At 32.3% G+C, this 51700-nt stretch carries 49 protein-coding genes, 6 tRNA genes, 3 pseudogenes and 1 riboswitch (1 of these 59 running past the window's edge); of the genes and pseudogenes, 14 read left to right on the forward strand and 44 right to left on the reverse strand.

Annotated elements, in window-relative coordinates:
* The 25 genes and pseudogenes from ELQ06_RS02810 to nssR form a co-directional block, all read right to left on the reverse strand.
* Positions 1–176, reverse strand: the start of a protein-coding gene (locus ELQ06_RS02810) for a tRNA1(Val) (adenine(37)-N6)-methyltransferase (RefSeq protein ID WP_052781929.1). Its footprint begins 526 nt before the window's first position; the window shows 176 of its 702 coding nt (coding positions 1–176); the start codon lies at positions 174–176; the stop codon falls past the left edge of the window.
* Positions 177–181: 5 nt separating this feature from the next.
* The gene (locus ELQ06_RS02815; protein WP_044261308.1) at positions 182–328 is read right to left on the reverse strand and encodes a hypothetical protein; all 147 of its coding nucleotides are present in this window, start codon (positions 326–328) and stop codon (positions 182–184) included.
* Positions 329–345: 17 nt separating this feature from the next.
* Positions 346–422: transfer RNA gene (locus ELQ06_RS02820), tRNA-Arg, on the reverse strand.
* Between the two features lie 29 nt (positions 423–451).
* A complete protein-coding gene (gene fusA, locus ELQ06_RS02825) occupies positions 452–2527 on the reverse strand; it encodes an elongation factor G (protein WP_002779472.1) in 2076 nt (691 codons plus the stop codon).
* 12 nt (positions 2528–2539) lie between these two features.
* Positions 2540–3010 (reverse strand): 30S ribosomal protein S7, encoded by a 471-nt coding sequence (gene rpsG, locus ELQ06_RS02830; protein ID WP_002779471.1) that lies wholly within the window; start codon positions 3008–3010, stop codon positions 2540–2542.
* 69 nt (positions 3011–3079) lie between these two features.
* Positions 3080–3466: a 30S ribosomal protein S12 gene (rpsL, locus tag ELQ06_RS02835; protein WP_002782934.1), complete on the reverse strand. Its 387-nt coding sequence runs from the start codon at positions 3464–3466 to the stop codon at positions 3080–3082.
* A gap of 119 nt (positions 3467–3585) precedes the next feature.
* Positions 3586–8139, reverse strand: a complete 4554-nt coding sequence (rpoC, locus tag ELQ06_RS02840) for a DNA-directed RNA polymerase subunit beta' (RefSeq protein ID WP_052794107.1) — start codon at positions 8137–8139, stop codon at positions 3586–3588.
* Positions 8132–12268: a DNA-directed RNA polymerase subunit beta gene (gene rpoB, locus ELQ06_RS02845; protein WP_002859904.1), complete on the reverse strand. Its 4137-nt coding sequence runs from the start codon at positions 12266–12268 to the stop codon at positions 8132–8134. The genes rpoC and rpoB overlap by 8 nt, the downstream gene beginning before the upstream one ends.
* Positions 12269–12377: 109 nt before the next feature.
* Entirely contained in the window at positions 12378–12755 is a 378-nt protein-coding gene (rplL, locus tag ELQ06_RS02850) for a 50S ribosomal protein L7/L12 (RefSeq protein WP_052794108.1), read from the reverse strand.
* A 20-nt stretch (positions 12756–12775) separates the two neighbouring features.
* Entirely contained in the window at positions 12776–13255 is a 480-nt protein-coding gene (gene rplJ, locus ELQ06_RS02855) for a 50S ribosomal protein L10 (protein WP_052794109.1), read from the reverse strand.
* A gap of 151 nt (positions 13256–13406) precedes the next feature.
* Positions 13407–14108 carry a 50S ribosomal protein L1 gene (gene rplA / locus ELQ06_RS02860; protein WP_002854928.1) on the reverse strand — a complete coding sequence of 234 codons (702 nt, stop codon included), beginning with the start codon at positions 14106–14108 and terminating at the stop codon, positions 13407–13409.
* Between the two features lie 54 nt (positions 14109–14162).
* Positions 14163–14588: a 50S ribosomal protein L11 gene (gene rplK / locus ELQ06_RS02865; protein WP_052794110.1), complete on the reverse strand. Its 426-nt coding sequence runs from the start codon at positions 14586–14588 to the stop codon at positions 14163–14165.
* Between the two features lie 25 nt (positions 14589–14613).
* On the reverse strand, positions 14614–15147 hold the full coding sequence (nusG, locus tag ELQ06_RS02870; RefSeq protein ID WP_002851098.1) for a transcription termination/antitermination protein NusG: 534 nt from the start codon (positions 15145–15147) through the stop codon (positions 14614–14616).
* Positions 15148–15156: 9 nt separating this feature from the next.
* Positions 15157–15336, reverse strand: coding sequence for a preprotein translocase subunit SecE (gene secE / locus ELQ06_RS02875; RefSeq protein WP_002859033.1), 180 nt, complete (start codon positions 15334–15336; stop codon positions 15157–15159).
* An 18-nt stretch (positions 15337–15354) separates the two neighbouring features.
* Positions 15355–15430 (reverse strand) — tRNA-Trp (locus tag ELQ06_RS02880).
* 12 nt (positions 15431–15442) lie between these two features.
* Positions 15443–15601 (reverse strand): 50S ribosomal protein L33, encoded by a 159-nt coding sequence (rpmG, locus tag ELQ06_RS02885; RefSeq protein ID WP_002793551.1) that lies wholly within the window; start codon positions 15599–15601, stop codon positions 15443–15445.
* Between the two features lie 52 nt (positions 15602–15653).
* Positions 15654–16853 (reverse strand): elongation factor Tu, encoded by a 1200-nt coding sequence (tuf, locus tag ELQ06_RS02890; RefSeq protein WP_002855271.1) that lies wholly within the window; start codon positions 16851–16853, stop codon positions 15654–15656.
* Positions 16854–16921: 68 nt separating this feature from the next.
* Positions 16922–16996, reverse strand: a tRNA-Thr gene (locus tag ELQ06_RS02895).
* Between the two features lie 104 nt (positions 16997–17100).
* Positions 17101–17177: transfer RNA gene (locus ELQ06_RS02900), tRNA-Gly, on the reverse strand.
* A 6-nt stretch (positions 17178–17183) separates the two neighbouring features.
* Positions 17184–17269, reverse strand: a tRNA-Tyr gene (locus ELQ06_RS02905).
* Positions 17270–17318: 49 nt separating this feature from the next.
* A tRNA-Thr gene (locus tag ELQ06_RS02910) sits at positions 17319–17394 on the reverse strand.
* Positions 17395–17485: 91 nt separating this feature from the next.
* Positions 17486–18246, reverse strand: a pseudogene (locus ELQ06_RS02915) (amino acid ABC transporter ATP-binding protein).
* Position 18247: 1 nt separating this feature from the next.
* Positions 18248–18904: an amino acid ABC transporter permease gene (locus ELQ06_RS02920; RefSeq protein ID WP_002861208.1), complete on the reverse strand. Its 657-nt coding sequence runs from the start codon at positions 18902–18904 to the stop codon at positions 18248–18250.
* Complete coding sequence (locus ELQ06_RS02925) at positions 18897–19598, reverse strand: amino acid ABC transporter permease (RefSeq protein WP_052797814.1); 702 nt, start codon at positions 19596–19598, stop codon at positions 18897–18899. Before ELQ06_RS02925 ends, ELQ06_RS02920 begins: the two co-directional genes overlap by 8 nt.
* Before the next feature lie 15 nt (positions 19599–19613).
* A complete protein-coding gene (nssR, locus tag ELQ06_RS02930; protein ID WP_052797815.1) occupies positions 19614–20210 on the reverse strand; it encodes a nitrosative stress-sensitive transcriptional regulator NssR in 597 nt (198 codons plus the stop codon).
* 94 nt (positions 20211–20304) lie between these two features.
* On the opposite strand from nssR, the gene ctb reads away from it, so the two are divergent.
* Positions 20305–20688, forward strand: a complete 384-nt coding sequence (gene ctb, locus ELQ06_RS02935) for a truncated hemoglobin Ctb (RefSeq protein ID WP_002867609.1) — start codon at positions 20305–20307, stop codon at positions 20686–20688.
* On the opposite strand, the gene recG is transcribed toward ctb, so the two are convergent.
* The 3 genes from recG to ELQ06_RS02950 are packed head-to-tail and all read right to left on the reverse strand — an operon-like array spanning position 20685 to position 24764.
* A complete protein-coding gene (gene recG, locus ELQ06_RS02940) occupies positions 20685–22508 on the reverse strand; it encodes an ATP-dependent DNA helicase RecG (protein ID WP_052797816.1) in 1824 nt (607 codons plus the stop codon). The genes ctb and recG overlap by 4 nt on opposite strands.
* The gene (locus tag ELQ06_RS02945; protein WP_052781921.1) at positions 22498–23718 is read right to left on the reverse strand and encodes a pitrilysin family protein; all 1221 of its coding nucleotides are present in this window, start codon (positions 23716–23718) and stop codon (positions 22498–22500) included. The genes recG and ELQ06_RS02945 overlap by 11 nt, the downstream gene beginning before the upstream one ends.
* Positions 23718–24764, reverse strand: coding sequence for a dehypoxanthine futalosine cyclase (locus ELQ06_RS02950; RefSeq protein ID WP_002857333.1), 1047 nt, complete (start codon positions 24762–24764; stop codon positions 23718–23720). Before ELQ06_RS02950 ends, ELQ06_RS02945 begins: the two co-directional genes overlap by 1 nt.
* A 74-nt stretch (positions 24765–24838) precedes the next feature.
* Here ELQ06_RS02950 and ELQ06_RS02955 point away from each other — a divergent pair, with 74 nt between their 5' ends.
* Positions 24839–26026, forward strand: coding sequence for an MFS transporter (locus ELQ06_RS02955; RefSeq protein WP_052797817.1), 1188 nt, complete (start codon positions 24839–24841; stop codon positions 26024–26026).
* 15 nt (positions 26027–26041) lie between these two features.
* Here the strand turns inward: ELQ06_RS02955 and nusA are convergent, their stop codons facing one another.
* On the reverse strand, positions 26042–27130 hold the full coding sequence (gene nusA / locus ELQ06_RS02960; protein WP_052805800.1) for a transcription termination factor NusA: 1089 nt from the start codon (positions 27128–27130) through the stop codon (positions 26042–26044).
* Positions 27131–27256: 126 nt separating this feature from the next.
* Here nusA and ELQ06_RS02965 point away from each other — a divergent pair, with 126 nt between their 5' ends.
* From ELQ06_RS02965 to ELQ06_RS02990, 6 genes are all read left to right on the forward strand, one after another.
* The gene (locus ELQ06_RS02965) at positions 27257–27499 is read left to right on the forward strand and encodes an HP0268 family nuclease (RefSeq protein WP_002851103.1); all 243 of its coding nucleotides are present in this window, start codon (positions 27257–27259) and stop codon (positions 27497–27499) included.
* A complete protein-coding gene (gene miaB, locus ELQ06_RS02970) occupies positions 27496–28797 on the forward strand; it encodes a tRNA (N6-isopentenyl adenosine(37)-C2)-methylthiotransferase MiaB (RefSeq protein ID WP_052797819.1) in 1302 nt (433 codons plus the stop codon). Before ELQ06_RS02965 ends, miaB begins: the two co-directional genes overlap by 4 nt.
* The gene (locus tag ELQ06_RS02975; RefSeq protein ID WP_052797820.1) at positions 28781–29410 is read left to right on the forward strand and encodes a lysophospholipid acyltransferase family protein; all 630 of its coding nucleotides are present in this window, start codon (positions 28781–28783) and stop codon (positions 29408–29410) included. The genes miaB and ELQ06_RS02975 overlap by 17 nt, the downstream gene beginning before the upstream one ends.
* Positions 29411–29554: 144 nt before the next feature.
* Positions 29555–30514 carry a hypothetical protein gene (locus ELQ06_RS02980; protein WP_052797821.1) on the forward strand — a complete coding sequence of 320 codons (960 nt, stop codon included), beginning with the start codon at positions 29555–29557 and terminating at the stop codon, positions 30512–30514.
* Positions 30511–31038 (forward strand): hypothetical protein, encoded by a 528-nt coding sequence (locus ELQ06_RS02985; protein WP_052820978.1) that lies wholly within the window; start codon positions 30511–30513, stop codon positions 31036–31038. Before ELQ06_RS02980 ends, ELQ06_RS02985 begins: the two co-directional genes overlap by 4 nt.
* Positions 31028–31546 carry a hypothetical protein gene (locus ELQ06_RS02990; protein ID WP_002867617.1) on the forward strand — a complete coding sequence of 173 codons (519 nt, stop codon included), beginning with the start codon at positions 31028–31030 and terminating at the stop codon, positions 31544–31546. The genes ELQ06_RS02985 and ELQ06_RS02990 overlap by 11 nt, the downstream gene beginning before the upstream one ends.
* Here ELQ06_RS02990 and thiC read toward each other — a convergent pair.
* The 3 genes from thiC to rpe all read right to left on the reverse strand — a co-directional run bounded on the left by thiC (position 31538) and on the right by rpe (position 34418).
* A complete protein-coding gene (gene thiC, locus ELQ06_RS02995; protein ID WP_002868797.1) occupies positions 31538–32830 on the reverse strand; it encodes a phosphomethylpyrimidine synthase ThiC in 1293 nt (430 codons plus the stop codon). The two genes, ELQ06_RS02990 and thiC, sit on opposite strands and share 9 nt — an antisense overlap.
* Positions 32831–32886: 56 nt before the next feature.
* Positions 32887–32991, reverse strand: a riboswitch (TPP riboswitch).
* A gap of 21 nt (positions 32992–33012) precedes the next feature.
* Positions 33013–33774, reverse strand: coding sequence for a 3'-5' exonuclease (locus tag ELQ06_RS03000; protein WP_002866993.1), 762 nt, complete (start codon positions 33772–33774; stop codon positions 33013–33015).
* Positions 33771–34418, reverse strand: coding sequence for a ribulose-phosphate 3-epimerase (rpe, locus tag ELQ06_RS03005; RefSeq protein ID WP_002859889.1), 648 nt, complete (start codon positions 34416–34418; stop codon positions 33771–33773). Before rpe ends, ELQ06_RS03000 begins: the two co-directional genes overlap by 4 nt.
* Before the next feature lie 139 nt (positions 34419–34557).
* On the opposite strand from rpe, the gene rpmB reads away from it, so the two are divergent.
* From rpmB to ELQ06_RS03020, 3 genes are all read left to right on the forward strand, one after another.
* On the forward strand, positions 34558–34752 hold the full coding sequence (gene rpmB, locus ELQ06_RS03010) for a 50S ribosomal protein L28 (protein WP_002854974.1): 195 nt from the start codon (positions 34558–34560) through the stop codon (positions 34750–34752).
* Between the two features lie 184 nt (positions 34753–34936).
* Positions 34937–35152, forward strand: a complete 216-nt coding sequence (locus tag ELQ06_RS03015) for a YdcH family protein (RefSeq protein ID WP_002855201.1) — start codon at positions 34937–34939, stop codon at positions 35150–35152.
* A 9-nt stretch (positions 35153–35161) separates the two neighbouring features.
* A complete protein-coding gene (locus ELQ06_RS03020; protein WP_052820977.1) occupies positions 35162–36259 on the forward strand; it encodes a methyl-accepting chemotaxis protein in 1098 nt (365 codons plus the stop codon).
* Positions 36260–36290: 31 nt separating this feature from the next.
* Here the strand turns inward: ELQ06_RS03020 and ELQ06_RS03025 are convergent, their stop codons facing one another.
* From ELQ06_RS03025 to acpP, 5 genes are all read right to left on the reverse strand, one after another.
* Entirely contained in the window at positions 36291–36887 is a 597-nt protein-coding gene (locus ELQ06_RS03025; protein WP_052797826.1) for an NUDIX domain-containing protein, read from the reverse strand.
* Positions 36888–36969: 82 nt separating this feature from the next.
* Positions 36970–39033, reverse strand: a complete 2064-nt coding sequence (locus ELQ06_RS03030) for a TonB-dependent receptor (protein WP_126220305.1) — start codon at positions 39031–39033, stop codon at positions 36970–36972.
* A gap of 143 nt (positions 39034–39176) precedes the next feature.
* Positions 39177–40115, reverse strand: a complete 939-nt coding sequence (locus ELQ06_RS03035; RefSeq protein WP_044261650.1) for an acetyl-CoA carboxylase carboxyltransferase subunit alpha — start codon at positions 40113–40115, stop codon at positions 39177–39179.
* 1 nt (position 40116) lies between these two features.
* The gene (locus tag ELQ06_RS03040; protein WP_052797828.1) at positions 40117–41331 is read right to left on the reverse strand and encodes a beta-ketoacyl-ACP synthase II; all 1215 of its coding nucleotides are present in this window, start codon (positions 41329–41331) and stop codon (positions 40117–40119) included.
* A gap of 26 nt (positions 41332–41357) precedes the next feature.
* Positions 41358–41591 (reverse strand): acyl carrier protein, encoded by a 234-nt coding sequence (gene acpP, locus ELQ06_RS03045; protein WP_002854831.1) that lies wholly within the window; start codon positions 41589–41591, stop codon positions 41358–41360.
* 112 nt (positions 41592–41703) lie between these two features.
* Between acpP and tenA the strand changes: the two genes are divergently transcribed.
* The gene (gene tenA, locus ELQ06_RS03050; RefSeq protein ID WP_052797829.1) at positions 41704–42369 is read left to right on the forward strand and encodes a thiaminase II; all 666 of its coding nucleotides are present in this window, start codon (positions 41704–41706) and stop codon (positions 42367–42369) included.
* Between the two features lie 23 nt (positions 42370–42392).
* Here the strand turns inward: tenA and sdhE are convergent.
* The 7 genes and pseudogenes from sdhE to gpmI form a co-directional block, all read right to left on the reverse strand.
* A pseudogene (gene sdhE / locus ELQ06_RS03055) lies at positions 42393–43250 on the reverse strand (8-methylmenaquinol:fumarate reductase membrane anchor subunit).
* A gap of 3 nt (positions 43251–43253) precedes the next feature.
* Entirely contained in the window at positions 43254–44219 is a 966-nt protein-coding gene (gene sdhB, locus ELQ06_RS03060; RefSeq protein ID WP_002899399.1) for an 8-methylmenaquinol:fumarate reductase iron-sulfur subunit, read from the reverse strand.
* Positions 44216–46050, reverse strand: a pseudogene (sdhA, locus tag ELQ06_RS03065) (8-methylmenaquinol:fumarate reductase flavoprotein subunit). The gene sdhB and the pseudogene sdhA overlap by 4 nt, the downstream one beginning before the upstream one ends.
* Positions 46051–46388: 338 nt before the next feature.
* Entirely contained in the window at positions 46389–46799 is a 411-nt protein-coding gene (locus ELQ06_RS03070) for a pyridoxamine 5'-phosphate oxidase family protein (RefSeq protein WP_072223319.1), read from the reverse strand.
* A gap of 6 nt (positions 46800–46805) precedes the next feature.
* Positions 46806–47549: a 3-oxoacyl-ACP reductase FabG gene (gene fabG / locus ELQ06_RS03075; protein ID WP_002858551.1), complete on the reverse strand. Its 744-nt coding sequence runs from the start codon at positions 47547–47549 to the stop codon at positions 46806–46808.
* Positions 47539–47637, reverse strand: a complete 99-nt coding sequence (locus ELQ06_RS09075) for a hypothetical protein (RefSeq protein WP_002869268.1) — start codon at positions 47635–47637, stop codon at positions 47539–47541. Before ELQ06_RS09075 ends, fabG begins: the two co-directional genes overlap by 11 nt.
* A complete protein-coding gene (gene gpmI, locus ELQ06_RS03085; RefSeq protein WP_052797830.1) occupies positions 47621–49099 on the reverse strand; it encodes a 2,3-bisphosphoglycerate-independent phosphoglycerate mutase in 1479 nt (492 codons plus the stop codon). The genes ELQ06_RS09075 and gpmI overlap by 17 nt, the downstream gene beginning before the upstream one ends.
* A 79-nt stretch (positions 49100–49178) precedes the next feature.
* Between gpmI and mraY the strand changes: the two genes are divergently transcribed.
* Together mraY and murD are read left to right on the forward strand one after the other, a co-directional pair.
* Positions 49179–50240, forward strand: coding sequence for a phospho-N-acetylmuramoyl-pentapeptide-transferase (gene mraY / locus ELQ06_RS03090; RefSeq protein WP_002893823.1), 1062 nt, complete (start codon positions 49179–49181; stop codon positions 50238–50240).
* Positions 50240–51448 carry a UDP-N-acetylmuramoyl-L-alanine--D-glutamate ligase gene (murD, locus tag ELQ06_RS03095; RefSeq protein ID WP_002899393.1) on the forward strand — a complete coding sequence of 403 codons (1209 nt, stop codon included), beginning with the start codon at positions 50240–50242 and terminating at the stop codon, positions 51446–51448. The genes mraY and murD overlap by 1 nt, the downstream gene beginning before the upstream one ends.
* Positions 51449–51700: the final 252 nt, after the last annotated feature.

Consider the following 51700-nt stretch of genomic DNA (forward strand, 5'->3'; position numbering starts at 1 on the left):
AAACTTAAATTTGCAATATTTTTTTTAAGTAAAATACCTATGATACCACAGCCCGCACCTACATCAAAAACAACACCTTTAATTCCTTGTTTTAAAATAAAATCAGCTAAAATTAAAGAATCACTATTGTAACGATACCCTTGTGATAATTGTGCTAGCGTAATCAAATCTGACATATATTTTAATGCGTTGGAATTTTAATGCGTTTTGGAGGTTGTTCTTTAAATATATTTTGTTCTTTTGTTGTATTATCTTCTTTAAAATTTACTGGGCTTTGTGCTGCCAAAAAAGAAATTACAAAAGTTATAAAAAAAGCAATTTTTATCATAATAACACCTCATAAAATGGTGTCCACGGCGAGATTCGAACTCACGGCCTCAAAATTAGGAATTTTGCGCTCTATCCTGCTGAGCTACGAGGACAGAAAGCGGGAAAAAATCCCGCTAAAAATTTAACCGTTTCTTTTTTTGATGATTTCATCCGCAACATTTTTAGGAACTTCATCATAGTGATCAAATTCCATAGAATAAGTCGCACGACCTTGAGTCTGACTTCTAAGATCAGTTGAATAACCAAACATTTCAGCCAAAGGACAAAATGCTGTGATGATTTTATTTCCACCACGCTCATCCATGCTATTTACTTGACCACGGCGTTTGTTAAGATCGCCAATAACATCACCCATATAATCTTCGGGAGTTTCTACTTCAACTTTCATCATAGGCTCTAAGATCACAGCACCTGCTTTTCTAGCACCTTCTTTAAAGCCCATAGAAGCAGCAAGCTTAAACGCCATCTCAGATGAATCCACTTCGTGATAACTTCCATCATAAACAGTTACTTTAACATCTTCTACAGGATAACCTGCTAAAACACCATTTTGTAATGCTTCTTGAACACCTTTATCAACTGCAGGAATGTATTCTTTTGGAATCACCCCGCCTTTGATATCATTAACAAATTCATATCCACTACCTGGCTCAAGCGGTTCAAGGCGTAAGAATACATGTCCATACTGGCCACGACCACCTGATTGTTTAGCGTATTTGTATTCTTGTTCAACAGTTTTTCTAATAGTTTCGCGATAAGCAACTTGTGGTTGACCTACTTCAGCTTCAACTTTAAATTCACGAAGCATTCTATCAACGATAATTTCAAGGTGTAACTCACCCATACCTGAAATGATAGTTTGGCCACTTTCTTCATCAGTTGAAACTCTAAAACTTGGATCTTCTTGTGCTAATTTATTTAAAGCAATAGACATTTTTTCTTGATCAGCTTTGGTTTTTGGCTCAACTGCAACAGAAATAACGGGATCTGGAAAATCCATTCTTTCAAGGATTACCTTATCTTTTTCACTTGCAAGAGTATCCCCTGTTAAAGTATCTTTAAGTCCTACAACAGCACCAATTTCGCCTGCGTAAAGCACTTTAATCTCTTCTCTTTTATTAGAGTGCATTTTTAACAAACGACCAATTCTTTCTTTTTTATCTTTAGTTGAGTTATAAGCATAAGAGCCACTTTCCAAACAACCACGATAAACACGCACGAAAGTAAGTTGTCCTACAAATGGATCTGTCATGATTTTAAATGCAAGCCCTGCAAACTCGCCATCATCAGTTGATTTTACAGAAACTTCTGTACCATCTTCATATTCACCCTTGATATTTGCCACTTCATCAGGAGCTGGCAAATAAGCCACAACAGCATCAAGTAAAGGTTGAACCCCTTTATTTTTAAACGCTGTACCGCAAAGCATAGGAACGATAGAAAGACTTAAACATCCTGCTTTAATCCCTGTTTTAATCTCTTCAAGACTTAATTCTTCTCCACCTAAATATTTTTCCATCAACTCATCTGAAGTTTCAGAAACTGCTTCTATCATTTTTGTGCGATATTCTTCTGCCTTTTCTTTAAGTTCAGCTGGAATTTCTTTTTCTACATAATCCGTTGGCTTAGTATCATCTTCCCAAACTAAAGCTTTCATAGTTACAAGATCGATTACGCCTTTAAAATTATCCTCAGCACCGATTGGAATTTGAAGTGGAACTGGATTAGCTTTTAAACGGTTGCGAATTTGATCTTCTACATTATAAAAATTTGCACCGATTCTATCCATTTTGTTTACAAATACTATTCTTGGAACACCGTATTTATTTGCTTGTCTCCAAACTGTTTCACTTTGAGGCTGCACCCCACCCACTGAACAAAATACCGCAACAGCACCATCAAGAACACGCATAGATCTTTCAACTTCAATTGTAAAATCCACGTGGCCTGGAGTGTCAATAAGATTGATTTGATGATCTTTCCAAAAACAAGTTGTAGCCGCAGAAGTGATAGTAATCCCGCGCTCTTTCTCTTGTTCCATCCAGTCCATAGTTGCAGCACCATCATGAACTTCACCGATTTTATGACTCATACCTGTAAAGAAAAGAATTCTTTCAGATGTAGTCGTTTTACCCGCATCAATGTGAGCAGCAATACCGATATTTCTAACTTTTTTTAAAGGAGTACTTCTTGACATACACACTCCTTCTTACCAACGATAGTGAGCAAATGCTTTATTTGCTTCAGCCATTTTATAAGTATCTTCTTTCTTCTTAAATGAAGCACCTTTGCTATTTGCTGCATCTAAAAGCTCAGCTGCAAGTTTATCAATCATAGTTCTTTCACTTCTTTTTCTTGCAAAAGAAATAATCCAACGAATCGCCAAAGCTTGTTGTCTAGCAGGACGAACTTCAACTGGAACTTGATAAGTTGCACCACCTACACGACGAGATTTCACTTCTAATAAAGGCTTAATATTTTCAATCGCATCATTAAAAATATCAATACCTTTTTTCTCGCCACCTTTTTTATCGATAGCTTCTAAAGCACCATACATAATTGTTGTAGCTGTGCTTTTTTTGCCATCATACATTAAAGAATTAATAAATTTTGTGATTACTTTATTACCATAAATCGGATCAGGTAAAACTTCTCTTACCGGAGCTTTTCTTCTTCTCATTATTTTTCCTTCAAATTTTAAATTTTACTCAAACAAAATCAAATCTAACGGATTTGTCTGTATGAATGATTATTTTGCAGCGCCTGCTTTAGGGCGTTTAGCACCATATTTAGAACGAGAAACTGTTCTTTTTGCAACACCTGCTGTATCAAGAGCACCACGAACGATGTGATATTTAACCCCTGGTAAGTCTTTTACCCTACCACCACGCACTAAAACAATGCTGTGTTCTTGTAAGTTATGACCTTCACCGCCAATATAGCTGATCACTTCAAAGCCACTAGTAAGTCTTACTTTGGCAACTTTTCTTAACGCTGAGTTTGGTTTTTTAGGTGTTGTAGTATAAACCCTAGTGCAAACTCCCCTTCTTTGTGGACAATTTTTAAGCGCTGGAGATTTAGATTTTTCTAAAACTTTTTTGCGCTCTTTTCTAACCAATTGATTTATGGTAGGCACAATAATTCCTTTCTTTAAAAATGTAATAAACTTCGGATGATATCTAATTTTTGCTTATATTTTAGTTAAAAAGATTGAAAATGAGGAAATATAGCCCCGAAGGGCTATAAAATAGAGTTTTATTCTTGTTCTTTAAGTTTTAAATTTTGTTCGCCATAAAGCCCTGTTCCAACAGGAATCATTCTACCTAGAATAACATTTTCTTTTAAATCTTCTAAGTAGTCAAATTTACCTGCTATACTTGCTTCAGTTAAAACTTTGGTAGTTTCTTGGAATGAAGCCGCAGAAATCACACTATCACTTCCAATCGCTGCTCTTGTTACACCTAAAAGCACAGGTTCGGCAATAGCTGGTTCTCCACCCATTCTAATGATTCTTTCATTTTCTTCACGGAATTTACGTCTTGAAACCAAATCACCTTCAATAAATTTCGTATGTCCACTATCTACAACTTTTACTTGTCTTAGCATTTGAGAAACGATAACTTCTATATGTTTATCAGAAATCACAACACCTTGTCCGCGATAAACTTGCTGAATTTCAGAAATCAAATAATAATGTAAGGCTTTTTCACCTAAAATTTTAAGCACATCATGACTCGAAACAACTCCATCTGTAAGTTTTTCACCTGCATGAATAAACTCTCCATCTCTTACTTGAATATGTTTTGATTTGTCGATTAAATACTCAGCACTTGTTCCATCTTCTGCTTGGATAATAATTCTTTCTTTAGAGCGCAAAGGCTTATCAAAACGAACAACACCATCAATTTCTGCAATCACAGCCGCATTTTTTGGTTTTCTTGCTTCAAAAAGTTCAGAAACTCTTGGAAGACCTCCTGTAATATCCTTTGATTTAGTTGCTGCTTTTGGAGTTTTTGCTAAAATATCTGCTTGGGCAATTTTATCGCCATCATGAACAAAAATAACGGTTTTTGGTTCAAGGTGATAACGCACAGCTTTATCACCTTTTCCTGCAATTACCAAAGTTGGTCTAACTCCGCTAGGTAAATACTCATTAATTACTAAAGAACGCTTACCTGTAGCTTCATCAATTTGCTCATCAGCACTATAACCTGCTTCAATATCCTCAAAGCTTACAACACCATCAATTTCTGCAATGATAGTATTATTATAAGCATCCCATTCTGCAATCACTTTTCTTTCTTTTTTAGGAGCACTTGCAATGATAGTATTTGCGTCATCTATTTTTTCACTATCGTTAAATTCTATCTTAGATTCTCTTGGGATATAGTGTCTTTTTGCTTCTCTATCATTTTCATCAGCAATCACTACAAAGAATCCTTTTTCTTTAACAATATCACCTTTTTTAACATTTTTTACTCTATCTAAACCATCGCCTTTAAGGATGTAAAATTTGAGTGTTCCTTTTTCGCCTGCTTTGATATTTTGAACTACAGGCTCGCCATCTTCTACTAAAATTTCACTCGCAAAAGGAATACGATTTGGTACATTCCAACCCTCTTTAATCACTTCTACGATACTTTCATTTTCTTCTACTTGCATGCCGCTTTGATATGGCAAATAAAGTTTTCCATCTATACTGCCACTTACACCTGCTAATTCATTTGGTTTAGCAAGATCGTATTTTCTTAATATGTATTTTACTTCTTGTTTTTTATCTTTAATAGAAACAATCACATCTTCATGAATATTTTCTATATTAATCACACCTTTAAATGGAGTTTTGATTTTTGGCTCCACAAGTAAAACCGCCGCATTTCTACGATTTGCTACGATATTTTTACCTTCTTTGTTTTTATAAGTTTTAAGATTATAAAATCTTATAAAACCTTCTTTTTGTGCGCTTACTTGTCTATCTTGTAAATCCGTACTTGCAGTTCCCCCGCTATGGAAAGTTCTTAGAGTTAGCTGCGTTCCTGGTTCACCGATAGATTGAGCGGAAATAATTCCCACTGCTTCGCCTGGTTTTACTAATTTACCTTCACCAAGATTGATACCATAACATTTTGCACAAATTCCTTTTTTAGCTTTGCAGGTAATAGGAGTGCGGATATTGACACTTTTTATACCGCTTTCGCCAAGAATTTTTGCTTTTTCCTCATCCATTAAAGTACCTTCCGCAAAAAGCACAGAATTTGTAATAGGATCAATCACATCCTCAGCTAAAACCCTGCCTAAAATTCTTTCTTCTAAAGTTTCTATAATAGAACTATCTGCGGTAATTTCATTGATTTCAACACCCTCGTGTGTTCCACAATCTTCAATGGTAATTTTTACATTTTGTGCAACATCGATGAGTTTTCTTGTCAAATAACCCGCATTTGCTGTTTTAAGAGCGGTATCTGCAAGACCTTTTCTAGCACCGTGAGTTGAAATAAAGTATTCAAGAACATTTAGCCCTTCACGGAAATTTGAAATAATAGGTGTTTCGATAATAGAACCATCAGGTTTGGTCATAAGTCCTCTCATCGCAGCAAGCTGAGAAATTTGAGCTGCACTACCCCTAGCACCAGAATCTGCCATCATATAAATAGAGTTAAAACCTTCTTTATCTTTTTCTACAAGCTTCATCATTTCTTTTGAAAGAACATTGTTTGTACTTTTCCAAATATCAATGATTTTATTGTATCTTTCCCCTGAAGTAATCAAACCGAGATTATAAGAATTTTGAATTTCTCTTACTTGTTTTTTTGCTTCATCGATAGCTTTTTGTTTATCATTAGGAACAATAATATCTGCAATCGAAATTGAAATACCTGCTTTAGTTGCATATTCAAAACCTAAATTTTTAAGTCTATCTAAGAAACTTGCTGTAATCTCTAAACCACCTTGTTTATAAACATAATCTACAAGCGCAGCAATGTCTTTTTTCTTTAAGACTTTATTCCAACTATTTTCAGGCACAAAATCAGGCAAGATGGATTTAACAATCAATCTTCCTGCTGTAGTGGTAATCTTTCTACCATCTACCATAGTTTGTATGCTCGCATGAATATCCAAGCACTTGCTTTCAAGTGCCATCATCACTTCATCAATGCCTGTACAAATTTTATGCGAACCTTTAGCACCTGCTTTTTCCAACGAAAGATAATAAATTCCTAAAACCATATCTTGCGATGGAACGGTTACAGACTTACCGCTTGCTGGTAAAAGAATATTCATTGATGAAAGCATAAGCACTTTACATTCTGCAATAGCCTCTTGAGAAAGCGGTACATGCACTGCCATTTGATCCCCATCAAAGTCTGCGTTAAATGCTGCACAAACCAAAGGATGAAGTTGTATAGCCTTACCTTCCACTAAAACAGGATGAAAAGCTTGGATAGAAAGCTTATGCAAAGTAGGTGCACGGTTTAGCATAACAGGATGTCCCTTTACTACCTCTTCTAAACATTCCCAAACTTCATTGGTTTTATTTTCTATCATTTTTTTAGCTTGTTTTACTGTGGTTGCATAACCTTTTTCTTCAAGTTTAGCTAAAAGATGTGGCTTAAAAAGCTCTAAAGCCATTTTTTTAGGTAAACCGCATTGATCCATTCTAAGTTTTGGACCTACAACAATAACGCTACGACCTGAGAAATCCACCCTTTTACCTAGTAGATTTTGTCTAAAACGTCCTTGTTTCCCTTTGATGATTTCACTTAAAGATTTCAATGGGCGTTTATTTGCTCCTTTTACAGCATTAGCACGACGACCGTTGTCAAAAAGCGCATCAACAGCCTCTTGAAGCATTCTTTTTTCATTTCTAATAATGATTTCAGGTGCATCAAGTTCCATAAGTTTTTTAAGACGTGTATTTCTATTGATAACACGACGATATAAGTCATTCACATCAGAAACTGCAAATTTCCCACCATCTAAAGCCACTAAAGGACGCAAATCTGGCGGTAAAACTGGAAGATTTGTAATCATCATCCATTCAGGACGATTTGGTACAGCTTCGTCGCTATCGGTATTGGCGTTTAAATTTGAATTTAAGAAATTTTCTACAACTTTTAAGCGTTTAATGATAGTTTTTTTCTTAGCCTCTGAATTTGTAGCCCCCATTTCTTCTTTAAGCTGATTTAAAAGCGCTACAAGATCTAAATTTGCAAGTAAATCACGAACAACTTCTCCACCCATTCTTGCTTTAAAGCCGCTATTTTCATAGCGTTGCATTAAATTTTGATATTGCTCTTCGTTCAAAACATCGCAATATTCCACTTTTTTAGTACTTTCATTATCATAGAAAGCATCACCTGGGTTTTCAACAATATAAGCTTCATAATAAAGCACGCGCTCAAGATCTTTCATCTTAACACCCAAAAGCGTTCCTATACGGCTTGGAAGAGAATTAACATACCAAATATGAGCCACAGGAGTTACAAGCTCGATATGCCCCATTCTAGAACGACGCACTTTTGAATTTGCTACTTCAACACCACATTTTTCACACTTAACGCCTTTAAAACGCATTTTTTTGTATTTACCACAAAGACACTCATAATCTCTTATAGGTCCAAAAATCTTTGCACAAAAAAGCCCATCTCTTTCAGGCTTTAAGGTTCTATAATTAATAGTTTCTGGTTTTTTTACTTCTCCATAAGACCATGATTTGATTTTTTCAGGACTTGCAAGTCTCAGTTGAAATGCTTCAAAATCTCTAGGTCTTGCATCTTCTTTAATTTCTATTACTTTAAATTTACTCATTATCTTCATCCTTATCAAAAATCTCAACATCTAAAGCAAGAGATTTAAGCTCATTGGTTAATACAAAAAATGTTTCAGGAATTCCTGTTGCTGGAACATTTTCACCTTTTGTCAATGCTTTATAGGCACTAAATCTACCTTCTACATCATCTGATTTTATGGTTAACATTTCTCTTAAAGTGTGAGCTGCTCCATAAGCTTCAAGTGCCCAAACTTCCATTTCTCCAAATCTTTGTCCCCCAAAGAGTGCTTTACCACCCACAGGTTGTTGGGTAACCAAGCTATAAGGTCCTGTACTTCTTGCATGAACTTTTTCATCAACCAAGTGATGGAGTTTTAGCATATACATACATCCTACATGAACACGCTCTGCAATTTTTTCCCCTGTTCGTCCATCGTAAAGTTCTGTTTTGCCATCCATATCTATCTTAGCCATTTTAAAAAGCTTGCTAAATTCTTCTATATTTACACCTTCAAAAACAGGAGTAGAAAATTTAACTCCTTTGCTCCAGTCTCTAGCATAGTTTAAAAGCTCTTCATCGCTTAAGCTTTTAATAAATTCTTTTTCGTTTGCAAGTCTTGGAATAGAACAAATTTCAAGCATTTTCGCTCTTAACTCTTTAAGAAAATCTTTTTGCTTTCTATCAAAAATTTCTTGAATTTGATCCCCAAGTCTAAGTCCAACTAAACCTAAATGACTTTCTAAAATTTGACCTATATTCATACGACTTGGAACGCCAAGTGGATTAAGCGCAATATCCACACTCTTACCATTTGGCAAATAAGGCATATCTACTTCAGGAACTATAGTTGAAACTATACCTTTATTTCCATGACGTCCTGCCATTTTATCACCGACTTTAAGCTTTCTTTTTGTAGCAATATAAACTTTAACAAGCTTAATTACTCCACTTGGTAAAATATCATCTTTTTCTAAAATTTCAAGCTTTTCATCGTGTTCTGCTTTTAATTTTTTCTTCTCATTTTGGAAATGATTTTTTAAATCATCGTATTCTTTTTGAATCTCTTTAGAATAAGCTTTAATCAAAGTTGTTAAAGTAAAACGATTGATTTTTTCAAGTTCGCTAATATCTGCAGTTTGTCCTTTTTTATAATTTTTATCTCCAATTTTTTGATCGCTATTTAAAGGGGCTTTGGAAAGAAGAGCACAAACACGAAGCATTTCTTCTCTATCCATCATCAAAAGTCTATCATGATGCTCTTTTTCTAAAGCCATTTTTTCTTTATCATAAGATTTTATTGCGCGATCATCTTTTTCATAGCCTTTTTTAGTGAAAATTTTAACATCCACAACAACACCCTCTAAAGAAGCGGTTGCATAAAGGGATTTATTCACAACATGTCCTGCTTTTTCTCCAAAAATCGCTCTTAAAAGTCTTTCTTCAGGAGTTGGTTTAACCTCACCTTTTGGAGAAACCTTACCCACCAAAATCATACCTGGTTTAATATGGGTACCAATTTTTGCAATACCGCTCTCATCAAGATGTGCAACATCTTCTTCTTTTACATTTGGGATATCTTTGGTAATTTCTTCTATACCGTCTTTTAGTTCTCTTGCTTCAATTTCTTTTTCATAAATGTGCACGCTTGTAAAAGTATCTTCACGAATAATTCTCTCACTTACAACTATAGCATCCTCATAGTTATAACCATTCCAAGGCATAAAAGCGATTAAAGCATTTTTACCTATAGCAAGTTCGCCTTGATCCATAGAAGGACCATCTGCGATAATTTGTCCTGCTTTTACGATATCACCTTTTTTAACAATAGGGTGTTGAATATAATTTGTATTTTGATTGGTTCTTAAATTTTTCTCCATAGTGTAATGGTCAATAAATGGACCTTTATCATCTTCACCTAAAATGAAAATGCTTTTATTATCCACTTTCTCAACTACACCGCCACGCTTTGCTTTAACAGCTTCCCAAGCATCACGCGCAATAATTTGTTCCATACCTGTTCCTACTATCGGAGCTGAAGCAGTAAGAAGTGGCACAGCTTGACGTTGCATGTTTGAACCCATTAGCGCTCTGTTTGCATCATCGTGCTCTAAAAACGGAATCAAAGAAGCTGCAACTCCAACAACCATACCTGAGCAAAGATCGATTAATTGCACTTCTTCGCGTCTTGCAAGTATAGTTTCACCATCTTGCCTAGCCTCAACAAATTCTTCTACTATATTGCCTTTAGCATCAACCTTAGTTGAAGCTGGTGCGATAAACAAGCCTTCTTCTTGTGTCGCTGTAAGATAAACAACTTCATTAGTCACTTTACCATTTACAACTTTTCTATATGGCGCTTCAACAAAGCCAAGTTCATTTACTTTTGCATAAGTAGAAAGAGTGTTAATTAAACCAATATTTTGACCTTCAGGTGTTTCAACTGGACAAATTCTACCATAATGTGTCGCGTGAACATCACGCACTTCAAAACCTGCTCTTTCTTTTACAAGTCCACCTTCACCAAGCGCTGACAAACGACGCTTATGAGTAACCTCGCTTAAAGGGTTGGTTTGATCCATAAATTGCGAAAGCTGACCTCCTGTAAAAAATTCAATGATAGTTGTAGTAATCATTTTAGGATTAATTAAATCATAAGGCATTACTTTATCAAGATCCGCATTTAAAGAAGTAAATTTATCTCTGATCGCCTTTTGCATTTTTGCAAGACCTAAATGAAGTTCATTAGCTAAAAGTTCACCTATAGAACGGATACGACGATTTCCTAAATGATCTCTATCATCAATATGTCCTTTACCATTTTTTACTTTAATTAAATATTTTGCAGTTTTAATAATATCTTCATTAGTCAAAACAGTAACATATTCAGGCACTTCAAGACCTAACTTATGGTTCATTTTCATACGACCCACCTTAGTAAGATCGTATCTTTCAGGATTGAAGAATAAATCATTTACAAAAGCCTTCGCTGCATCTTTTACCACAGGTTCACCTGGGCGCATAACTTTGTAAATTCTAATCGCAGCTAAATCATTTTCATCATCGATATTTTCACTTTGTTTAAGAAGTTTTAGAGTTTCTCCATCTTGAGCAAAGGAGTTAATAATCGCTGCATCAACGCCATTAGCCAAGTCATTTGCTATATCAAAACTTTTTTGCTCTTTAATCTTAGCAAGCTTACTCTCATCTAACAAAGTTAAAGAATCAAATAAAACCTCTCCACTTTCTTTATCAATAATAGGATTTGCTAAATAACGATTAAGTAAAATTTCTACAGGATATTCTATCCATTTTAAACCGTCTTTAATAAGCTGTTCTGCTTTTTTCTTTGTAAGTCTTTTTCCAGCTTGATGAACGATTTTTCCTTTTTCATCTTTAATATCATATTCTATTCTATCCATAAAATCATTTGGATTAAATTCTGTTAAAAATTTATCTTTTTTCACATGTATAGTCTGAATAGGATAAAACAACTTAATAATATCTTGTTTTTTATACCCTAAAGCTCTAAAAAGCATAGTTACAGGAACTTTTCTACGCTTATTGATTCTTACATACAAAACATCTTTGGCATCGTATTCAAAATAAAGCCACGAACCACGATCAGGAATAATTTGTGCTGTATAAACAAGCTTATTTGCAACCGTTGAACTTTCTTCTTCTTTAAAAATAACACCAGGGCTTCTATGTAATTGATTTACAACCACCCTCTCAACCCCATTAATGATAAAAGATACACGATCTGTCATTAAAGGAATTTCGCGGATATAAATTTCTTGTTCTTTAATATCTTTTACGCCAACTTTTTCCCCTGTTTTTTCATCTTTTTCATGCAGAGTAAGACGGATTTTCATTTTTAAATTTACAGAATAAGTCAAACCTCTTTCCATGCATTCGCGAATGGTATATTTTGGCTTGCCTATTTCACTACTAACATATTCAAGACTCAATCTATTTTGCGGATCATGAATAGGAAAAATTGATTTAAAAACTTTTTCTATACCACTTTCACCATTATCAAGATTTAAAAAATAATCAAAACTCTTTTTTTGTAATTGTAGAAGATTTGGGATTTCTATTTGTTTTGAAATGTTTGAGAAGTCTACTCTTAAACGATTTCCTAATTTATTATCTAACATATCGCACATACCTCATGGTAAATTTTGTAAATTTAAAAAAGAAGACCTAAAAATTAGGTAAAAATAAAAAAAAGAAGACTTGCCTTGGCAAATCTTCTTCTAACTTTAAAGCTTAAAATTACTTAAGTTCTACTTTAGCACCAGCTTCTTCAAGTTGTTTTTTAGCTTCCTCAGCTTCAGCTTTAGCCACACCCTCTTTTAGAGTTGAAGGAGTTTGCTCAACTGCATCTTTTGCTTCTTTAAGACCAAGGCCTGTAAGAGCACGAACGATTTTAATAACTTCAATCTTTTTAGCACCGCCATCAGTTAAAACGATATCAAATTCAGTTTTTTCTTCAGTAGCAGCTGCAGCACCACCAGCTGCAGCACCACCAGCTATCATTACAGGAGCAGCAGACACACCAAATTTTTCTTCAAACTCTTTTACAAGTTCTGATAACTCAAGAACACTTAAATTTGAAATATATTCTAATACATCTTCTTTAGAGATTGCCATTTTTTATCCTTTTATTTAATTTATTCAGATTCTTTTTTATTTTTAAGCGCATTTAAACCTATTGTGAAATTGGTAATTGGCGCATTCCAAACTTGCAAAAGCATAGCAAGCAACTCATCGCGTGAAGGCATTTTAGCAAGAGCTTTAACCTTAGCAACATCTGCAACTTCGCCTTCAATATGAGCTGTTTTGATTTCAAATTTATCATTATTTTCTTCAAATTTAGCAGCTACTTTTGAAACACCTAGCTGATCTTCGCCCCAAAGATAAATATTTGTATCTTTAAGAACTAGACCTGTTTTACCGGAATTGTTAAGAGCAATGTTAGCCAAAGTATTTTTAACAATTTGAACTTTTACATTGTTTTCTCTTGCATTATTTCTAAGCTCTTCTAGTTTTTTTGTGCTAAGACCTCTGTAATTACAAACTACAATAGCTTCACTAGCTTTAAAACCTTCTTCAAGTTTAGCAATAATCTCAACTTTTTCGCTTCTAGTCACATTTTCTCCTTTCCGATTGAGATTTCAAGTAGAGTGGAAATCCAATTAAGCTTACGCCTCGACTATCTTCAATCTAAAATAAACATTTCAAAAAATCAAAAATTTTTTCAAATGTTTATTTTAAAACAAAAGAGTTGCAAAAAAGCAACTCTTATTTCATATCAAGCAATTCTTGTGTTTCAAGCTTTACAGAAGGGCTCATTGTCAAAGATAAAGCCGCATTTTTAATATATCTACCTTTAGCTGCGGCAGGTTTATGTTTGTTAATTGCCTTTACAAAAGTGCTAACATTATCCCATAATTGTTCTTTGGAAAAACTTACTTTACCAAGACCTGCATGGATATTTCCTTGCTTATCAACACGGAAATTTACCTGACCACTTTTTGCATTATTAACTGCTTGAGCAACATCCATAGTCACTGTTCCAGTTTTAGGATTTGGCATTAAACCTTTTGGCCCTAAAATTCTACCAACTTTACCAACAAGTCCCATTAAATTTGGAGTAGCAATCAAAACATCAAAATTCATATTACCTTTTTGAATTTCTTCTACTAAATCATCGCTACCTACAATATCTGCACCAGCATTTTTCGCCTCATCAGCTTTTGCGTCTTTTGCAATTACAGCAACGCGAACTTTTTTACCCGTTCCAGCAGGTAAAACAACAGATCCTCTTACCATTTGATCTGCATGTCTTGGATCAACATTGAGTTTTAAAGCAATTTCTACAGTCTCATCAAATTTAGCAGACTTTAAAGTCTTTATTGTATCAATTGCATCGCTTAAAGCATACTCTTTATTTGAATCAATTTTTTGTGATAATTCTTTTAATCTTTTTGCTATCTTAGCCATTTATTTTCTCCGCATTTTAAAGTGCTACCGCCTTTTACCTTGGCGGTGAAAGGATTAATCTACGATTTCAACACCCATAGAACGAGCTGAACCTGCAATAATTTTAGCAGCTTGATCTCTATCTTTAGTATTTAAATCTGCAATTTTCTTATCTACTATTTCTAAAACTTGAGCACGAGTTAACTTGCCCACCTTATTTTTAAGCGGATTATCCGTACCTTTAGAAATTCCAGCTGCTTTTTTGATCAAATCCGTAGCTGGCGGTTGTTTTGTAATAAAAGTAAAACTTTTATCTGCATAAACAGTGATAACAACAGGGATATTAAAACCTACCATATCTTTTGTTCTTTCATTAAAAGCCTTACAAAACTCCATAATATTAACACCTTGCTGACCCAAAGCAGGACCAACAGGTGGTGATGGGTTTGCTTTTGTGGCAGCAATTTGCAATTTAATTTCGCCTACGACTTTTTTAGCCATAACAAATCTCCTTACTTGATATAAATTAAATTATTTTCTCAACTTGAGAATATAAGATCTCCACTGGAGTTGAGCGTCCAAAAATAGAAACATTTAATTTTAATAAACCACGAACCATATCATACTCTTCTACAATTGCAGTAAAGTTTGCAAATGGCCCTTCTGTGATTCTCACATTTTCCCCTTCTTCAAAAGAAATCTTTGGTTTAGGCGCTGCACGATTGTGAACTTTTTCCAAAATCAAATTAATATCTTTTTCTGTTAAAGGGGTTGGCTTTTTGGATTCTCCAATAAAACGACCAACCTTTGGAAGAGATTGAATGCGATGCCAAAGCTCTGTATTTAAATCAAGAAGTGCAAAAACATATCCTGAATACAAACTTCTTTCGCTAATCTTCTCCTTTCCATTCTTAAATTCAATAACATCTTCAGTTGGAACAACAATTTCTTTAAGTTGTTCTTCAATTCCGTTATCTTTTACTAAATTTTCAATGGCTCTTTTAACTGCCATTTCACTGCCAGCATAAGTTTGAATTGCATACCATTTATGAGTACTCATTTACTCTCCTTACACGATTGCAGAAACAATAGAGGACATAAACCAATCCACTAACGCCAAAAACAAAGAAATCACCGCAACAACCACAAAAACTGTAATATAGGCATTTCTTACCTGTTCTTTTAAAGGAAAAATTACTTTCCTTAATTCGGCTTTTGATAATTTAAAATAAGTTATTAATTTTTCCATTTATTTAAACCTTAATTATGGCAGGGCAAGAGGGATTCGAACCCCCAACCATCGGATTTGGAATCCGGCGCTCTACCGTTGGAGCTATTGCCCTAAGGGCGCAAGCTTAACTTTTTAACTTAACTTCTTTGTGAAGTGTATGTTTTTTTAATCTTGGGCAATATTTTTTTAATTCTAATTTTTCAGTAGTATTTTTACTATTTTTATAGGTGCTATAATTAATATCACCACATTCTTCACACTTTAAACCAACTTTAATTCTCATTTCAATTTTCCTTAAAAAATTAAAGCCAAGCTTTTAACTTGGCTTTGTTAAATTATTTAATAATTTTAGAAACAACACCTGAACCAACAGTTTTACCACCTTCACGAATAGCAAAACGAGTTCCTTCTTCAAGTGCTACTGGAGCGATCAAGCTTACAGTAATTCTCACATTTTCACCTGGCATAACCATTTCAACACCATCAGCTAATTTAATCGAACCTGTAACATCAGTTGTTCTTACATAAAACTGTGGTCTATAGTTGTTAAAGAATGGAGTATGTCTACCACCTTCATCTTTATTTAAGATATAAACTTCAGCTTCGAAGTCAGTGTGTGGAGTAATTGATTTTGGTTTAGCAAGAACCATACCACGGATAACTTCTTCTTTTTTAGTACCACGAAGAAGAACACCTACATTATCTCCTGCTTCGCCTTGATCCATTTCTTTTCTGAACATTTCAACACCTGTTACAGTTGTTGTTTGAGTATCTTTAATACCAACGATTTCGATAGTATCACCTACTTTTACAACACCTTTTTCAATTCTACCTGTAACAACAGTACCACGACCTGAAATTGAGAAAACGTCTTCAATTGGCATCAAGAAGTCTTTTTCAGTATCACGAGTTGGAGTTGGAATATAGCTATCAACTGCAGCCATAAGATCCATAATTTTGGCTGACCATTCACCATCTTGTCCAGCTTTAGCTTCTTCAAGAGCTTTTAAAGCAGAACCAGAAATAATAGGTGTATCATCGCCTGGGAAATCATAAGAGCTTAATAATTCTCTAATTTCCATTTCAACTAACTCTAGAAGTTCAGCATCATCAACCATATCTGCTTTATTCATAAAAACAACAATATATGGAACGCCTACTTGACGAGAAAGAAGAATGTGCTCTCTAGTTTGTGGCATAGGACCATCTGCAGCAGAAACAACCAAGATCGCTCCATCCATTTGTGCAGCACCTGTAATCATGTTTTTCACATAATCTGCGTGACCTGGACAGTCAACGTGTGCATAGTGACGATTGTCTGTTTCATATTCAATATGAGAAGTAGCAATAGTAATACCACGCTCTTTTTCTTCTGGAGCATTATCGATATTATCATAATCTTTAAGCTCTGCTAAACCTCTTCTAGAAAGAACAGCAGAAATAGCAGCTGTTAAAGTAGTTTTACCATGGTCAACGTGACCAATAGTACCAATGTTTACGTGTGGCTTATTACGTGAAAATTTTTCTTTAGCCATTTTTTTCCTCCGTATAAAAAATAAATTGAGCAAAGCAAGTCTTATATCTATATAATTTTTTCAATTCATGGAGCTCATAGCGGGAATTGAACCCGCGACCTCTCCCTTACCAAGGGAGTGCTCTACCTCTGAGCCATACGAGCGCTCAGAAAAATTATACACAATAACAGACAACAAAAACTCTTAAATGGGATATATACTGTAAGTTAAAGGTTTTAAAATACAGCTCCCAGTTCTTTTAAATTATTGGAGCGGGAAACGGGACTCGAACCCGCGACCCTCAGCTTGGAAGGCTGATGCTCTAGCCAACTGAGCTACTCCCGCAAAGCATGGTGGTGAGTCGTGGATTCGAACCACGGAAGGCGAAAGCCAGCAGATTTACAGTCTGCCCTCGTTGGCCACTTGAGTAACTCACCATAAAAATATTGCTTTTTCAATATTCTGGTCAAACACTGCTAAAATAAATGGAGCTGGTTAAGGGACTTGAACCCCCGACCTGCTGCTTACAAGGCAGCTGCTCTACCAACTGAGCTAAACCAGCAAAAATAAAAGTAAGATTATAACTCAAAAAAAAATTTTTGTCAAGACTTTTTTAGTTTTTCTATAAAATTTTAGTCTTGTAAATTTTATTATCATAAACCAATATTATTTTTATCTATTTATGATAATCAAATAAATTTAAAAATTTCTTTGCTCTTTCGCTTTTTGGATTTTCAAAAAAACTTTTAGGATCATTTTCTTCGATGATTTTTCCTTCATCCATAAAAATAATTTTATCTGCTACAGCTTTAGCAAAACCCATTTCATGAGTAACAATAAGCATAGTCATACCCTCTTTTGCAAGATTTAACATCACTTCTAAAACTTCTCTGACAATCTCAGGATCCAGCGCTGCTGTAACCTCATCAAAAAGCATTAACTCAGGATTCATGCATAAACTTCTTACTATAGCAATTCTTTGTTTTTGTCCTCCACTAAGTTCTCTTGGATAAGCATGAATTTTATGCAAAAGCCCCACCTTTTCAAGCCAAATTTTAGCCTCTTGTAAAACCTCATCTTTCTTTCTTTTTTGCACTTTCATAGGCCCTAAAAGTATATTTTCTTCAACACTTAAATGCTCAAAAAGCTCATAAGACTGAAAAACCATACCAACTTTTTGACGCATTCTTGGCCATTCTTTGAAATCTTTATCTATTTTCTCATTATCAATATAAATATTACCACTTGCAATCTCTTCAAGCCCATTAATACAACGCAAAAGCGTAGATTTTCCGCATCCGCTAGGACCTAAAATCACCACAACTTCTTTAGCCTTAACTTCTAAATTAATATCTTTTAAGGCGTGATGCAAACCATAATACTTTTGTAAATTTTCTATTTTTAGTATGCTCATTTTAGCTCCATTTTTTCTCTAATTTTCTTGAATATAAAGTGATGGGATAACAAAGTATAAAAAAGATAAAAAAAATCAAACCATAAATAATAAAAGGTGCAAAATCATTTCTATTATGAAATTCTATAATTTGTTGCCCTACTTTTACAAGCTCTACCGCACCGATTAAATAAGCAAAGGTTGTACTTTTAATCATGCGAGTAAGTAAATTCATGCTCATAGGAGTTAAACGACGCATAGCTTGTGGAATAATAATATAAACAAAACTTTGCACCGTATTTAAACCTAAAGATGATGCACTTTCATACTGATGTTTTGGAATACTCTGCAAGGAAACACGCACCAAATCCATCATCTCAAAACAACCCCAAATGCTAAAAACAATAATAGCTGCACTTACAGAACTCAAATCCCACCCAAACCATCTAGGAAAACCAAAATACACCACAAAAAGCCATACTAAAAGTGGCATAACACGCACAAATTCTAAACCTAAACGACAAAAAGCATAGATATAGGTATTTTTAAAACTCATTAAAATTCCTAAAAATAACCCACCTATCGAAGTAATAATAATGCTGATAAATGAAATTTCAAGAGTGACAAAAAGCCCTTGCCAGAGTCTTAAAAGCGTATCGGTATTTAAAAGTTCAAGCATAAAGCAACCTTTTTTCAAACTTTAGCAAAATAAAAGACAAAGGCAAAATAATGCACAAATATCCCATAAACAACAAAAACAATAGCTCATCTGTCTTATAGGTTAAGGAATTTAAACTCTTCATTAAATTCACCAAATCTGGCAAGGCGATAATGCTAACAACTGAAGTTTCTTTGATTAAAAATATAATATTAGCACTAATACTTGGCATAGAAATAGCCAAAGCTTGCGGCAAAATCACATAACGCAAATTTCCAAATTTTGAAAAACCCAAAGAAAGTCCTGCTTCAAACTGCTGTTTTCTTATGGCTTCAAATCCCGCCCTTAAACTCTCAGCCATATAAGAACCCCCTAAAAAACTAAGTCCTACTATAGCACAAGCAAAAGAAGGTCTTAAAGTTTCTTCTACGCTTAAACAAATTAAATTGAGCGGTAGAATTTGCTCTAAATGTATATTAAATTTAGGCAAAGCATAATATAAGAAAAAAAGTTGAATTAATAAAGGCGTATTTCTTGAAAACTCTATATAAAGCTTGCAAATATTTTCTAAAATTTTTATTTTAAAATAACTCATTAAAATGCAAAACAAGCCTATTATTAAAGAAAAAATAATTCCAAAAAAGCTTAGTTTTATCGTAAGCCAAGCAGCTGTTAAAAAAGCGGGAGCTTGAGCTAATATAAAATCAAAATCCATTCTCTACCTTAAATTTTACCAAAGTTCTTTTATAATCATATCTTTATTTAAAATTTCAATTTTACCTTTTTTTGTATCAATAAGTTCTGAAATTTTAAGCTCTTTTAACACTCGAGATAAAGATTGCGCTCTAACATTTAAATCAATTGCGATTTGTTTTTGCGAAATTGTATCTAATTTTTTTTCATTTTCCAAAAGATACTTTAACAATCTCGTTCTTAAATCTAATGCATTTTGAGATAATTTCTTTTCTAAAATTTTGATTTTATCAAAAAGTGAGCTGATAAGTAAAAAATTGAATTCTTTATTTTCATTGCATAAATTTTGAAAATTAATAAAATCAATTTCCAAAATTTCTCCATCTTCTTCAAAGATGGCATTAGCAGGATAATTTAATTTTTTAAAAGCAGGCATTTCTGCTATAAAATTTGGAGGATTAAAATAATGCAAAGTAATTTCTTTATCACTTGATGTACTTTTATAAATGCGTATTTTTCCCTTGAGTAAAATAAAAAATTTTTTAGCCTCTTCGCCTTCATAAAATAAAATACTATTTTTTTGAAATTTTTTTAATTTTCCTACACTAGATAAAAGTTCTAAATAATCTTTCATTATATACATTTTCCATTCTTAACTTATGTTAAATTTAATTTATCTTATTTTTGCTATATTAACGCTATAAAATTAACATTCAAGAAAGGCTTATATGAAATTTGAAACAATTAATCAAGAAAGCATAGCAAAACTCATGGAAATATTTTATGAAAAAGTTAGAAAAGATAAGGATTTAGGTCCTATTTTTAACAATGCTATTGGAACAAGTGATGAAGAGTGGAAAGAACATAAAGCAAAAATAGGAAATTTTTGGGCAGGCATGCTTTTAGGCGAAGGTGATTATAATGGGCAACCCTTAAAAAAGCATCTAGATCTACCTCCTTTTCCTCAAGAATTTTTTGAAGTTTGGCTAGGACTTTTTGAAGAAAGTTTAAATATAGTTTATAATGAAGAAATGAAAACAGTTATTTTACAGCGTGCACAAATGATAGCTTCACATTTTCAAAATATGCTTTATAAGTATGGCGGACATTAATTTGGCATTTTTTTTGCCAAATCTTTTTTTACCTTTTCTAAAATCTCCTCATCCTTAGAAAAATCAAAAAATTTAAACTCATTTCCATGTTGCATAAAACCATCGAGCAAATCTCCACTCAAACGGTTTTTAAGATCAAGCTCTGCTATTTTAAACCCATCTAAAGTGCTAGCAAATTCTTTTAAACGACTTGGAATTTCTTTAAGTTTAGTATAAAGATAACAAGTGCTTTTAAGCCCTACACGACCTACACGACCACGAAGTTGATGCAAGGTAGCAAGTCCTAAACGTTCCGCTCCTACAATCACTATCATACTCAATCTTGGCAAAGAAATGCCCACTTCCACCACTGTAGTGCTTAGTAAAATATTTCCCTCATCTCTAAAACGCTCTAAAATTTCATCTTTTTGTTTATCTTTCCCATGAGTTACAAAAACTTTTTCATAGTGACTCTGCCAATATTCTTTAGCCTGCTCTAAAGAAAGATAAGGAATATTATCACTAGCACTCACTAAGGGATAAATAATGATAATTTGATGATTTTTAGCGATTTCTTCTTTGATCTTCTCGCTAAGCTTAGAAAAGCCTTCATTTTGTATACAATAAGTTGTGATATCTTTTTTAAAAGGCATTTGTTTAATGAAACTAAAATTTAAAAGTTCAGATTGTATCATGCTTAAGGTTCTTGGAATAGGCGTAGCCGAAAACTGTATAAAATGAGGGGCAAATTCTTGTTTACTTAAAGAATGAATTTTCTCACGCTGAGCCGAGCCAAAACGATGTTGTTCATCTATCATTACAAGTACGGCATTATGGCTTTCTAAATGAATTAAAGCATGAGTACCTATAATAAGATTTGCTTTTTGAATATTTTGTTCTAAATCTTTTTCTTTTTTACCCCCTTTAATAAACAAAATATTCATAAAATCAGGCAAAAATTTCTTAGCCTCTTCATAAAGCTGATGCGCTAAAATACTAGTAGGTGCCATCAAAATAGCTTGTTTAGGATAAACCATCAAAGCCGCACCAAGCAAAACCAAAGTTTTACCACACCCTACATCACCCATAATCACACGCCTTCTAGCTTCTTTTGAATGCAAATCTTTTTCTATATCTTTTAAGGCATTAAGCTGATCTTTAGTAAGAGAAAAAGGCAAATCTTTAAGCCAATTGGCTATGTTAAAAACATTGATTTGATGAGCTTTAAAATGCGTTTTTTTAGCTTTTAAACGCTTTAAAAAATTATATATTTCTATATATTTTAAATCTTTGCTAAAATTTTGCAAATTTTCAAACATAAAAAAACTTTTTTCATCATAAGCATGCAAATTTAAAAGAAAATGTATATATTTATCCCCTATGCCACTTTCTTGTAAATTTTCATAATTAAGATATTTATGTATAAAAGCAGCAATTTTTGCATCTTTTAAACCTAAAATTTGATACTTTGGACTAAAACCCTCAAAAGAAGTTAAAATTTTAGGATTGTTAAATTGCCAAGTGTGATTAAAACGCGAGAGTTTAGCATTAAAAATAAGCCCTTTTCCTACCTTACAAATCCCAAAATGCCAAGCTCTAGGATGAAAAAACACAAAAGAAATATTTTCTTGCCATTCTTCACAAAAACCTAAACCAAAAAGTTGATTTTTTCTTGAACTAACGCTTTTTATAGTGATTTTTTGGGTGCAAATTTCATTTTCTTTAGGATTTTTACTTGGATTTAAATTTTCAATTTTTTTAGGTAAAAGAAGCGCTAAATCAATAGCACTTTTAATTTTTAATTTTTTAAAAAATTCAAAATCACTTTCTTTAATTTTCATTTTGTATGCTTGCAAAACTTATATTTAAAAGCTCTTGATGTTTGTTAATATAAGCATTGATGGTTTCAAGTTTAACCTTTTCCATAAGTTTTAACTCTTCTTTATAATATCCCAAATTTAAACCTTGATAAAATTCATTAAAGGCCATAGATAAACGCTTGCTTAAGCCTTCATAACGCAAAGGAGTTGATCCTATGAGAAAATTTTTAGCTTGATCAAGTTCATTTTGAGTCATGCCATTTTTTATAAAATCTTCAAAAAGCTCTTTTACGATTTTTTTAGCTTCTTTAGCGCTTTCATTTTTAGTTTGTAAATATCCAAAAACTCTAGAAAAAGACATATTCATATCAAGCATAGCATAAGCTGAGTATGCAAGACCTCTTTTAACACGAATTTCTTCCATAATCCTTGAACCAAACCCCCCTTGTCCTAGAACAAATAAAGCAATTTTTGCAAGATATAAATCCTTATCTTTAAAATCAGCAAAAAAAGGCGTAGCAAAATAAATATAAGCTTGTTCGCTTTCTGGGCGTATCAAAATTTCATCTTTAATGTTTTTGCTTAATTCATATTTTTTTGGAGTATTTTTTTTGCCTATTTGAAGTTTTGATAATAGTTTTAAAAGATCTTCCTTGGCTTGTTTTTCTTCTAAATCTCCTCCTAAAATCACAACCAAATCACTAAGATGGATAAAATTTTTATAAAAATTTTGTAAATCTTTTAAAGATAAGATTTTTATACTTTTTTCATCTCCATCGTTTGAGCTTTGAAATTCTTTGCATTTAAAAATTTGAGCATTAAGTAAATTTTTTGCTAAATAATCAAAATCACTATTTTTACTCGCGAGCTCACCTAAGGCATTGATTTTTAATTTTTGCAAAATTTTTTCTTCTATTCTTGGTTTTAAAAGCAATTTTTCCAAACTCTTTAAAGCAAAATCAAAATTTTCTTTTAAACAAGAAAGATTGATTTCCAAACTTTCAAAACCACTACTTGCCTCTAAATTTATCGCTCTAAATTCTAAATCTTTAAAAAATTTATCATCCACACCTTCATTTAAAATACGTGAAAACATCTTAGCTAAGCCTGCTATTTCATCATAACTTCTAGCGCAATTTCTAAAAACAAGCTTTAAAACAACAATAGGAAAATCAGAATTTTTTTCAAAAATAAAAGGGATTTTAACACCCCTACTGTCTAAATACTGCATTAAAACCTTTCTAAAATTTCATAAGCGGTATTGCGTTTAGCTGGATTTTCGCCTAAACTTCTAATCAGCCTTATCATCTCATCTTGATTCATTCTATAACTTGCTCCTGCAGCACTTACTACATTTTCTTCCATCATGGTTGAGCCTAAATCATTGGCCCCAAATTTTAAAGCAAGTTGACCTATAAGCGAGCCTTGAGTTACCCAAGAACTTTGCAAATTTTTAAAATTATCTAAATAAAGTCTTGCTAGAGCTAAAAGTCTTAAATACTTGTTAGAACTTTGTTTCATAATCTCTGGATGTTTTTGGATTAAAGCAGTATTATCACTTTGAAAGCTCCATAAAATAAAAGCTCTAAATCCCCCTGTTTCATCTTGCAATTTTCTCAAATGCTCAAAATGATCGATGATTTCTTCATCATTTTCAACCGTTCCAAACATCATAGTAGCTGTACTTTTCATGCCGATTTTATGAGCTTGGCGATGTACTTCCAACCAAGTAGCTGTATCACATTTATTTGGTGCGATAATATCACGCACCCTATCGCTTAGCACCTCAGCACCTGCTCCTGGTATAGAAAATAAACCTTTAGCTTGTAGTCTTTGAAGTACTTCAGTAATTGAAATTTTAGATGCCTTTGCGATATAAGCGATCTCAACCGCTGAAAAACCATGTACAGTGATATTTGGATAATGTTCTTTTATCCAAGAAACTAATTCTTCATACCATTCTATTTTTAATTTTGGGTGCACCCCGCCTTGAAAAAGAATTTGCGTACCCCCAATAGCTTCAAGCTCCTCTATCTTCTTGCCTATCTCCTCAAAGCTTAAAATATAAGCATCATCTTCTTTATGATGGCGATAAAAAGCACAAAAAGAACAATCAATACAACAAACATTGGTATAATTAATATTTCTATCTACAACAAAAGTAGTGATTTTTTCAGGATGAAGTTCTAATTTTCTTTTATAAGCCATTTCTCCAAGTTCAGTTAAACTCGCATGATGTAATAAATCTAAAGCTTCTTTTTTATCCAGTCTTTTCAAAATTTTTCCTTGTTTTTTTACATAATTAAAATAATTATAGCATTTAAAATATAAATTATGCTATAGTTTCGCTTATGAATTACATTGAACTATTAAAAAATAATAAAAATATCAGAATATTGGCTTCGGTTCAGTTTATAGTATATTTTGGAGCATGGTTTTCTCAAACGGGAGTTTTTACCCTTTTAGTCGAGCTTAATGCTCCTACTTGGGCAACAGCTACAAGTGCTATGCTTGCTTTTTTACCTGGAGTTTTGCTTGCTCCTATTAATGGGGTTATAGTAGAGAAAAATAAACCTAAAAAACTTTTACTCAGTATGATTAGCATAGAATTAATTTCTATTTTTTGTCTTATTTTTGTCACAAGTCTTAGTATGCTTTGGCTTTTGTTTATTTTAATTTTCATAAGACTTTGTGTTGCTTCGATTTATTTTCAAACTGAAATGAGTTTATTGGCCAAAATTTTAACCCCTCAAGAACTTAAACTCGCTAATGAAATGCACAGTGTCATTTGGGCGATTTCTTATACAGCAGGTATGGCAAGTGCGGGAATTTTTATTTATTTTCTAGGAGTTAAAACCGCTTTTTTATTTGACTGTATGCTTATACTCATAGGCATTTCTTTTTTAGTAAGATTAAGCATTCCTGATTTTCATCACAAAACACAAAGTCGCTTTTTTACTATGATAAAAGAAGGATTTTTCTATATTTTAAATAACAAAATAATTTTTCATCTTATCTTGCTTCACGCTTTTATAGGTTTAACTGCTTATGAAACCTTGGTTGCGCTTTTAGCACAACATCAATACAAAGAAGTTTTATCTGCTGCTTTAGTAATAGGGTTTTTAAATGCGGTACGTGCTTGTTCTTTAGCTATAGGGCCTATGGTTTTAAGCAAATTTATTAATAATAAAAATTTATTTTACATGTATCTTGGTCAAGGCTTGGGTATTATACTTTGGGCTTTAACTCAATTTAATTTTTATATTTCTTTTTTAGGTTTAATTGGTGCAGGTTTTTTTACCTCAGCGCTTTGGGCTTATACCTACACCATGATACAAAAAAATGCTGACAAAGAATATCATGGTAGAGTGATCGCTTATACAGATATGATTTATCTTAGTTTTAGCGCTATTATTTCAATGCTTATGGGCTTTTTATTTGAAATAGGCTTGAGTTTAAAACTGATTACAGGTTTATTGGGTATGATTTTTATCTTTGCGGCATTTTATTGGAAGTGGTTTTATAAAAAATATTTGTGAAAATTCACAAATATTTTAAATTTTAAACAAATCTTGAAGATTTTTCATTGCTTCTTCATTGCTGATGGCATTATTTAGCTGCGATGAGCTTAATTCATTGAGCTCTATTTCATAACCACTTAACATAGAAGCAAGGCGAATATTAATACCATTTTTTCCTATGGCTTTGCTTTTTTGTTCGCTATTTAAACTTACCATAGCTTTTTTATCTTCAATTTTTACAGAATTTACAATAGCAGGAGCCAAGGCACGAGAAATTAAAATTTCACTCTCATTTGTAAATTCTATACAATCAATATTTTCATTATGAAGCTCTTTGCTTACTGCATTAATTCTTACACCTTTAACACCTACTGTAGCACCTACAGGATCGATATTTGCTCCATTGGCCTGAAGAATGATTTTTGCTCTTTCACCTGGAATTCTAGCACATCCTATAATATTGACATAACCATCTTTGATTTCTGGAACCTCAGCTTCAAGTAAACATTCTAAAAATTTAGGACTTGTACGACTAAGCTCGATTTTAATACCTTTATCTGTATAAACACGGCGTATCACAGCTTTTACCACATCACCTATTTTAAATTTTTCCCCTTTAATGCGATTTTTTCTCGGTAAAAAAGCTCTTAATTCATCTATTTCAATAAAAGTATTTTCTTCATTATCCACTCTAACAACTGTACCAAAAACCATTTGCCCTACTTTGTTTTTATATTTTTCAAAAATAGTTTGTTCTAATAATTTTTGTATATGATATTCAAGTTCTTTATGCAAGGTATTTACCGCAGTTCTTCCTAAATTTTCCAAAGAACATTCATAGGTTAATTCATCTCCTATTTCAACATCTGGAGCTTCTGATTTTGCCTTACTTAACGCGATAAAACTCTCACTTTTATTTTGCAATCTCTCGTCATTATCTGCTACTATGGTAATTTTTTGATAAAGATTTAAATTTTTAGGATCCACAAAAAACTCATATTCTTGTCCATAAATTCTTTTTGCAGTATTGATTAAAGCGGTAGCTACCTTTTCTCTTACATTCTCTAAGTTTAAATTTTTTTCATTAGCAATAGATTCGATAATATCTGCTATCTTTTCCATATTTTATAAAACCTTTTTTGTGGGAAATTTAAAAATGTAGATAAAAATTATATCCTTAATAAGTTTAATTAAAAGTAAAATTTGCTAAAATTATAGATTAAAATGAAAATTCTTAAGGATTTAGCTATGGAATTAAAATTGGCAAGAACTTTGATTAATGAAAAACCTAAAAATATTAGCCTAGAAAAAATCGAAGAGGCTATAGAAAAAGAAGGACAAAAGTTTTTTTATTTTGATAAAGATAATACACACAAACAACTCATTGCCCTTGTAAATCATTTTGAAAAAAAAGGAGTAAGCATTTATCATAGAACCGTAAAATACGGACTTGATGATAATGATTTTATGTATGAGGTACATATTCTTTGAGTGCTAAAAAACTTTTTATCCAAACTTTAGGTTGTGCGATGAATGTCAGAGATTCTGAGCATATGATCGCAGAATTAACACAAAAAGAAAATTACGAACTAACAGAAGATATCAAAGAAGCAGATCTTATTCTTATCAATACCTGTTCAGTGCGTGAAAAACCTGTGCATAAACTTTTCTCAGAAGTAGGTAGTTTTGAAAAAGTTAAAAAAGAAGGTGCTAAAATAGGAGTTTGTGGATGTACTGCATCGCATTTGGGAAATGAAATTTTCAAACGTGCTCCTTATGTGGATTTTGTTCTAGGAGCAAGAAATATTTCCAAAATCACTCAAGCTATAAAAACTCCAAAATTTATGGGCGTGGATATAGACTATGATGAAAGTGAATTTGCTTTTGCAGATTTTAGAAATAGTATTTATAAATCCTATATTAATATCTCCATAGGTTGTGACAAACACTGCACTTATTGTATAGTGCCACATACTAGAGGAGATGAAATTTCCATACCTTTTAACATTATCTACAAAGAAGCTCAAAAAGCTGTTGAAAAAGGTGCTAAAGAGATTTTTTTGCTAGGACAAAATGTCAATAACTACGGCAAAAGATTTAGAAACGAACATAAAAAAATGGACTTTTCAGATCTTTTAGAAGAACTTAGCACCATAGAAGATTTGGAACGCATTCGCTTTACAAGTCCACATCCTTTGCATATGGATGATAAATTTTTAGAAGTTTTTGCCAATAATCCAAAAGTTTGCAAATCCATGCATATGCCTTTACAAAGCGGCTCAAGTGAAATTTTAAAAGCTATGAAGCGTGGCTATACTAAAGAATGGTATTTAAATAGAGCTTTAAAACTTAGAGAACTTTGTCCAAATGTTAGCATTTCTACAGACATTATTGTAGCTTTTCCAGGGGAAAGTGAAAAAGATTTTGAAGAAACTATGGATGTTTTGGAAAAAGTACGTTTTGAACAAATTTTTTCTTTTAAATACTCCAAACGCCCTTTAACAAAAGCCGCAACCATGCCTAATCAAATCGATGAAGAAACAGCTTCAAGAAGACTTAGCACCTTACAAAATCGTCATAGTGAAATTTTAGATGAAATTGTAAAAAAACAAGAAAATAAAACTTTTAAAGTTTTATTTGAAGAATTAAGAGCAGGCAATAGCATTGCTGGAAGAACAGATAATAATTTTTTAGTTCAAGTTGAAGGTAGCGAAGAACTTTTAGGGCAATTTAAAGAAGTAAAAATCACTAATGCAAAGCGTATGGTTTTATATGGGGAAATCGTTTAAAATCCATTGCTTAACATATATAATTTTCATCTTGCAATGGCTTATTTTTTTAAGCTGTAAAAAGCACTATAAAGGTGAAAAAGTTGACCGTAAAGCTAGTGTGATACTTTTTTGGCATGGAAAATTAGCACTCATGCCTTTTGCGTTTAGACATTATAGACAAAAAAATAAAAAAGCCTATGTCATGATCTCCCACCATAAAGATGGAGAACAAATTGCAAAAATCATCAAGCTTTTCGGTCTTGATACTGTAAGAGGAAGCACTTCAAGGGGTGCTAGCAGTGCACTTAGAGCTGCATTTAAAGTTTTAGAACAAAATGACGATATAGTTATCACGCCCGATGGTCCACGTGGGCCTTATCATAGTATTTCAGATGGTTCTATCATTTTGGCTCAAAAAAAAGAACTAAAGATAAGAATTTTAAACTATGAAGCAAATCGTTTTTGGGAATTTAAAAGTTGGGATAAGATGATCTTGCCAAAACCTTTTAGTAAGATTACTTATAGTCTAAGTGAACCTTTGGATATTTTATCTTTAGATAAAGAAAAAGCTAAAGAATTTCTAATGGAACAATTTGATAAAATTATCTTAGCTGATCAATTTAAGGAATGAAATGTTATTTTTACTTAAAAAAATATTTCCACAACTTTTTATTAGTATTATTTTAGAAGATAAAAAAAATATTGTAAAAGCTTCTATTTACAAAGGAAATAAACTAATCAGTAGCAATGAAAAAACTTTTGATAAAGGAATGAAATGTTATTTTTACTTAAAAAAATATTTCCACAACTTTTTATTAGTATTATTTTAGAAGATAAAAAAAATATTGTAAAAGCTTCTATTTACAAAGGAAATAAACTAATCAGTAGCAATGAAAAAACTTTTGATAAAAGTGAAAATTTATTAGAATACATAAAAAATTTAAGCAAGCATTTCTTATTTTACCACACTGCTTTATTTTTAGACGCCAAAGAACAAGGATTAATACCTAGTACAAATATTCAAGATTGTGAGCACTTTAATATAGGAAAAATCAGCTTACAGTATATTTTGTTTAATAATGCCCTTGTTTATACGGCTACCGAACATGTGGAATATTATAGCGAGCTTTTTGAAGAATATAGAGGTTTAGATTTTTTATATTCCCCTTTTGCCCTTCTTTACTACAATATACAAAAAGAAAAACAGCCTGATGATCAAATTTTACTTTATGGATTTAAACAAGGACATCTTTTGGCAATTATTGTTGCTAAAGGCAATACTATTTTATACGGTGATTTTAAAATATTTGAGCAAGAATTAGGTTTAGAGCTTGAACTTCCATCAGAAGATAATCAAGAAATTGAAAACAACAACGATGATACTGAAGTTACCTTAGATAACTTCAATGAAGCCTTAAATAATAAATTTGATCTACTTGATCAAGAAAATAATCTTGAAACTTTGGATAATAATGATAATTTTAATCTTGATGAATTAAATCAATTTAGCAATGATATGGAACTTTGCCGTTATATTATTACGAGCATTGAAAAATTTTACAATGATGATAAATATGCTGGGGTATTTATCAATGGTATTTTATTATATAGCGAATCAGATATTAACATAAGTGCTATTGATTTTTTAGAAAGTGAAACTTTTTTAGAGATAAAAACGAAACAAATCAACACCTTAGATCTTATGATAGAGTTGATGCGAAAGGAGCTTAAATGACTTATAGCTTCATACAGCCAAGAAAAAAACCTATTTTCACACTCTTTGATAAAATTTGGCTAGGACTTTTTGGTTTTAGTATATTATTTATCTTGCTAGTATATTTTACATATACAATAAAAATTGCATTAATCAATAGCTCTATCAATGATGAAAAACAACAAGTTATAGTGCTTCAAAATCAAACTAAGCAAAATGAAATGCTTTATGAAATTTTATTTGATCAAAGCCAAATAGCGAAAAATTTTAACACTCAAAATCAAATTGTTAAAGAAAGCTTAAGAAATCTATTTGATATTATTGTAAAAACTGATAATATTACTCTTGAAAGTGTTGAACAAGACGAATATTCCTTAAAACTTATCGGAGTCACTCCTACAAGAGAAATGTTTACTCTACTTTTAGAAACCCCTTTAAAAAGCATCTTTGATCAAAGCTATACAACCTATTATCGCTTAGATAATGGGTGGTATCGTTTTGTTAGTATTAGTAAACAAATTCCAGGAGTTGCAGATGAAAGATAAAAGTCTAGAAGAAATTGATTTATTAAAGCTTATCATTTGCGCGTTAAGTTTTATAAGCGTTTGCACAGCCTTGATCTTATTTTTACTTTTACCGACATTAAAAAATTATAAACAAGCAAATCTTAGAGAAAACTCACAACTTGCTATCTTAAAGGCCGCTAAATTAAAATTTGACTTTAGCGAAGATAAAATATCAACTCTAAGAAGCGAAAATAACAAAAGTTTAGAGCAATTTGAGCAAAATTTTAATATAGGAAATTTTGATATTTTTTTACAAAAATATTTTCAAAATGTAAAAATTCAAGAAACTAAGCCCGAAAAACAAGAAAAATATCTAAAAAACCGCTTAGCCATTAAAGCGACAATGAACAATCCTAGAAGGCTTTATGATTTTATTGATGCTCTAAAAAACTATAATAACTTAATCAAGCTTGATTATCCACTTAATCTTAAAGCAGGAGAGCAAGGTATCTCTATAGATCTTACTCTCAAAGTTTATTCAAGCTAAACTCACATCTTCGCCTTTTAAAATTTGATTCATAGTATTCATTGCACACATTTTTCCACACATGGAACATGAGTTTAAATCATCAGGACGACGCTCATTAAACATTTTTTTGGCCTTTTCTCCATCAATAGCAAGTTTAAACATTTTCTCCCAATCTATCTCTTGCCTAGCCTTACTCATCTCATCATCTCTTGCTCTTTCTTTTGGAAGTTTAGCTATATCTCCTGCATGAGCTGCAATTTTAGTCGCAACTATACCCTCTCTAACATCTTCTAAATTTGGAAGTCTTAAGTGTTCAGCAGGTGTTACATAACACAGCATATCAGCACCGCTAGCTGCAGCCACAGCTCCTCCAATAGCACCACTAATATGATCATACCCTGCGCCAATATCTATTACCAAAGGTCCTAAGACATAAAAAGGCGCTCCTTTACATAAACGCTTTTCTAATTGCATATTTGCCTCTATTTCATTAATAGCCATATGCCCTGGACCTTCTATCATTACTTGAATCCCAACATCCCAAGCCCTTTGAGTAAGGAGTGATAATTCTATAAGTTCTGAAATTTGTGCCCCATCACTTGCATCGTGAGTAGAGCCAGGACGCAAAGCATCGCCCAAAGATAAAGTTACATCGTATTTTAAACAAATGTCAAGCAAATCATCATAATACTCAAAAAAAGGATTTTCAGCATCTTTCATCATCATCCAAGCATAAAGTACAGAGCCTCCTCTTGAAACTATATTTGTAAGTCTTTTACTTTGTTTAAAAATATGCGCTGCGCGAGAATTAATACCTGCATGAATTGTCATAAAATCAACCCCACTTTTAGCATGATGATATACAACATCTAAAAAGTCTTTGGCATTAATTTGCTTTAAATCTTTTTCTAAAAATCCTACCGCATCATATACAGGAACTGTTCCTATCATAGCTTTTGAAACATTAACAAGCTCGTCTCTAAAACGACTTGTTTTGCCATAATTGCTTAAGTCCATAATCGCTTCTATGCCAAATTTATGAGCAAGCTCTACTTTTTTCATTTCCTCGCTATAATCAACGCAATCATTTGAAACTCCTAAATTTACATTAACCTTAGTACGCAGTCCAAAACCTATACCATTTGGATCAAGACTTTTATGATTAATATTTGCAGGGATAATAATTTTACCGCAAGCAATATTTTCAAGCAAAAAATCTTTACTTAAATTTTCTTTTTGCGCAACAATCTGCATTTCTTTAGTAAAAATACCTTCTTTGGCATAATTCATTTGAGTTTTCATAAATTTATCCTTTAAAAAATTTGGATAAATGAAGGGTGAGTATAAATTTTTAAAGTATTGAAATTTATAAATCTTCCCGACGCTGGCATTATCCAGATCCGGTTCGGTCTAAGCTTTTAGCTTACTCTCAGCCTGTTACACAAGCTCCCGTCATTTATGTTTTAATTATACACTTTAAATATTTATTTTTGCTTTATGCGTGCAGTCTTTGTAAAATTTATAAGTTCTTCTGTAGTTTTTATATGATAAGGAAGTTTTCCAAGGCAATATTTAAAAATTTCAGCAGCTGCTAAAGCATCATCTAAAGCCCTATGATGCGTATTTTCCACGCCCAGAAATTCTTTCAAAACCTCTAGTTTATATTTTGGACTTTCTATACAACATTGTGCAAATTCTATAGTGCAAATACGACGATTAAGCAAAATGCCAAAACCACACTCATTTAAAGCCTTAGAAATAAAACTATAATCAAAACGCACATTATGCGCTACAAAAATACTGTCTTTTAAAAAAAGCCTAAAATCACTTAAAACCTTTGCTAAACTTGGAGCATTTTCCACCATCTCATAAGTAATACCCGTAAGTTCGGTTATATTTTCTGGAATTTCTTTTACTTTAACAAAACTTTGAAAGCGTCCAATTTCTTTAGAATTTTGAATTTTTACTGCTCCAATTTCTAAAATTTCCCCCTTACTTACGCCGCCAGTACTTTCTATATCTACTATACAAAAAATTTCATCTTTAATTTTTGTTGTGCGTGTTTTAAGGGTAAAAATATTATCTTTATTCAAAGTTAAGCCCAAACCCAAAAGCTCAAAAGTTTCCAAATCTAAATCAAAATTTTTTAATTCTTCAACTTTGGCAAACTCTTGCATCACCCAATCATAAGGCTTGCTTTGCTTATTTAATATAGAAATAATCTGATCAATTTGCTGTGAACTCAAAATTCAAGCTTTAAAGATGAAATTGCAGTTTTATAATCATTAGAAGAAAAAATATAACTTCCAGCCACCAAAATATCAGCTCCGGATTCCTCTAAATCGCTAGCATTTAAACCATTAACACCACCATCAACCTCTATAAAAACTTTAGCATTTTTTTTATCAATCATTTGGCGCAATTCTTTGATTTTTTCATGTACCAAAGGTAAAAATTTTTGTCCACCAAATCCAGGATTAACACTCATTAAAAGTACCATATCTACAAATTCTAGCATGTGTTTAATAGAATCAATAGGAGTGTGCGGATTTAAAACAATAGCAGGATGGATTCCTTGACTTCTTATATATTCACAAAGTCTTATAGGATGAACTTCGCTTTCCATATGAAAAGAAATGAATTTTGGTTTCAAAGGGATAAAAAGATCTATAAATTTACTTACATCTTTAACCATCAAATGCACATCTAATGGCAACTTACTAATAGTTGAAATTTTTTCGATCACGCAAGGTCCAAAAGTCAAATTTGGAACAAAGTGTCCATCCATTACATCAATATGTAAAAGATCTGCACCTGCAGCTTCAATAGCTTTAACTTCTTCTTCTAATTTCAAAAAATTTGCAGACAATAAACTTGGAGCTACATACATGATCAAAACCTTAAAGTATATATAAATGTGATAAATAATATTTTATCGACTTATATATTAAAAAAACTATAAATTATGGAATATTTTAAGCTTAATTTTGATAAAATCTCCATTTAAAAATTTTCATAAGGACAAGAAAATGGCAAGAGTATGTCAAATCACAGGCAAGGGTCCAATGGTGGGTAATAATGTCAGCCATGCTAACAATAAAACAAAAAGACGCTTTTTACCTAATCTCAGAACAGTTCGTGTAACTTTAGAAGATGGCACCACGAGAAAAATGAGAATCGCAGCTTCTACTCTAAGAACTCTAAAAAAACAAAATTCTAAATAATTTTGAGGATTTATTCCTCAATTTTAAAATTTCCAATTTAAAAATAAACTTTAATAAATCACTTATATAACACACATTTAAAAATTATTATTAATTTTATTATTTTTTAAGCCAAAAATATCTTTTAATAGTGTAAAATACCTTGTTAAATGAATTTTAAATTTCACTAATACAAGGAGAGTTTATGCTACATGAATATAGAGAATTAATGTCAGAGCTAAAAGGTAAAGATGCTCATTTTGATAAACTATTTGATCGTCATAATGAACTTGATGACATGATTAAAGATGCAGAAGAAGGTAGAACTTCTCTTAGCAGCATGGAAATTTCAACCTTAAAAAAAGAAAAGCTTCATGTAAAAGATGAACTTAGCCAATATCTAGCAAATTATAAAAAATAAGGCAAAACAATGTTTGGAAGTAAAATAAACCATTCTGATCTTCAAAAACTTGAAGAAGAAAATAAAAATCTTGCACATAAAATTGAAAAATTTCAATCGGAAAATTTAGAATTAAAAAATAAAATTACATCATTAGAACAAGCGGCTTTAGAGTCTAAACTTAAAACAGATCTTTTAAATGTTTTATTAACTGGGGTTTTAAAAAATATTACTATTGTTCAAGGCGATATGTTAGAAAATGTAAATAAGGCAGAAGTTATCTCTAGCTATTCTAAAACTTCTCTTGCTGAAATGGATGAACTTAACCATATTGCTAATTCTATCAATGCTTCCTTAGGGGATATTACAGAATCAGCCAATAAAACAAGAGATGTTGCAGGAACATTGCATAGAAGTGTAGATGAAATTACTAATGTAATTAATCTAATTAAAGATGTTTCTGATCAGACTAATCTTTTAGCCCTTAACGCTGCTATAGAAGCTGCACGCGCAGGTGAACATGGGCGTGGTTTTGCTGTTGTTGCCGATGAAGTAAGAAAACTAGCTGAAAAAACACAAAAAGCAACCACAGAAGTTGAAATGAATATTAATCTTCTAAAGCAAAATGCAAATGAAATGTATACTCAAAGTGAGCAAGTTGAAAAAATTTCCATAGATTCTAATGCTCATATTATGAGTTTTTCCGAAAAATTTACCCACTTGGTAAATGAAGCGCATTCTACTAATTCAAATGCAGTTGGTATCGCTTCAGAAGCTTTCGTATCTTTAGCAAAACTAGATCATATAGCTTTTAAATTAAATGGTTATAAAGAAATTTTTTCCAAATCAGGAAAGCAATTAGCTGACCATACATCTTGTCGCTTAGGAAAATGGCTTGCTAGCACAGGAAAAGAAAGATTTGGGCAAAATAAAAGCTTCTTAAAAATTAACGAGCCACATGAAAAAGTTCATGAAAATATGAATAATGCTATAACAATAGCAAATACAGAAGATATTAGCAAAGATATTACTCAACACAGCATAATTAAGAAATGCGAAGTTGCCGAAAATGCATCTCTTGATCTTTTCAATGTATTTAAAGAAATGCTTGATGAGTCAAGCCATTAAAATCCTAGGTTGAACCTTTTTAAGGTTTAACCTAAATAATCTTTAATTTTCCCCACTTCTCCTTTAAAAACCACATATAAGCAAAATCAAGCAAGGGTGTTCTTATCATATTTTTACATTTTTTTTCAAAATCTTCTACTTTAACATAAACAGCTTCTATCTCTTCATCATCAACTCCACCTCCAGAAGAAATTTTATCCTTTTCATCAACTTCTGCGAAATAAAAGCTTTGCTTACTTACACCTGAACCAAACCCTGTATAAAAATCTCCTATTTTTTCTAAATTTTTAGGAGCATATCCTAGTTCTTCTATGCATTCTTCTTTTGCTATTTCCTCTAAAGATAATTTTTTATCTACAAGCCCTGAACAAAGCTCTATAGTATAGCCCATATTATCATCTTTTATATAATCTTTATCATGCATTTGATGATACCAAAGCGGTATGCGAAACTGGCGTACAAAAATAAAACTTTCCAATTCTTTATGATACAAAAGCACCGAAACACTATCTTTAGATTCTATAAAATCCCAAGTACAAAGCCTACCATTGCTTTCATAGGCAAATCTCTTAGGCTTAATATATTTTGATTTTTCAAAAGAAAGTTCTTTTAATTTTTTAAACGCCATAGTGAAACCTTTATTTATTTTTTTACATTGTACTTTATTTTTGCTTTTTTGAAAATATAAAGGTGATTAAAGCCTTAAAAAATTAAAAATCATGTCTATAGCTCAACCAAAAACTTCTTCCTTCTGTATAGTCTTGATAACGATTTGCATATCCAGCAGGATTAACTCCATTCCACTTAGTAACTTGCGGATCAAAGAAATTTTTATCAAAAAGATTTTGTACTGCAAAACTTAAACTAGATTGCTTATTGATTTTATAATTTATCCCTAAATCCACTATATAAAAAGGCTTATATTTTTGCCATGGCAAACTACCATTACCACCACCTTTTGCTTTAGCTATAGTATCAAGTCTTACTCGTGTTTTTATATAGGAACTAAATTTACCTCTCTCATGGTTTAATTTTAACATTGCTATATGCCTTGGTAAATTTTCTATCCTATAACCACCAAACCAATTTTTTTGACCATCTTTGTAGCGATTATCCATAAAAGTATAACTTGAATTTAGACTAAAACCATTGTAAGTTTTGGTATTAAATGCAAATTCTATACCTTTAGTCTGTGTTTTTCCAAGATTAATAGGACGGGTACAAACAGTGCTATTACTACAACTAATACCATTTTGCGTACCTGTTAAATCTTCACTACTGATTTGATTTGTAAAATCAGTAATAAATCCTGTGATAGAATAATGTGCAAAATCAAATACTCTAAAATCAACACCCAATTCATAATTTATACTTTCTTCTGGTTTTAAGCTAGGGTTTCCAAAATAAGCATTACCATTGGTATAATTATAATATCCATTTGTCAACTCCTTAGCAGCAGGAGTTTTATAACCTTTTGAAACACCTCCTTTAAAGGCTATATTATCATTTAAGTGATAAACCAAATAAACCCTAGGTGTAAATTCAGAATCAAACAAATCGCTATAAATATAACGCAACCCTGTAGTAAAAATCAAATCATCTGTTATAAAATACTCATTTTCCCCATAAAGCGCAACCGTGGTTTGATTAAGATTTTTACCTCTTATTTGACTACCTGCGCTTGCTTGATCATTTTTTAACATCTCATAATCAATCCTTGCACCAAAGGTATTTACTAAATTACCGTATTGACCTAAATTCCAAGGTAAAACAACCTTACCTTCTCCTACCCAAATTTGACTATGCAGCTCCTTATCCTTAGTGCTACCATATTGTAAATATGAGTTAGTTGAACCAAAATCATAGCTACCATCATGATTTAAAACAATATTATCCTTAAAAAGTTGTCTTTCACTTTTAATAGCCCTGCTACTTGTAGAATTCACCGAAATTTCATTAATATATCGCTCAATATCAAAATATATATTATTTTTATCATCTACTGTCCAATTAAGCCTAGAACCAAAACCTAAGCTAGTAAAAGCACCTGGACTATGACTAGCAATTTGGTAATTATCAGGTCTTTGGTTGCCATTATTCCAAACTGGTGTAGGCCATTTTAAATCAGAAGCTGCCTTATCATAATACTTCAACCTTGCAGAAATTGATAATGTATCTTCAATCAAAGGGGTTGCTACATAAGCGTTAAATCCCCCAGCATTGCCATAGTGATTAGAGTGCTGTTGTAAAAGAGTATTAAATTCTATATTTGCTTCGATTTTATCAGGATTTTTTTTAGTGATAATATTTATCACACCGCCTACAGCATCACTACCATAAAGTGTAGAAGCTGGACCACGTATAACCTCAATACGCTCTATCATAGATAAAGGTGGAAGATAACCTGACTCACTGCCGCTAAAGCCATTATCATAAAATCCATTTGCAACACTTTGACGTTTTCCATCAATTAAGACTAAAGTATAAGAACTACCAAAACCTCGTATGCTAAAATCATAAGTGCCTGTCTTATTCATAGTTACATCTACACCTGGAATATCTCCTATAGCCTCTCCTATATCCTTAATTGGCTTTTTTTCAAGCTCCTCTTTTGTAATGATAGAAATACTAGCAGGCGCATCAACCAAATCTTGTTCAAAACCACTAGCACTGACCACAACATCATTAAGTTGATATTTTTCCTCTGCTTTCAATAAAGCTCCAGATAAAATTAAAAAACACAGTAAACTTTTTTTAAATTTTATATTTTTGATTTGAGTCAAATTAATTCCTTTAAAAAATAATTATTTTAATATTTAAAATCATTTTTGAAGTATAAAAAAAGAATACTTTTAATTAACTTAATTTTGATAATAATTATTGATAATAAAATTATTTAAAAAAGTGAAGCAAAAGCTTAAGCCTCTTGATAGGCTCCAAGCTTTAAAATTTTCTGCATACGATTTGCAGAAAGTTCTCGCGTATCAATATTTTCAAGTTCATTTAGAGATTTTTTTACATAATCAGCAATAGCTACTGCTGCAGCTTCTTTATTACGATGCGCACCATTTGTAGGCTCATCTATCACATCATCAATTAAACCTTGAGATTTTAAATCATCAGCTGTTACCTTCATAGCCTTAGTTGCAGCTTCACTTTTTGCAGGATCATTCCAAAGTATTGCAGCACAACCTTCAGGAGAAATTACTGAGAAAACAGAATTTTTCATCATTGCAAGTCTATCTGCAACCCCTATAGCTAGTGCCCCACCACTACCGCCTTCTCCAATAACTATAGCAATGGTCGGTATTTTCAAATCACTTAATTCATATAAATTTCTAGCGATAGCTTCACTTTGCCCTCTTTCTTCAGCACCTACACCAGGATAAGCACCTGGAGTATCTATTAAAAATAAGATAGGAATTTGAAACTTCTCTGCAAGTCTTGCTACCCTTAAAGCTTTACGATAACCTTCAGGATGTGGCATACCAAAATTTCTAGCGATTTTATCTTTTGTTCCACGCCCTTTTTGCTCACCAATTACAATTATTTTTTTCTCTCCTAAATAACCCATAAAACAAACAATAGCAGGATCATCTCTAAAAGCACGGTCACCATGTATTTCGTGAGCATCGTTTAAAATAAGTTCAATATAATCAAGAGCGTAAGGACGATCTGGATGGCGTGCCAATTGCAAACGTTGAAAATCGCTTAAATTTTTATAAGTTTTAGAAATTTCTTTTTCAAGATTTTTCTTTAAAATCGATACAGCTTCAGTATCTCCTTTAATCTGAGCGTTGATAATATCCTCATCAATTTGCTGAATATTTTTTTCAAAATCTAGATAAGAAGCCATATTAATCTACTTTTTTAAATACAACACAGCCATTTGTGCCACCAAAACCAAAAGAATTACTCATTACCACTTTTAAATCCGATTTTCTTGATATATTTGGAACATAATCAAGATCACATTCCTCATCTTTTACAAGCTGATTGATTGTAGGTGGAACCACCCCATCTCTTAAAGCCATAACACTAATAACTGCTTCAATTGCACCTGCAGCGCCTAAGCAATGACCTGTTTGTCCTTTTGTGGAACTTACAAGTGGGATATTATTACCAAAAAGCTCTTTAATTGCTGCTGTTTCATTTTTATCATTTACAGGAGTTGAAGTTCCATGTGCATTAATATAATCTACCTTTGGATTCCCTGCCATATTTAAAGCTTTTTTCATAGCTCTTAAAGGCCCATCTAAAGTTGGTGAAGTAATATGATGTGCATCTGCACTTTCTCCAAATCCAATTAATTCAGCATAAATCGTAGCACCACGTTTTTTAGCCTCTTCATATTCCTCAAAAACTAAAGCTCCAGCACCTTCTCCCATAACAAAACCATCTCTTTCTTTATCAAATGGTCTTGAAGCATGCTGTGGATCTTCATTTCTAGTTGATAAAGCTTTCATTGAAGCAAAACCACCTATACCCACAGGACAAATAGCGGCTTCTGCGCCTATGACTAACATTTTTTTGGCATTTCCTAAAGCTATACTTTTGTAAGCTTCTCCTATAGCATGGGTTCCTGCTGCGCAAGCTGTAACACAAGAAATATTTGGCCCTTTAAGTCCATGCTCTATAGAAATCAAACCTCCTAACATATTTACAAGTGCTGAAGGTATGAAAAAAGGGGAAATTTTACGCGGACCTCGCTCGGAACAAATGACGGAATTTTTTTCTATGTTAGGCAAACCTCCAATACCGGCAGCTGAAACAATACCAAATTCTTCTTTGTCTAATTCTTCGCTAAATCCAGCATCCTGCATCGCTTCTCTTGCTGCTTTAATTCCAAGCTGTATGAAACGGTCAATCTTTTTTACTTCTTTACCATCAACAACCTCTAATGGATCAAAATTCTTAACTTCAGCTGCAATTTGAACAGGAAAATCTGTAGTATCAAAAAGAGTGATTTTGTTTACCCCACTTTCTCCATTGCAAATTGCCTTAAATGAACTTTCCTTATCTAAACCAAGGGCATTGATCATACCAATACCTGTAACTACAACTCTTTTCAAGAATAAGCTCCTTGCAAGAAAAAAAATTATTTTTTCAAATTGTCAATATAATTTACAACATCTTCAATTTTAATTAATTTTTCAGCATCACTATCTGGAATTTCTACTTCAAATTTTTCTTCTAAAGCCATAATAAGCTCTACAACATCTAAAGAATCAGCACCTAAATCTTCAATAATTTTTGATTCCATTTTAACTGCATCTGCATCAATGCTTAATTGCTCTACTACTACTGCTTTTACATCATCAAATGTTGCCATTTGTTCTCCTTCAAAAAATTAAAATAAAGCGTATTTTACTATAAAAAGCTTAAAATATTTATAGTTTTTCATTATACTTGAAAATAAAATATTAAAACATAAAGGAAAAACGATGCTTTTCTCTAATTTAATCAAAGAAAATCAAAAAATTTGGGATGCTTATCTACATCATGATTTTGTTAAAAAATTAGAAGATAAAAGCCTAAAGCAAGAAAATTTTCTTTTTTATCTCAAGCAAGATTATATTTATTTGCTTAATTACGCAAAATGTTATGCAAGATTAGCACTTAATTCAAATACTGCAAAAGAACTTCGTTTTGCTATGAAATTTCAAAATTATATAGTTGAAGGAGAAATGGAACTTCATCGTGCAATTTTATCTTTTGGCATTAATGCAGATGAACTCGATACAAAAGATGAAAGTTTAGTCAATATAGCCTATTCGCGTTATATGTTAAGCGTAGGTGAAAATGGAGATTTTTTAGATATGTTAGTTGCTCTTAGTGCTTGCGCTATAGGCTATGCAAAAATAGGTGCTGAAATTATAAATCGTTTAAAAAATGAAAATTTAAAAGATCATCCTTACAAAGAATGGATTTTGACCTATGGAAGTGAAAATTTTCAAAATGAAGCTAAAGAATTTGAAGATTTTGTTAATTCTTATACTTCAAGTGTTAGTGCACAAAAATTCCAAAAACTCAGCGAAATTTTTCATACTGTAACACGCTTAGAAGTGGCTTTTTGGGAGCATTCTTTAAGAATGGAATTAAATCTTTAAACATGGGCTTTTTGCCCATGTTTTTATGCAATTTTACTTGCATCAATAATATTATAATCTAAACCAACCATTTCTTTAGAAAGTCCTAATGCAAGCCCTGCTAATTGTGATAAATGAATAATAGGTAATCTTGCTTTAGAATTAGTATAATCTCGAAATCTTTCTTGATAGATATCAAGCTACATTTGACAAAGTGGACAAGGTGTTACAACACAATCAGCTTGATTTTCACTTGTATTATTAACAATTTGACTAGACATTTTTTTCACAGATTTTTCTGCAGGATAAGAAGCATTAAAACCGCAACAATCAAGGCGTTTTTCAAAAAGAGCTATTTTAGTCCCTAAAACTTCTACTACACTTTCAAAACTTTTTGAATTGGTTGAATTTTCTTTTTTACCGAAGGCATCTTCAGGTCTTAAACTATGACAACCATAAAATAAAGCTACTTTTAAATTTGAAAGTGGCTTTTTTACCTTGCTTTTTAAATTATCCAAATCCCCATAAAGCTCCCACAAAAGACTTGTAATAGGCGTTGAACCTTGATATTTCATTCCACCTTGTGCTAAAAAAGTATTGATGCGTTCTTTTGCACCCTTATCAAGAGTATTTTTTGCTTTAGTTAAAGTTAGCATACAAGTACTACAAGTTGTAAGCATTGGCATTTTCATCTCTTCCACTAAAGCAATATTTCTTGCATTAGCTACCAAAGTCGCAATAGGATCAACACACTGCGCTTGAGAAGCCCCGCAACAACTCCATCCTTTAACTTCATTCAACTTCCAACCCAAAATAGGTGCAATAGCTTCAAGTGAAATTTTAGATTCTTTTGCAGCTTGAGATAAAACACAACCTGGAAAAAAAGCGTATTCTTTTTGCATATTTTACTCCTTAACAGCAGCTTCTTGTGCCGCCTTTATCATTTTAACCAAATCTTTATGACCTTCTATTTCATCCTCGCCAAAAACATGCATAGGATTCATTTTTCCTGCACGCATAAGTTTAAAAGCTATATCTGTTTTACCCATAGAACCTATAACACCCTCAGAACGCAAAGCAAGATAAATTTCATTCAAGCGTCCTGAACCTTCAACTAAATCTTTATAAAAAGCTTCAGCATGATCAGGCCCTAAGCCTTCATTTAAACCTTTTTTAATCGCCATCACTCTTAAATTTGCTATATCACTTACTGAACTTATACCCTTTGGACAACGATCAGCGCACTCTTGACAATGAACACAAAGCCAAAGTCCATTCATTACGCTGGGTTTTACATGCAACATAGGATCCTTACCTCGAGAGTCTGCCGCTGCACGCCAAGCATGAGTAAAAACAAAAGGTTGCATATAATCGCTACTATCTGCTTCTAATTTATTACACTCTGAGGCACAGCTACCACATAAAATACAATCCCATTGCTTGCTAATACGATCAAATTCTTCTTGACTTTGTTTACAGCCCTTTTCCGCTGAAAATTCATTTTTTGCCACCATGGCAGGACGAATTTTTCTTAAATTTTCTATAGAAGGCTCCCAATCCACAATTAAATCAGAAATTACTCTAAAATTTCCAAGCGGAGAAATGCGTATACTTAAAGGATTATCATATTCTTTTAATAAATCTTGCATTTTAGTATCACAAGCAAGATAAGAATGCCCATTCACACGAACTGCACAAGCCCCACAAATCGCAGATTGACAAGAGGCGGTAAAATTTAAAGTAATATCTTTTATTTTTTTAATAAAAAGTAAAAGAGAGAGCAGAGTTTTTCCTTGTATATCCTTATCATCAATATCATAACTTTGTTCATATTTTTCCTTGCCATTAAAACGATCTATGATGATTTTCATTGTACTCTCCTTCCATCAAGAGAAAACTCAGTTGCCACGACATCTTTACAACTAAGTTTTAATTCATCATTTTCTAAATTTACAATGCTATGTTTTAAGAAATTTTTATCATCTCGCTTTGGATAATCTTCTCTAGTATGAGCCCCACGGCTTTCAAGTCTATTTCTAGCTGCTAAACAAGCACAGCGAGAAAGTAAAATCAAATTACCAAGCTCTACATAATCTGTAAAAGCAGTATTCATCACTTCATTAGGATTTGGAATACGAATTTTTTCATATCTTGCTTGTATATCTTCTAATTTTTTTGCTAGAAGATCGAGTTTTTCTTGAGTTCTAAAAATCCCCATATTATCCCAATTTTGACTTCCCAACTCTTCTCGCAATTCATACATTTCTTGACCATTTCCGCCATTATTTGTAATTTCTTTAAATCTAGCCTGCCATTTTTGAGCAAGTTCATGAGTTTTTGCCCCTTTTCCAAAACTTGCATCTTTGGCATAATTTGTCGCACCAATGCCTGCTAAATGCCCCGTTACAACTGCATCGGCTAAAGAATTTCCCCTAGTCTATTAGCTCCATGTATAGAAATACAAGAAGCTTCTCCACCTACATAAATTCCAGCAATTTTAGTACTCATATCTTCAAATTTAGCCACTTCAATTCCACCCATAGAATAATGCGCCGTTGGACGGATAGGTACAGGAGTATCTACTAAATCAATATTTTCAAAAAGCATTGCAGTGTGACGAATTTTTGGTAAATCTTTTAAAATTTTTTCTTTTCCTAAGTGGCGTACATCGCACAAAACATAAGCTCCAAGTCCCTCGCCATAACCTCTACCTTCACGAATTTCTGTTTCTATAGCACGCGCAACCACATCTCGCGGTGCAAGCTCCATTTTTTCATGGTAATTTTTCATAAAACGCTCACCACGATTATTTAAAAGATATCCCCCTTCACCGCGCGCCGCTTCTGTAATAAGAGTTCCACCATTTGCAACTCCTGTTGGGTGAAATTGTATCATCTCAGGATCTTCAAAACCAAGTCCTGCTCTAAGAGCAGCTGCCACGCCATCTCCTGTGGCAATAAAAGGAGTTGAAGTTCTATTATAAAATATCCTTGTATATCCCCCTGTAGCAATCACCAAAGCTTTGCATAACACAGGATAAATTCCACCGCTTTGTATATCTCTTAAAACGACACCCTCGCATTTTCCATCCACAACACCTATATCCAAAAGCTCATGATCCATTAAAAATTTCACACCACTACTAATAGCATCATCTAAACAAGAATGCATTAAAATATGACCTGTTTTATCTGCAGAATAGTTACAGCGTTTCTTAGAAGCTCCTCCCATTAAACGCTGAGCTACTCCACCTTGCTCATTTCTTGAAAACAAGGTTCCTATAAAATCCATATTAAAAATAGCCTTTCCGGCTAATTCGCAAAATTTTAAAGCCGCGTCTTGATCTACCAAATAAGCTCCGCCTTTAATAGTATCATAAGCATGTAATTTATAGGAATCTCCATTAGAAAAATCAGTAATTCCATTAATTCCACCCTCTGCCATACAAGTTGCGTTACGCGATGGCATCATCTTTGTAGCTACTACAACGCTTAATTTTGGATTTTCTTTTCTCACTGCGGCTGCAGCACACAAACCTGCTCCACCTGATCCAATTACCAAAACATCGCAAGAAGGTAAATTTATATCTTTATCCATCTTAGATGAATCATCTAAAGCATAAACTCCACTTGAACTTGCAGCTAAAGCTCCTACACTAATACAGGCTGTTTTTATAAAATCTCTTCTAGAAAATTCACCCATATCATTCTCCTTATTTAAAAAAATTAATAATAATTTTTAATGTAAGTCAATCTTACATAACCGCATGCCAAAAATCCAAAAACAAACTCTCCTTTCAATATAAAATGGATTAAAAACAAATTTATAATTTAGTAAATATAAAAAAGTATAAAATTAAGTAATCAAAGAAGATAGATGAATATAATAAAATAAATATTAAAAAATTTTTGCAATATATCATAATCTATTCCTTGCAAATTAAACGGAATGATTATACCTTAAAAAAATAACAAAAAGTTAATATTAATTAAGATAATATTTATCTTAATTAATATATAGTTAATAAAATTATCAAATCATTAAGCCTTAAAAAGCTTAAATTCTCCATTCATAAATTGCATTCTAGCGCTTAAATGATCAAGATAAAAAACTTCAAATTTTGGATTTTGCGGAGTTTCATAAAGATTTACAAGATAAGGATATTTTTTAAACATCATTTTTTTAACTTCTAAATTTGGTTCAAAAACCGCATTAGCTCTAAGTCTTAAAAAAGTCCCATCTTTTGCACAAGAACAAAATTCAATACCATTATAATTTTTTATATGCTTAAAAAGTCCTTTTGTATTTGCTGTGCAAAAATAAATTTTATCTCCCACAAGCAATGGACTTTGTATAGGACGCACTCTAGGATTTCCACAAGTTCCTAAAGTGGCTAAAAATGCTGGTGCATTATCATCTAAAAATTGTGCTATTTCTTTTAAATCCATCATTTTTCCTTACATATATAAACCACCATTGATCTTAAGCACATCGCCTGTCACATAAGAGGCATAATCACTAAGTAAAAACGCTACACAATTAGCTACTTCTTCAGGCTCTGCAAAGCGTTTTAAAGGGATATTATCTTGATAGGTTTGTTTGATTTCATTGCTTAAAACTTCAGTCATATCGCTTTTTATAAAACCTGGAGTTACGCAATTAAAGCGTAAATTTCTACTTGCTCCTTCTTTAGCAAAAGATTTAGTCATAGCTATCATTCCACCCTTACTAGCAGAATAATTTACTTGCCCAGCATTGCCCATTTCTCCGACAATAGAAGCGATATTTACAACAGCACCAAAGCGTTTTTTACTCATGGTTTTTAAAGCTTCTCTACAACCTAAAAAAGCTGAGCTTAAATTCGTATCCACAACGCCACTAAAGTCCTCTAATTTCATTCTTAAAGCAAGTTTATCATTTGTAACGCCTGCGTTATTTACAAGATAACTTAACTCTCCATCACTCTCAACTATAGTTTTTACGCCGTTTTCAAACTCATCTTCTTTGCTTGCATCAAATTTAATCACAGCAGCAACACCACCACTTGCAATAATTTCATCTTTTAAAGCATCTGCAAGTTCAGGTTTTGAACGATAATTGATCCAAACTTTAAGCCCAAAACCTGCCAAAGTTTTTGCGATAGAAGCACCTATTCCCTTACTTGCTCCAGTAATTAAAACATTTTTTCCACTAAATTTCATTATCTATCCTTAATAAGTTTAATTTTAAAAATTGCAATCTTAACAAATTTCTTATAAAAAAGGCAAACAAACTAAAATAAAGCCTCATTCATTTCTTTTGGAATTTCTAAGTCTAAAATTTTAAGCACGCTTGCAGCGATATTGCTAAGCCCCATATTATCTTTAATCTTTGAAACTCCCTTTGCTTGCACAAAAACAAAAACATCAAAAGTGGTGTGATTGGTAAGCAAATTTCCTTTTTCATCTTGCATAGCCTCGCAATTTCCATGATCACTTGTAATGATAAAAGCATAATCATGCTTTTTTGCACATTCTACAATCTCGCCCAAACAAGTATCCACCGCCTCAACAGCCTTTATAGCAGCATTAAAATCGCCTGTATGTCCCACCATATCTCCATTTGCAAAATTTACCACTATAAAATCTTCGCCCTTTTCTATACCTTTTTTCACTGCATTACACACTTCAAAAGCACTCATTTGGGGTTTTTCATCATAAGTTTTTACCTTAGGACTTGGGATTAAAACCCTTGTTTCATTTTCCAAAAGCTCTTCTTTTCCGCCATTAAAAAAGAAAGTTACATGGGCATATTTTTCGGTTTCTGCGGTATGAAGCTGACTAAGCCCTGCTTTAGAAATCACTTGGGCTAAAGTATTTTCAATTTTTTCTTTTTCAAAAAGCACAGGGAGTTTAAATTTATCATCATAAACACTCATAGTAAGTAAATTTTCAAAGACTTTTTCGCGTTCAAACTCTTTAAAATCTTTAGAATTTAACACTTCAACGAGTTGTTTCATTCTATCATTTCTAAAATTGATAAAGATGATGCCATCTTCTTCTCTCATACCCTTATAATTCTCATTTTGCACTGCTTTGATAAACTCATCAGTAATATTTTCGTCGTAAGATTTTTGTAGGTATTCTAATAAATTTGGCACCTTATAAGCCTTACCCAATAAACACTCATAATACTCTTTTACCCTATCCCAACGCTTATCTCTATCCATAGCATAAAAACGCCCACAAAGCGTAGCAAAATGTACACCTAGATTTTCACAAAATCCTTTTAAATCTTTTATAAAATTTAAACCACTTTTTGGACTTACATCACGCCCATCAGTGATTGCGTGAGCAAAAACTTCATTGCCATTTTTCGCACAAATTTCAAGCATGGCTTTAAAATGCGTATCCATAGAATGCACCCCGCCATCGCTATAAAGCCCTATAATATGCACTCTTTTACATTTTGCTAAAAGTTTTTGTAAATTCTCATTTTTTTCAAGTTCTTTGTTTTCAATGGCTTTATTAATACGCACTAAATTTTGATAAATAATACGCCCACTTCCTATACACATATGCCCTACTTCACTATTTCCCATCTGCCCTTCTGGCAAACCTACAGCTAAACCACTCGTTTTTAGTAAAGAATTTGGTACTTCCTTAAAAAGCTTTTCATAACTTGGTTTTTTAGCTGCTTCAAAAGCGTTAAACTTACTATTTTTATTATACCCTATTCCATCTGTGATAATTAAAACGCATTTTTGCTTCATTTTTCTCTCTTTTATAAGAATTTTTTTGGTTAGATTTTACTAAAATTAAACTTTTAAAAACCAAAAAGAAGGCTAGGTTTTGTATTATCTTTCAGATTTAAGTCATTATGCTTTTTTTACTTATATTAGTGTGCGTGCAGGATTTGCATTTTTTATCGCTTTATGTTTGTCTTTATTTTTAATGCCTAAATTTATTACTTGGGCAAAGGCTAAAAATGCTAGTCAACCTATTTACGAATACGCCCCAGAAACTCATAAAACCAAATGTCATACTCCAACCATGGGTGGGCTTATTTTCATCAGTTCTGCAGTAATCGCAAGTTTATTTTGTATCAAATTTGATAATATTTTTGCTATAAGTGCTTTACTTTGTTTAATACTTTTTTGTTTGATAGGACTCATAGATGATTTAGGCAAAGTTCTAAAAAAAGATAATCATTCAGGACTTAGTCCAAGAATGAAGCTTTTAGCACAAATCATCGCTGGACTTATCTGCATCTTACCTTTATATTTTAGTTCAGAGCTTAGTACGGAACTTTTTATACCTTTTTATAAACACCCTCTTTTTGATATGGAAATTTTTGCCATTGCTTTTTGGATTTTGGTTTTAATTTCTAGCTCTAATGCTGTAAATTTAACCGATGGACTTGATGGCTTAGCTACAGTTCCAAGTATTTTTTCTTTATCTACTTTAGGGATATTCTTATATTTGAGTGGAAATTTAAATTATAGTGAATATTTACTTTTGCCAAAAATTCAAGGACTTGGTGAAGTAGTGATTATTTGTGCAGCACTAATCGGTGCTTTAATGGGATTTTTATGGTACAACTGTTATCCTGCACAAGTTTTTATGGGAGATAGTGGAAGTTTAGCTTTAGGTGGCTTTATAGGATTTTTAGCCGTTATTAGCAAAAATGAAATTTTACTTTTACTCATAGGTTTTGTTTTTGTTCTTGAAACTGTTTCTGTAATTTTACAAGTTGGAAGTTTTAAAATTTTTAATAAAAGAGTATTTAAAATGGCGCCTATTCATCATCATTTTGAAAAAGTTGGCTGGGTGGAAAATAAAATTATAGTGCGTTTTTGGATGATAGCCTTACTTTCAAATTTACTTGCACTTGCATCAATAAAGCTAAGATAATGAAAATTTCACTTTTTGGATACGGAAAAACCACACGTGCTATTGCTGAAAATTTAGTAGATAAATTTGGACCTTTTGATATTTATGATGATCATTTTACAGAAACAAAAAAAGATACACTAGGAAATTTACTTTTAAATCCTAATGATTTTGATGATAATTTAAGCAACATTGAAATTCCTAGTCCAGGTTTTCCACCAAAGCACAAACTCATTCAAGAAGCAAAAAATTTACAAAGTGAATATGACTTTTTTTACGATATCATGCCAAAATCCGTTTGGATAAGCGGAACCAATGGCAAAACCACTACCACTCAAATGGCTACACATTTATTATCACACATTGGTGCTGTTATGGGTGGAAATGTTGGAACTCCTTTAGCAGAGCTTGATCCTTATGCAAAACTTTGGATACTTGAAACTTCATCTTTCACCCTACACTACACTCATAAAGCTAAACCTGAAATTTATGCACTTTTACCTATAAGTCCTGATCATCTTTCTTGGCATGGAAGTTTTGATAATTATGTTCAAGATAAGCTAAGCGTTTTAAAAAGAATGAATGAATGTGATGTAGCAATACTGCCTAAAATTTATGCAAATACTCCAACAAAAGCTCATAAAATAAGCTATGAAGATGAAAAAGATCTAGCTGTTAAATTTGGCATTGATACGGAAAAAATTTCCTTTAAAAGTCCTTTTTTACTCGATGCTATCATGGCTTTAGCTATAGAAAAAATTCTACTTGATACTTTAAGCTATGAGCTTTTAAATAGCTTTGTAATGGAAAAAAATAAACTCGAAGAGCTTAAAGACAGTCAAAATAGGCTTTGGGTAAATGACACTAAAGCTACAAATGAAAGTGCGGTAATGGCTGCACTTAATCGCTATAAAGATAAAAAAATCCATCTTATCATAGGGGGAGATGATAAGGGTGTAGATCTTAGTAATTTATTTGATTTTATGAAAAATTTTAACATAGAACTCTATGCTATAGGTATTAGTACTGAAAAAATGCTTGATTATGCAAAAAAAGCGAATTTGAAAGCCTATAAATGTGAAGTTTTATCTAAAGCTGTAAATGAAATTTCAAATCACTTAAGAGTCAATGAAGTGGCTCTTTTAAGTCCCGCTTGTGCAAGTTTAGATCAGTTCAACTCTTACGCAGAGCGTGGAAAAGTCTTTAAAGAATGTGTGAATAAAATTTAATTTATTTTACTTTTCATACAAATATATTAAACTTTCCAAACCCCTAAAAACACCCTATTCTCTCTAAAAACCCTAACCAGTAACAAACTCTTTTTTAAACACGATTCTAAGCACCATCTAAAACAACAATAAAAATAAACATAGGATTTATATATAAAGTAAGTAATGAAGACATTTAACAAGTCCGCAATGAGCTACTTTCCCCCTGCCAGTAAGGCGTAGTATCATCACCCACGATGTGCTTAGCTTCTT

It is taken from the genome of Campylobacter sp. CH246 (assembly GCF_004378835.1).
GTDB lineage: Bacteria > Campylobacterota > Campylobacteria > Campylobacterales > Campylobacteraceae > Campylobacter_D > Campylobacter_D jejuni.

Bases quoted from the DNA above. Each gene is read 5' to 3' on its own strand.
- thiC (WP_002868797.1), bottom strand. From the start codon at position 32,830: ATGAAAACTCAAATGAATTATGCCAAAGAAGGTATTTTTACTAAAGAA.
- tenA (WP_052797829.1), top strand. From the start codon at position 41,704: ATGCTTTTCTCTAATTTAATCAAAGAAAATCAAAAAATTTGGGATGCT.
- rplK (WP_052794110.1), bottom strand. From the start codon at position 14,588: ATGGCTAAAAAAGTCGTAGGCGAAATTAAATTGCAAATTGCTGCCACA.
- rpoB (WP_002859904.1), bottom strand. From the start codon at position 12,268: ATGTGCGATATGTTAGATAATAAATTAGGAAATCGTTTAAGAGTAGAC.
- ELQ06_RS02815 (WP_044261308.1), bottom strand. From the start codon at position 328: ATGATAAAAATTGCTTTTTTTATAACTTTTGTAATTTCTTTTTTGGCA.
- ELQ06_RS02985 (WP_052820978.1), top strand. From the start codon at position 30,511: ATGACTTATAGCTTCATACAGCCAAGAAAAAAACCTATTTTCACACTC.
- ELQ06_RS03015 (WP_002855201.1), top strand. From the start codon at position 34,937: ATGCTACATGAATATAGAGAATTAATGTCAGAGCTAAAAGGTAAAGAT.
- ELQ06_RS02945 (WP_052781921.1), bottom strand. From the start codon at position 23,718: ATGCAGTATTTAGACAGTAGGGGTGTTAAAATCCCTTTTATTTTTGAA.
- ELQ06_RS02990 (WP_002867617.1), top strand. From the start codon at position 31,028: ATGAAAGATAAAAGTCTAGAAGAAATTGATTTATTAAAGCTTATCATT.
- rpmG (WP_002793551.1), bottom strand. From the start codon at position 15,601: ATGAGAATTAAAGTTGGTTTAAAGTGTGAAGAATGTGGTGATATTAAT.
- ELQ06_RS03025 (WP_052797826.1), bottom strand. From the start codon at position 36,887: ATGGCGTTTAAAAAATTAAAAGAACTTTCTTTTGAAAAATCAAAATAT.
- fusA (WP_002779472.1), bottom strand. From the start codon at position 2,527: ATGTCAAGAAGTACTCCTTTAAAAAAAGTTAGAAATATCGGTATTGCT.
- rpmB (WP_002854974.1), top strand. From the start codon at position 34,558: ATGGCAAGAGTATGTCAAATCACAGGCAAGGGTCCAATGGTGGGTAAT.
- ELQ06_RS02965 (WP_002851103.1), top strand. From the start codon at position 27,257: ATGGAATTAAAATTGGCAAGAACTTTGATTAATGAAAAACCTAAAAAT.
- rplA (WP_002854928.1), bottom strand. From the start codon at position 14,108: ATGGCTAAGATAGCAAAAAGATTAAAAGAATTATCACAAAAAATTGAT.
- recG (WP_052797816.1), bottom strand. From the start codon at position 22,508: ATGAAAATTAAAGAAAGTGATTTTGAATTTTTTAAAAAATTAAAAATT.
- gpmI (WP_052797830.1), bottom strand. From the start codon at position 49,099: ATGAAGCAAAAATGCGTTTTAATTATCACAGATGGAATAGGGTATAAT.
- ELQ06_RS02920 (WP_002861208.1), bottom strand. From the start codon at position 18,904: ATGCTTGAACTTTTAAATACCGATACGCTTTTAAGACTCTGGCAAGGG.
- ELQ06_RS09075 (WP_002869268.1), bottom strand. From the start codon at position 47,637: ATGAGGCTTTATTTTAGTTTGTTTGCCTTTTTTATAAGAAATTTGTTA.
- acpP (WP_002854831.1), bottom strand. From the start codon at position 41,591: ATGGCAACATTTGATGATGTAAAAGCAGTAGTAGTAGAGCAATTAAGC.
- ELQ06_RS03035 (WP_044261650.1), bottom strand. From the start codon at position 40,115: ATGGCTTCTTATCTAGATTTTGAAAAAAATATTCAGCAAATTGATGAG.
- sdhB (WP_002899399.1), bottom strand. From the start codon at position 44,219: ATGAAAATCATCATAGATCGTTTTAATGGCAAGGAAAAATATGAACAA.
- rplL (WP_052794108.1), bottom strand. From the start codon at position 12,755: ATGGCAATCTCTAAAGAAGATGTATTAGAATATATTTCAAATTTAAGT.
- ELQ06_RS03070 (WP_072223319.1), bottom strand. From the start codon at position 46,799: ATGATGGATTTAAAAGAAATAGCACAATTTTTAGATGATAATGCACCA.
- nusA (WP_052805800.1), bottom strand. From the start codon at position 27,130: ATGGAAAAGATAGCAGATATTATCGAATCTATTGCTAATGAAAAAAAT.
- ELQ06_RS02975 (WP_052797820.1), top strand. From the start codon at position 28,781: ATGGGGAAATCGTTTAAAATCCATTGCTTAACATATATAATTTTCATC.
- tuf (WP_002855271.1), bottom strand. From the start codon at position 16,853: ATGGCTAAAGAAAAATTTTCACGTAATAAGCCACACGTAAACATTGGT.
- rpe (WP_002859889.1), bottom strand. From the start codon at position 34,418: ATGTATGTAGCTCCAAGTTTATTGTCTGCAAATTTTTTGAAATTAGAA.
- murD (WP_002899393.1), top strand. From the start codon at position 50,240: ATGAAAATTTCACTTTTTGGATACGGAAAAACCACACGTGCTATTGCT.
- ctb (WP_002867609.1), top strand. From the start codon at position 20,305: ATGAAATTTGAAACAATTAATCAAGAAAGCATAGCAAAACTCATGGAA.
- ELQ06_RS02925 (WP_052797814.1), bottom strand. From the start codon at position 19,598: ATGGATTTTGATTTTATATTAGCTCAAGCTCCCGCTTTTTTAACAGCT.
- fabG (WP_002858551.1), bottom strand. From the start codon at position 47,549: ATGAAATTTAGTGGAAAAAATGTTTTAATTACTGGAGCAAGTAAGGGA.
- secE (WP_002859033.1), bottom strand. From the start codon at position 15,336: ATGGAAAAATTAATAACTTATTTTAAATTATCAAAAGCCGAATTAAGG.
- nusG (WP_002851098.1), bottom strand. From the start codon at position 15,147: ATGAGTACTCATAAATGGTATGCAATTCAAACTTATGCTGGCAGTGAA.
- ELQ06_RS02980 (WP_052797821.1), top strand. From the start codon at position 29,555: ATGTTATTTTTACTTAAAAAAATATTTCCACAACTTTTTATTAGTATT.
- ELQ06_RS02955 (WP_052797817.1), top strand. From the start codon at position 24,839: ATGAATTACATTGAACTATTAAAAAATAATAAAAATATCAGAATATTG.
- ELQ06_RS03020 (WP_052820977.1), top strand. From the start codon at position 35,162: ATGTTTGGAAGTAAAATAAACCATTCTGATCTTCAAAAACTTGAAGAA.
- rpsG (WP_002779471.1), bottom strand. From the start codon at position 3,010: ATGAGAAGAAGAAAAGCTCCGGTAAGAGAAGTTTTACCTGATCCGATT.
- nssR (WP_052797815.1), bottom strand. From the start codon at position 20,210: ATGAAAGATTATTTAGAACTTTTATCTAGTGTAGGAAAATTAAAAAAA.
- rpoC (WP_052794107.1), bottom strand. From the start codon at position 8,139: ATGAGTAAATTTAAAGTAATAGAAATTAAAGAAGATGCAAGACCTAGA.